This window comes from Corynebacterium sp. Marseille-Q4381 (assembly GCF_036881695.1).
Lineage (GTDB): Bacteria > Actinomycetota > Actinomycetes > Mycobacteriales > Mycobacteriaceae > Corynebacterium.
This window is the reverse complement of sequence record NZ_JBAJNR010000009.1, coordinates 56,861-112,776: the sequence shown is the minus strand read 5'-3', so window position 1 is coordinate 112,776 and position 55,916 is coordinate 56,861. Positions and strand designations below refer to the sequence as shown.

At 66.4% G+C, this 55,916-nt stretch carries 53 protein-coding genes (2 of these 53 running past the window's edge); 33 read left to right on the top strand and 20 right to left on the bottom strand.

Translation table 11 applies throughout. From position 1 onward, the window contains the following. From V6D40_RS09065 to V6D40_RS09055, 3 genes are all read left to right on the top strand, one after another. Positions 1-880: the 3' portion of a universal stress protein gene (locus V6D40_RS09065; RefSeq protein WP_334290035.1), read on the top strand. It extends 14 nt beyond the left edge of the window; the window shows 880 of its 894 coding nt (coding positions 15-894); its start codon lies beyond the left edge, outside the window; its stop codon occupies positions 878-880. 63 nt (positions 881-943) lie between these two features. Continuing rightward, positions 944-1,213, top strand: a complete 270-nt coding sequence (locus V6D40_RS09060; RefSeq protein ID WP_334290034.1) for a GlsB/YeaQ/YmgE family stress response membrane protein — start codon at positions 944-946, stop codon at positions 1,211-1,213. Between the two features lie 125 nt (positions 1,214-1,338). Then, entirely contained in the window at positions 1,339-1,971 is a 633-nt protein-coding gene (locus V6D40_RS09055) for a TetR/AcrR family transcriptional regulator (protein WP_334290033.1), read from the top strand. A 6-nt stretch (positions 1,972-1,977) separates the two neighbouring features. Here the strand turns inward: V6D40_RS09055 and yidC are convergent, their stop codons facing one another. After that, complete coding sequence (yidC, locus tag V6D40_RS09050; protein ID WP_334290032.1) at positions 1,978-3,159, bottom strand: membrane protein insertase YidC; 1,182 nt, start codon at positions 3,157-3,159, stop codon at positions 1,978-1,980. 18 nt (positions 3,160-3,177) lie between these two features. Here yidC and V6D40_RS09045 point away from each other — a divergent pair, with 18 nt between their 5' ends. After that, positions 3,178-4,053 carry a class E sortase gene (locus tag V6D40_RS09045; RefSeq protein ID WP_334290031.1) on the top strand — a complete coding sequence of 292 codons (876 nt, stop codon included), beginning with the start codon at positions 3,178-3,180 and terminating at the stop codon, positions 4,051-4,053. Positions 4,054-4,088: 35 nt separating this feature from the next. After that, a complete protein-coding gene (locus V6D40_RS09040) occupies positions 4,089-4,241 on the top strand; it encodes a hypothetical protein (RefSeq protein ID WP_334290030.1) in 153 nt (50 codons plus the stop codon). 23 nt (positions 4,242-4,264) lie between these two features. Here V6D40_RS09040 and V6D40_RS09035 read toward each other — a convergent pair whose 3' ends face one another. Together V6D40_RS09035 and V6D40_RS09030 are read right to left on the bottom strand one after the other, a co-directional pair. Then, on the bottom strand, positions 4,265-5,218 hold the full coding sequence (locus V6D40_RS09035; protein ID WP_334290044.1) for a TIGR00730 family Rossman fold protein: 954 nt from the start codon (positions 5,216-5,218) through the stop codon (positions 4,265-4,267). Next, complete coding sequence (locus V6D40_RS09030; RefSeq protein ID WP_334290029.1) at positions 5,218-5,772, bottom strand: DUF2020 domain-containing protein; 555 nt, start codon at positions 5,770-5,772, stop codon at positions 5,218-5,220. Before V6D40_RS09030 ends, V6D40_RS09035 begins: the two co-directional genes overlap by 1 nt. Between V6D40_RS09030 and V6D40_RS09025 the strand changes: the two genes are divergently transcribed. Together V6D40_RS09025 and V6D40_RS09020 are read left to right on the top strand one after the other, a co-directional pair. Beyond that, positions 5,771-7,015 carry a sensor histidine kinase gene (locus V6D40_RS09025; RefSeq protein ID WP_334290028.1) on the top strand — a complete coding sequence of 415 codons (1,245 nt, stop codon included), beginning with the start codon at positions 5,771-5,773 and terminating at the stop codon, positions 7,013-7,015. The genes V6D40_RS09030 and V6D40_RS09025 overlap by 2 nt on opposite strands. Next, positions 7,012-7,665, top strand: a complete 654-nt coding sequence (locus V6D40_RS09020) for a response regulator transcription factor (RefSeq protein WP_334290027.1) — start codon at positions 7,012-7,014, stop codon at positions 7,663-7,665. Before V6D40_RS09025 ends, V6D40_RS09020 begins: the two co-directional genes overlap by 4 nt. A 19-nt stretch (positions 7,666-7,684) precedes the next feature. Here the strand turns inward: V6D40_RS09020 and V6D40_RS09015 are convergent, their stop codons facing one another. Then, positions 7,685-8,356, bottom strand: a complete 672-nt coding sequence (locus tag V6D40_RS09015; protein ID WP_334290026.1) for a DUF6474 family protein — start codon at positions 8,354-8,356, stop codon at positions 7,685-7,687. 78 nt (positions 8,357-8,434) lie between these two features. Between V6D40_RS09015 and V6D40_RS09010 the strand changes: the two genes are divergently transcribed. Then, entirely contained in the window at positions 8,435-9,922 is a 1,488-nt protein-coding gene (locus V6D40_RS09010) for a TM0106 family RecB-like putative nuclease (RefSeq protein ID WP_334290025.1), read from the top strand. A gap of 11 nt (positions 9,923-9,933) precedes the next feature. On the opposite strand, the gene V6D40_RS09005 is transcribed toward V6D40_RS09010, so the two are convergent. Together V6D40_RS09005 and V6D40_RS09000 are read right to left on the bottom strand one after the other, a co-directional pair. Continuing rightward, the gene (locus tag V6D40_RS09005) at positions 9,934-11,115 is read right to left on the bottom strand and encodes an MFS transporter (protein WP_334290024.1); all 1,182 of its coding nucleotides are present in this window, start codon (positions 11,113-11,115) and stop codon (positions 9,934-9,936) included. A gap of 98 nt (positions 11,116-11,213) precedes the next feature. After that, on the bottom strand, positions 11,214-11,816 hold the full coding sequence (locus tag V6D40_RS09000) for a superoxide dismutase (RefSeq protein ID WP_334290023.1): 603 nt from the start codon (positions 11,814-11,816) through the stop codon (positions 11,214-11,216). 85 nt (positions 11,817-11,901) lie between these two features. Between V6D40_RS09000 and msrA the strand changes: the two genes are divergently transcribed. Next, a complete protein-coding gene (gene msrA / locus V6D40_RS08995; RefSeq protein ID WP_334290022.1) occupies positions 11,902-12,555 on the top strand; it encodes a peptide-methionine (S)-S-oxide reductase MsrA in 654 nt (217 codons plus the stop codon). A gap of 6 nt (positions 12,556-12,561) precedes the next feature. Here msrA and V6D40_RS08990 read toward each other — a convergent pair whose 3' ends face one another. Together V6D40_RS08990 and V6D40_RS08985 are read right to left on the bottom strand one after the other, a co-directional pair. Further along, positions 12,562-13,275, bottom strand: a complete 714-nt coding sequence (locus tag V6D40_RS08990; protein WP_334290021.1) for a DUF1345 domain-containing protein — start codon at positions 13,273-13,275, stop codon at positions 12,562-12,564. Between the two features lie 7 nt (positions 13,276-13,282). Then, positions 13,283-15,184, bottom strand: coding sequence for an alpha/beta-hydrolase family protein (locus V6D40_RS08985; RefSeq protein ID WP_334290020.1), 1,902 nt, complete (start codon positions 15,182-15,184; stop codon positions 13,283-13,285). 37 nt (positions 15,185-15,221) lie between these two features. Here V6D40_RS08985 and V6D40_RS08980 point away from each other — a divergent pair, with 37 nt between their 5' ends. The 3 genes from V6D40_RS08980 to V6D40_RS08970 all read left to right on the top strand — a co-directional run bounded on the left by V6D40_RS08980 (position 15,222) and on the right by V6D40_RS08970 (position 18,468). After that, positions 15,222-15,893 (top strand): glycerophosphodiester phosphodiesterase family protein, encoded by a 672-nt coding sequence (locus V6D40_RS08980; protein ID WP_334290019.1) that lies wholly within the window; start codon positions 15,222-15,224, stop codon positions 15,891-15,893. Beyond that, complete coding sequence (locus tag V6D40_RS08975) at positions 15,859-16,815, top strand: DUF5926 family protein (protein ID WP_334290018.1); 957 nt, start codon at positions 15,859-15,861, stop codon at positions 16,813-16,815. Before V6D40_RS08980 ends, V6D40_RS08975 begins: the two co-directional genes overlap by 35 nt. Before the next feature lie 111 nt (positions 16,816-16,926). Continuing rightward, a complete protein-coding gene (locus tag V6D40_RS08970; protein ID WP_334290043.1) occupies positions 16,927-18,468 on the top strand; it encodes an alanine/glycine:cation symporter family protein in 1,542 nt (513 codons plus the stop codon). Here the strand turns inward: V6D40_RS08970 and V6D40_RS08965 are convergent. Both V6D40_RS08965 and V6D40_RS08960 read right to left on the bottom strand, forming a co-directional pair. Then, positions 18,452-19,666 (bottom strand): LCP family protein, encoded by a 1,215-nt coding sequence (locus V6D40_RS08965; RefSeq protein WP_334290017.1) that lies wholly within the window; start codon positions 19,664-19,666, stop codon positions 18,452-18,454. The two genes, V6D40_RS08970 and V6D40_RS08965, sit on opposite strands and share 17 nt — an antisense overlap. A 24-nt stretch (positions 19,667-19,690) precedes the next feature. Then, positions 19,691-20,389: a CPBP family intramembrane glutamic endopeptidase gene (locus V6D40_RS08960; RefSeq protein ID WP_334290016.1), complete on the bottom strand. Its 699-nt coding sequence runs from the start codon at positions 20,387-20,389 to the stop codon at positions 19,691-19,693. 17 nt (positions 20,390-20,406) lie between these two features. Between V6D40_RS08960 and pheA the strand changes: the two genes are divergently transcribed. Next, positions 20,407-21,282, top strand: coding sequence for a prephenate dehydratase (gene pheA / locus V6D40_RS08955; RefSeq protein WP_334290015.1), 876 nt, complete (start codon positions 20,407-20,409; stop codon positions 21,280-21,282). Next, complete coding sequence (locus V6D40_RS08950) at positions 21,276-21,908, top strand: histidine phosphatase family protein (RefSeq protein ID WP_334290014.1); 633 nt, start codon at positions 21,276-21,278, stop codon at positions 21,906-21,908. The genes pheA and V6D40_RS08950 overlap by 7 nt, the downstream gene beginning before the upstream one ends. A 152-nt stretch (positions 21,909-22,060) precedes the next feature. On the opposite strand, the gene V6D40_RS08945 is transcribed toward V6D40_RS08950, so the two are convergent. After that, positions 22,061-22,408: a metallopeptidase family protein gene (locus V6D40_RS08945; protein WP_334290042.1), complete on the bottom strand. Its 348-nt coding sequence runs from the start codon at positions 22,406-22,408 to the stop codon at positions 22,061-22,063. Continuing rightward, positions 22,408-23,421 (bottom strand): septum formation family protein, encoded by a 1,014-nt coding sequence (locus V6D40_RS08940; protein ID WP_334290013.1) that lies wholly within the window; start codon positions 23,419-23,421, stop codon positions 22,408-22,410. The genes V6D40_RS08945 and V6D40_RS08940 overlap by 1 nt, the downstream gene beginning before the upstream one ends. 58 nt (positions 23,422-23,479) lie before the next feature. Here V6D40_RS08940 and serS point away from each other — a divergent pair, with 58 nt between their 5' ends. Genes serS through V6D40_RS08925 form a run of 3 tightly spaced genes read left to right on the top strand, consistent with a single transcriptional unit; the run spans position 23,480 to position 26,390 of the window. Next, positions 23,480-24,733, top strand: coding sequence for a serine--tRNA ligase (serS, locus tag V6D40_RS08935; protein ID WP_334290012.1), 1,254 nt, complete (start codon positions 23,480-23,482; stop codon positions 24,731-24,733). Then, a complete protein-coding gene (locus V6D40_RS08930; RefSeq protein WP_334290011.1) occupies positions 24,733-25,566 on the top strand; it encodes a lysophospholipid acyltransferase family protein in 834 nt (277 codons plus the stop codon). The genes serS and V6D40_RS08930 overlap by 1 nt, the downstream gene beginning before the upstream one ends. Positions 25,567-25,571: 5 nt before the next feature. Continuing rightward, complete coding sequence (locus V6D40_RS08925) at positions 25,572-26,390, top strand: HAD family hydrolase (RefSeq protein WP_334290010.1); 819 nt, start codon at positions 25,572-25,574, stop codon at positions 26,388-26,390. Here V6D40_RS08925 and V6D40_RS08920 read toward each other — a convergent pair whose 3' ends face one another. Then, a complete protein-coding gene (locus tag V6D40_RS08920; RefSeq protein ID WP_334290009.1) occupies positions 26,391-27,224 on the bottom strand; it encodes a hypothetical protein in 834 nt (277 codons plus the stop codon). It lies immediately after the preceding gene. A gap of 372 nt (positions 27,225-27,596) precedes the next feature. Between V6D40_RS08920 and glpK the strand changes: the two genes are divergently transcribed. Next, complete coding sequence (glpK, locus tag V6D40_RS08915) at positions 27,597-29,063, top strand: glycerol kinase GlpK (RefSeq protein ID WP_334290008.1); 1,467 nt, start codon at positions 27,597-27,599, stop codon at positions 29,061-29,063. Between the two features lies 1 nt (position 29,064). Here glpK and V6D40_RS08910 read toward each other — a convergent pair whose 3' ends face one another. After that, complete coding sequence (locus V6D40_RS08910; RefSeq protein WP_334290007.1) at positions 29,065-30,933, bottom strand: peptidoglycan recognition protein family protein; 1,869 nt, start codon at positions 30,931-30,933, stop codon at positions 29,065-29,067. Positions 30,934-31,069: 136 nt separating this feature from the next. On the opposite strand from V6D40_RS08910, the gene glf reads away from it, so the two are divergent. Both glf and V6D40_RS08900 read left to right on the top strand, forming a co-directional pair. Beyond that, positions 31,070-32,257, top strand: coding sequence for a UDP-galactopyranose mutase (glf, locus tag V6D40_RS08905; protein ID WP_334290006.1), 1,188 nt, complete (start codon positions 31,070-31,072; stop codon positions 32,255-32,257). A 28-nt stretch (positions 32,258-32,285) separates the two neighbouring features. Beyond that, on the top strand, positions 32,286-33,890 hold the full coding sequence (locus V6D40_RS08900) for a cation:proton antiporter (RefSeq protein WP_334290005.1): 1,605 nt from the start codon (positions 32,286-32,288) through the stop codon (positions 33,888-33,890). On the opposite strand, the gene V6D40_RS08895 is transcribed toward V6D40_RS08900, so the two are convergent. Genes V6D40_RS08895 through V6D40_RS08885 form a run of 3 tightly spaced genes read right to left on the bottom strand, consistent with a single transcriptional unit; the run spans position 33,887 to position 36,188 of the window. Then, a complete protein-coding gene (locus tag V6D40_RS08895; protein ID WP_334290004.1) occupies positions 33,887-34,156 on the bottom strand; it encodes a hypothetical protein in 270 nt (89 codons plus the stop codon). The genes V6D40_RS08900 and V6D40_RS08895 overlap by 4 nt on opposite strands. Positions 34,157-34,173: 17 nt before the next feature. Further along, entirely contained in the window at positions 34,174-35,400 is a 1,227-nt protein-coding gene (locus tag V6D40_RS08890; protein ID WP_334290003.1) for an acetyl-CoA C-acetyltransferase, read from the bottom strand. Continuing rightward, on the bottom strand, positions 35,397-36,188 hold the full coding sequence (locus V6D40_RS08885) for an IclR family transcriptional regulator domain-containing protein (RefSeq protein WP_334290002.1): 792 nt from the start codon (positions 36,186-36,188) through the stop codon (positions 35,397-35,399). The genes V6D40_RS08890 and V6D40_RS08885 overlap by 4 nt, the downstream gene beginning before the upstream one ends. Positions 36,189-36,263: 75 nt before the next feature. Between V6D40_RS08885 and V6D40_RS08880 the strand changes: the two genes are divergently transcribed. Continuing rightward, positions 36,264-37,007 (top strand): CoA transferase subunit A, encoded by a 744-nt coding sequence (locus tag V6D40_RS08880; RefSeq protein ID WP_334290001.1) that lies wholly within the window; start codon positions 36,264-36,266, stop codon positions 37,005-37,007. Beyond that, complete coding sequence (locus tag V6D40_RS08875) at positions 37,007-37,645, top strand: 3-oxoacid CoA-transferase subunit B (protein WP_334290000.1); 639 nt, start codon at positions 37,007-37,009, stop codon at positions 37,643-37,645. Before V6D40_RS08880 ends, V6D40_RS08875 begins: the two co-directional genes overlap by 1 nt. A gap of 4 nt (positions 37,646-37,649) precedes the next feature. Here V6D40_RS08875 and V6D40_RS08870 read toward each other — a convergent pair whose 3' ends face one another. The 3 genes from V6D40_RS08870 to V6D40_RS08860 all read right to left on the bottom strand — a co-directional run bounded on the left by V6D40_RS08870 (position 37,650) and on the right by V6D40_RS08860 (position 40,436). Then, complete coding sequence (locus V6D40_RS08870) at positions 37,650-38,003, bottom strand: hypothetical protein (protein WP_442891909.1); 354 nt, start codon at positions 38,001-38,003, stop codon at positions 37,650-37,652. A 102-nt stretch (positions 38,004-38,105) separates the two neighbouring features. After that, on the bottom strand, positions 38,106-39,620 hold the full coding sequence (locus tag V6D40_RS08865) for a SulP family inorganic anion transporter (RefSeq protein ID WP_334289999.1): 1,515 nt from the start codon (positions 39,618-39,620) through the stop codon (positions 38,106-38,108). A 21-nt stretch (positions 39,621-39,641) separates the two neighbouring features. Further along, entirely contained in the window at positions 39,642-40,436 is a 795-nt protein-coding gene (locus tag V6D40_RS08860; protein WP_334289998.1) for a GAP family protein, read from the bottom strand. Positions 40,437-40,509: 73 nt separating this feature from the next. Here V6D40_RS08860 and V6D40_RS08855 point away from each other — a divergent pair, with 73 nt between their 5' ends. The 11 genes from V6D40_RS08855 to pks13 form a co-directional block, all read left to right on the top strand. Beyond that, a complete protein-coding gene (locus V6D40_RS08855) occupies positions 40,510-41,082 on the top strand; it encodes a TetR/AcrR family transcriptional regulator (protein ID WP_334289997.1) in 573 nt (190 codons plus the stop codon). Positions 41,083-41,170: 88 nt separating this feature from the next. Next, positions 41,171-43,120: a glycosyltransferase gene (locus V6D40_RS08850; RefSeq protein WP_334289996.1), complete on the top strand. Its 1,950-nt coding sequence runs from the start codon at positions 41,171-41,173 to the stop codon at positions 43,118-43,120. After that, positions 43,110-43,613: a phosphatase PAP2 family protein gene (locus tag V6D40_RS08845; protein WP_334289995.1), complete on the top strand. Its 504-nt coding sequence runs from the start codon at positions 43,110-43,112 to the stop codon at positions 43,611-43,613. Before V6D40_RS08850 ends, V6D40_RS08845 begins: the two co-directional genes overlap by 11 nt. Further along, entirely contained in the window at positions 43,610-44,608 is a 999-nt protein-coding gene (locus tag V6D40_RS08840) for a decaprenyl-phosphate phosphoribosyltransferase (RefSeq protein WP_334289994.1), read from the top strand. The genes V6D40_RS08845 and V6D40_RS08840 overlap by 4 nt, the downstream gene beginning before the upstream one ends. Positions 44,609-44,618: 10 nt before the next feature. Beyond that, complete coding sequence (locus V6D40_RS08835; protein WP_334289993.1) at positions 44,619-46,436, top strand: hypothetical protein; 1,818 nt, start codon at positions 44,619-44,621, stop codon at positions 46,434-46,436. Between the two features lie 79 nt (positions 46,437-46,515). Beyond that, positions 46,516-47,532, top strand: a complete 1,017-nt coding sequence (locus tag V6D40_RS08830; RefSeq protein ID WP_442891908.1) for an alpha/beta hydrolase — start codon at positions 46,516-46,518, stop codon at positions 47,530-47,532. 129 nt (positions 47,533-47,661) lie between these two features. Further along, complete coding sequence (locus V6D40_RS08825) at positions 47,662-49,596, top strand: alpha/beta hydrolase-fold protein (RefSeq protein ID WP_334289992.1); 1,935 nt, start codon at positions 47,662-47,664, stop codon at positions 49,594-49,596. Next, positions 49,593-50,087, top strand: coding sequence for a hypothetical protein (locus V6D40_RS08820; protein ID WP_334289991.1), 495 nt, complete (start codon positions 49,593-49,595; stop codon positions 50,085-50,087). Before V6D40_RS08825 ends, V6D40_RS08820 begins: the two co-directional genes overlap by 4 nt. A gap of 25 nt (positions 50,088-50,112) precedes the next feature. Beyond that, positions 50,113-51,084 carry a cutinase family protein gene (locus tag V6D40_RS08815; RefSeq protein WP_334289990.1) on the top strand — a complete coding sequence of 324 codons (972 nt, stop codon included), beginning with the start codon at positions 50,113-50,115 and terminating at the stop codon, positions 51,082-51,084. A gap of 31 nt (positions 51,085-51,115) precedes the next feature. Continuing rightward, entirely contained in the window at positions 51,116-52,903 is a 1,788-nt protein-coding gene (locus V6D40_RS08810) for a FadD32-like long-chain-fatty-acid--AMP ligase (protein WP_334289989.1), read from the top strand. 63 nt (positions 52,904-52,966) lie between these two features. After that, a protein-coding gene (gene pks13, locus V6D40_RS08805) for a polyketide synthase Pks13 (protein ID WP_334289988.1) crosses the window boundary here: on the top strand, positions 52,967-55,916 show its 5' portion. Its footprint extends 1,739 nt past the window's final position; 2,950 of the gene's 4,689 nt are visible here — the first part of the coding sequence; it begins with the start codon at positions 52,967-52,969; its stop codon lies off the right edge, out of view.

Below are 55,916 nucleotides of genomic sequence, written 5' to 3'. Positions count from 1 at the left end.
CGACGTTGTAGTCGCCGTCGACGGCAGCCCAGCATCGGACAACGCGGTGCGGTGGGCGGCCAACACCGCCGCGAAACGCGATGTGGCGCTGCGCTTGGCGTCGAGCTACACCATGCCGCAGTTCCTCTACGCCGAGGGCATGGTGCCGCCGCAGGAACTGTACGACGACCTGCAGCGCGAGACGATGCAGAAGGTCGACGACGCGCGCGGGGTCGCACTCGAGGTCGCGCCTGAGCTGCGCATCGGGCACGCGGTGGCGGAAGGCTCGCCGATCGACATGCTGCTGGAGATGTCGCGCGACGCGGGCATGATTGTTACCGGCTCCCGCGGTCTCGGCGGACTTTCCGGCGTGGTTTTGGGCTCCGTCTCGGCCGCCGTGGTCTCCCACGCCCATTGCCCGGTTGTCGTGGTGCGCGAAGACAACGCGGTGACCGATGAGACGAAGTACGGCCCGATCGTGGTGGGCGTGGACGGTTCCGAGGTGTCTAAGCGAGCCACCGAAGTGGCCTTCCAAGAGGCGGAAGCGCGCGGCGCGGAGCTTCTGGCAGTGCACACGTGGATCGACTCGCAGGTGACAATGTCGGGCCCGGCGTTCACCATCACGGACGACCGCTGGGAAGAGGCCCGCGCGGAGAAATCGGCGATGCTCGACGAGTACCTGGGCGAATTTGCCAAGTCCCACCCGAACGTTGAGATGCGCAAGATGATTACGCGCGACCGCCCGGTGCGCGCGCTGACCGAGGCCGCGCAGGGCGCGCAGCTGCTGGTCACGGGCTCGCACGGCCGCGGCGGATTCAAGGGCATGCTGCTGGGTTCCACCTCGCGCGCGCTGCTGCAGTCGGCGCCGTGCCCGATGATGGTGGTGCGACCAGAGGATTAGGCTGGCATAATGGGCCCAGCAAAAGGTCTATAGACACAACTCAATGTGAAAGGGATTATCCCAATGACTCCTACTCTCGGCTTCTTTGGTTGGCTCGTGCTCGGCGGTCTCGCCGGCTGGATCGCGTCGATGGTGCAGAACCGCGACGCGCAGATGGGCATCGGCCTGAACATCCTCGTCGGCATCATCGGCGGTCTCATCGGCGGTTGGCTGCTGACCCTCTTCGGTGTCCAGGTTGAGGGCCGCAACTTCTTCTTCAGCTTCCTCACCTGCCTGCTTGGCGCGATTATCCTCCTGTGGATCGTGAACAAGGTGACTAGCAGCCGTCGTTAACTCGCTAGTTAGATCATCCCCCGGATCCGTCCGGGGGATTTTTTTAATGGGCATTTGCATGGGGCAGGGTCTAAGATGAACGTACCGGTTTGTCTAGTTGGCGAGTGGGAGAACAGGAGACGAGTGTGACACAAGCAGACCCGGCGAAGAAGAAGCCGGCTACGCGCCGCCGCAATCGGCCCAGCCCCAGGCAGAGGCTTCTCGACGCAGCGACAAAACTCTTCAACGAAGAAGGCATCCGCGTCATCGGCATCGACCGCATCCTGCGCGAGGCGGACGTGGCCAAGGCGTCGCTGTACTCGCTGCTCGGCTCTAAGGACAACTTGGTCGTGGCCTACCTCGAGCGCATGGACGAGGAGTACCGCACCCGCTGGCAGGAGCGCGCGGATCGCGCCGCCGACAACGACGCGAGGGTGCTCGCGTTCTTCGACATGGCGATTGACGAAGAGCCAGAGAAGAAGTTCCGCGGGTCCCCGTTCTTCAACGCGGCGAACGAGTACCCGCGTCCTGAAACCGATTCCGAGAAGCGCATTGTGGAGACCAGCTTGAACCACCGGCGCTGGATGCACGAGACGCTGACCGGTCTGCTGTCGGAGAAGAACGGGTACGACTCCTCCGGCCAGGCGGACCAGATGCTCATCTTCCTCGACGGCGGCCTCGCCGGCGCCCGGTTCACCCAGAGCGTCGCGCCGCTGAAAACCGCGCGCCAGCTCGCGAAAAACGAGCTCGGCGCACCGCCTGCGGACTACTCGATCTAGCGCAGGCTACTCGCCGGTCCAGCGGGTGCTGCCCTCGATAGTGATGCCGGCGGCGGCACCGGGTTCCGTGTTTTTCGCGCGCTTTTTGGCCGCCTTTTCCTCGGCGAGCAGCTTGTTCAGCTCCTTGCGCGCGAGGTTGCGCTCCTTCTTCAGCGCCTTCGCGTCCGCCTTCTCCGCAGCCTTCTTCTCCTTGCGCGCGCGCTTTTCTTCGCGGATTTCGCGGGTGATGCGGCCGGCTTCGGAGGGGTGGGTGAGGATGGAGACACGTTGGCGTCGTAAAGCTGCCCTGTCCTCTTTCACCTGCTTGCGCTCTTGCTTCACCTTGGCGTGCGCCGCGGCCTGGGCCTCGCGGTGGAGCGGGGTCGCTGGCATCGTGCGCACGGCAAAGAACCACAGGCAGACGTTCTGCACGGCGGTGAACAGGTTGTTGACAACCCAGTACATCAACAGCGCGACCGGCACGCGGCCGGTCAGCCCCGCAACGAGGAGGCTGAGCGCGACCAGCGGGATCACCCAGTAAATGAAGTAGTAGGCCCGGCGCGACGTGGTGTTCGCCCACTCGAGGGTGAAGCGGTTGCGGATCTGCGTGACCAGCATGTTCGTCGAGGTGAACGCGATGGCGAGCAGAATCATGATCGCTGCGAGGACAATCACCTCGTCCTCGGTGGTGCCGAGGAAGGCGAACTGCTCCTGGGTCATCGACGCGTAAGCTGCCAGCGGCACGTCGAAGAAGGTGGAGTCGCGGAAGGAGGCGATCTCGGAGTCGGAAAGCACGCCGATGCGTTTGCCGGCGGCGGCGTCCGGCACAGCCATCCACAAAAGGAGGCGGTAGAGGCCCAAGAACACGGGGATCTGGATCATCGCCGGCACGCAGGCCGCGAACGGGTTGTAGCCGTGCTCCTTCTGGATCTGCTTTCGGGCCTTCTCCTCGGCGCGCAGGTCGGCGACCTCGGTGGACTCGCCGTAGAGCTCGGTGATCTTGTCCATGTGGGGGCGCATCAAAAACGACGTGCGCGTGGACTTGTACGTCTGCCACGCGAACGGGAGGATGATCGAGCGCACCGACAGCACGAGGAGGAACACCGACGCCGCCCACGCTTTGCTGGACTCGACGCTGAAGGCCCCCGTGAGCAGCCAATGCCAGAACTTCATCACGGCCGAGACCGGGTACACGAGCAATTCCAGCATGTGCGTTAATGTTAGGCCATGCAATCGGGCTCCACACCACCGCAACCGTACTGGCCCGGTGAGACGGCTCCGGCGGCTAAAACCGTCCCGGCCGGAGAAGCGGGGCGCAAGCCGGTGACGGTGCCCCAAATCGTCGGCGAGGTGTTCCTCACCGTGGGTGCGCTGCTGCTCCTGTTCGCGTTTTACGAGTCGTTCTGGACCAACATCGCCTCGGCCAAGATGCAGAACGACGCGCAGTCGCGGCTCGAGGCCGTGTGGGAGGAGAACTGGGTCAACCCGCGCGAGCGCCGCGTGCCGCAAGACGGCGACGCGTTCGCGCGCATGTACATCCCCGCCTTCGGCCCCGACTACCAGTTCGCCGTGCTGGAGGGTGTCGGCGAGCAAACGCTTTTGGCCGGACCAGGGCGCTACCCCGGCACGCAGATGCCCGGCGAGCCCGGCAACTTCGCTGTCGCCGGCCACCGCGTGGGCAAGGGTGCGCCGTTCAACGACTTAGGCCAGCTGAGAACGTGCGACGCCATCGTGGTGGAGACCCAGTCCCAGTGGGTGACCTACCGGGTGCTGCCCATGGACGCAGACCCTGAGCTGCGCCGCGCGTCCGTGTCTCCGTGCCTGCCCCAGGACCTCACCGACCGCGTGGCGGGCGGCGACTACGCGCAGGTGATGGGCCGCCACATCACGACCCCGAACGACATCAACGTGGTCAACCCCATGCCGGAGACCCGCTCGACCGAGGTGGTGCCGGGCATGGCGTCAATCATCACGTTGACCACGTGCCACCCGCAGTTCTCGAACGCGGAGCGCATGATCATCCACGCGGTGATGTCGGAATCCATGCCGAAGGCGCCGGGCGGCGGTGGCGCGCTGCCGCCTGCGATGACGGAGCTCGGTTAGAGGCTCAGCTAACGGGATACGCGAAAGGAGCAACCATGTACGCAGCCCTGTGGCGCAAACTCCCCGGTCCGCCGGCGGTGAAGTGGCTGATTACCATCATCATCCTGGTGGCGGTCTTCTTCCTACTCATGGAAGTTGTCTTCCCGTGGGTGTCATCACTGATGCCGTACAACGACGTCGCCGTGTAACCCGGCCGCGGCAAGCCGGCGCCTTAGATCCACCGCGGCACCGGCGGCACCCAGGTCCGCATTGATTCCAGCATCGTCTCCGGCGAGTCTTCGACGAGCAGGTGGTCGCGGTCGGTGGCGCGGACGAAACCGTGGTCGACCATGTGGTCCACCATCTCCGCCATCGGGCGCCAGAACTGCTCGCCGAGCAGCCCAATCGGTTTGGCGTGAAGGCCGAGTTGCTGATTCGTCCATTCATCAAAAAGCTCGTCGAGCGTGCCGACCCCGCCGGGGAGGACCACGAACGCGTCGGCGAGCTCGCCCATCCGAGCTTTGCGCTGCGCCATGGTGTCCACCACTTCAAGCTGGTCGAGCTCGTCGTACTTCAGCTCGTAGCCCGCCAAGTGCGTGGTGAGCACGCCGCAAGTCCGGCCGTTTTGCAAGTGCGCGCCGCGCGCCACCTCGCCCATCAGCCCCAGCTTCGAGCCGCCGTAGACCAGCGTGATGCCGGCGCGGCCGAGCGCCTCACCGAAAGCGAACGCGAGCCGGGATGTCGCTGGGTCGGTGCCGGGGCGCGCGCCGGCGAAGACGGCAACGGCGCGCAATTGGCGCGGCGCAAGCGCGGGGAAGACCTGCGTGGCCAAAAGCGGCGCGAGTTCCACCTCGCCGGGGGCGGCGGGGTCGATCCAGGCCACCTCGGCGATCTCTGCCGCCGGCGCGGGTGCGTCTGCCGGCTCGGGCGCCGTGAACACGGTCGAGGTTACGGTGTGCCCCGGCTCGTTCGACGCCGGCGCGGAGAAGCGGCCGAGGTAGCCCAGTGAGAGGCGGTCCAGCTCGAGCCCGGTCTCCTCCAGCGTTTCGCGCAGTGCGGTGTCCACCACCGACTCACCCTCCTCCGGCTTGCCTCCCGGCAGCTGGAAGCGCGGGCTGGTTTTCTTGCGCACGCACAGCACCTCGCCGCGCGCGTTTCGGATCACAACAGCGGCAACATTGATCATCACAATCCCAGGTTAGTGATAACTTCCTCGGCGACAAGCTGCGCTTTGACCGATTCGTCCTGGTTGGTGAACACGGTCACGGCGACCGGGCCCTTGGCCACCGAGTACGCAGCGCCGATGCGGCCCGGCACCGCGCCGCCGCCGTGGCGGCCCCCGTTCCACCCCTCCGGCTGGTCGGCCGGGTCGGTGAACTCCACCGGCGCGGCCCAGTCCACCACGGCCATCGCTTGCTCCGGCGTCGGCATGCGGCGCACAAACACCGTCAGCTGGGGCTCTTCCGGGTAGGACCAGAACTGGCACGCCGGCGGGTCGAACACCCCGTCCGGGCCCGGGTCGACGCCCACACCGGTGACGCGCTGCCCGTTCGTGTCCGCAACCCACTGCGTGTTCAGGTACGGGCATTCGTCGAAGCTCGCGCGGTCGGTGTGGGGGAGGATGGCGACCGGCGGGGCGTCGGCAAGCACCGGCTCCTCGGGCGCCTCCTCAACCACCTGCGGCGCGGAGCACCCCGCGAGGCCGATCGCCAAGGCCAGGATGGGTAGTCTCATGCGCATGAGCTCCAGACTAGTGATGTTGGAGCGGGACCCCGCCGACATCCCCGACAACAAGGCCCTCGACACCGGCATCACCGTGCTGGCCGTGAGTCTGGTGCTGGTCTCGCTCGCGGCGCTTGCGCGGATGCCGCTCAACGCGGCGCTGCTGCACATTGTGCTGGTCACGGCGTTTTCCTTCCTGCTGTTTTACGGCATTGTGGAGATGCCGCGCTGGGGCGGGTGGCACCGCGCGATCTGGATTACCGCGCTGTTCGCCGTCTGGATCGCGGATATGGTCGTTTCCCCGGTGGCGATCTACTGGGTGTTCATCCTGTTTTTCGTCTCGCTGCGCGCGTTCAACGATTGGCGCGGCCTGACCTGGGTCGCGCTGGGCCTGGCCACCGCCATCGGCTTCCAAGTCCCCACCGGTCTCACCCTCGGCGGCGTGATGGGGCCCGCGCTGTCCGCTGTGGTTGTGGTGGCGATCAACTACGCGTTCACCACGATCAGCCGGGTGAGCAAAGAGAGGCTTTTGCTTATCGACGAGCTGTTGGCCACCCGCAAGCAACTCGCCACCACCGAGCGCGAAGCCGGTGTGGCGCAAGAGCGCGAGCGGCTCGCCCACGAGATCCACGACACCGTCGCGCAGAACCTGTCTTCGATCCAGATGCTGCTGCACGCTGCCGAGCGCGACCTGCGCGCCCTCGACGTGGGGGAAAACGAGCTGGAGATGCCGCTGAAGCGCATGGAGGCGGCGCGCCGGGCCGCGTCGAACAACCTCGCGGAGACGCGCGCCATGATTGCGGCACTCACCCCGGCCGGGCTGCGGGAGGCCCGCATCAGTGAGGCGCTGGAGCGCATCGCCGCCGACTTCGTGGCGGCCAGTGACATGAAAATCGAGGTGGAAACCCACGGCGAGGTGGTGGACCTGCCCATGCGCGTCGAGGCCGGCCTGCTGCGCATCGCCCAGGGCGCGGTGTCCAACGCCGTGCAGCACTCGGGTGCGACGCGGGTGCGGATCACCATGACCTACGAGCCGGGGGATGTGCACCTGGACGTGGTGGACAACGGCCGCGGCTTCGACGCGGCCGCGCAAGCCGGCAAGCCGGCGGGGTTGGGGCATTTAGGGCTCGATGCGATGCGCTCCCGCGCCGCGGAGCTTGGCGGGGAGCTCACGATCGAATCCGCGCCGGGCGGGCCGACGGCGCTGAGTGTCGCGGTGCCGCTTTCGGCTGCGGGGCCGGCGGATAGGATGGAGCCATGATTCGCGTCTTGCTCGCCGATGACCACGAGATTGTCCGACTAGGCCTGCGCTCGGTGCTCGAGCAGGCCGACGACATTTTGGTGGTGGGCGAGGTGGCCACCGCGGAAGCAGCGATTGCGACCGCCCAGGCCGGCGGCATCGACGTGGTGCTGATGGACCTGCGCTTCGGTGCCGGCGCGGAAGGTGCCCGCGTAATGACGGGCGCGCAGGCCACGGCCGAGATCCGCGCCACCATGGGAACCCCGCCGAAGGTGATGGTGGTGACCAACTACGACACGGATGCCGACATCCTCGGCGCGATCGAGGCCGGTGCCGTGGGCTACCTATTGAAGGACGCCCCGCCGGAGGAGCTCATCGCCGCGGTGCGCTCCGTCGGCGGCGAGGATGCGCAGCCGCCCGTGCCCCCGATGTCGCCGGTGGTGCGCGAGCGCCTGGCCACGCGCGAGGCGGAGCCGCGCTCCTCGCTCACGCCGCGCGAGCTGGAGGTGCTGCAGCTGGTGGCCGCTGGGTCGTCCAACCGCGAAATCGGCCAAGACCTCATGCTCTCTGAGGCGACGGTGAAGAGCCACCTCGTGCACATCTACGACAAGCTGGGCGTGCGCTCGCGCACCTCCGCCGTCGCCGCGGCGCGCGAGCTCGGCGTGCTCTAGCGGGGGCTCAAGCCAGCCGCTAGTTTTTGACCGCCTTGTCGTGCACCAGGTTCGCCAGATCGGTCAGGTCTTCCTCGATCGCGTTGTGGGCAAGACGCTGCTGCACCGGGCTCGCGTTCTCTGCGTTGCGGACGGCCTGCTCAAGGTCGGCGAGGCGCACGCGCGCGTCTTCGGCGAAGCCGCGCGGCAGGTTGTTGTCGCGCTCAACGTTTGCGCGGATCGCCTCGATGCGGGCCTTCAGCTCGGCGCCGCGGCCGGAGTGGCGGGCAATGTCCTGGGAGGTCAGGCCCATCGACGCTGCGCGGTTGTTCAGCTGGCCCTGCTGAAGCGAGGTCAGCGCCTTGTAAGCCAGCGGAAGCAGCACGGGGATGAGGGCGCGGGCACCGCCGGTGAACTTCTTCGCCTTCTTCTTGGTCAGTCCGGATTCCTCGATGCGCTTCAGGTGCGCCTCGGCTAGCTGCTTCTCGTGCTTGCGCTTCTGCTTCAGGCCCTTCTTCTCCTCCTTCAGCAGGCGTTTTTCCGCTTTGTCTAACAGCTCGGCGGTGCGCAGGTCTGCCTTCGCCTCGTCGCGGGCGTACTTGCGTGCGCGCGCCTCCGCGCGCTTCACCTCGGCCTGCGCCTTCTTCGCCGCCGCCTGCGCCTTGGCGCGGCTCTTCTTGCGCGACCTGCGGATCGACTTGATGATTCCCATGGAAATGTGCTCCCTACATCTATAAATAAGCTTCGGTGAACCACCTTACCTTTCCCGGCAGGTAACATCGCTGGCATTGTGACGAACCATCCGGATGTGCGCGCCTCGGACCTGGTGGGTTGCCGGTACCGGCTCCGCCAGCGCGCCGCGCACCCGGATGTTCCTCCGCTGCCGGACGCGGTGTCGCGCCAGCCGCAGATCGACGCGGCCCGGGCGATCGTGCTGGACAGCTTGCCGGTGAAGCGGGCGGTTGGCGACGGCCGCCGGAAACTTTTCCGCCGCGTCGACCTTGACCCCGCGCTGACCCCCGAGCAAGCGTTCTCCCAGACCCGCGCCGCGATGCGCGCGGGCGCCAACCTGATCACCAACGCCGCGCTCACCGGCGAGCTCGAGGGCTGGCGCGTGGCCGTCGACGTGGACGTGCTTGTGCGCACCGACGCCGGCTACGCGCCGGTGGTGATCTCCAACCACCGCGTGGCCAGGCCCCACCCGGAAGCGGAGCTTGAAATGGTCGCCGTCAACCGCCTCGGCCTCTCGGACCCGCTGGCGGTGCACGCCAAGGCCCGCCACCACACCGCCGACGGCTACCGCTTGGGTCTGGCGGAGCTGCTTCTGCGCGCCGAGGGGTTGGACACCGGCTCCGGCGGCGTCATCGGCCAAGACCGCACGCGCGCGTATATCGCGGACGTCACCCGTTTCATCCCGCCGCTCATCGAGGCGCTGAACGCGCCAATTCCAGACGAGCCGAAGCGGTTGAAACAGTGCGCTACCTGCCGTTTTTGGGTGCTGTGCCAGCCGCGCCTCGAGGAGCTCGACGACATCTCGCTCGTTTTTCCGGGCGGCCGCGGCGACGCGTTTCGGCAGCAGGGGATCGACACGGTGCAGCAGCTTATCGACGCCAACCTCGGCGATCCTTCCCGCATCGCTCAAGCCCGGCGCGATGGTGTTGCAGTGCTGCGCCGCGAAGGCGAGATCGACATCCCGCGCGCCGACGTCGAGATCGATGTGGACATGGAGGCCTACCTCGACCAGGGCGCCTACCTCTGGGGCGCCTTCGACGGCTCGGACTACCACGCCTTTGTCACGTGGGAGGAAGTTGGCGGCGAGGCGGAAGAGGCCAACTTCTCGTCCTTCTGGGCGTGGCTGATGCAGCAGCGCCGAGATGCGCACGCGGCCGGCAAGACGTTCCGCGCCTACTGCTACGCCGCCGGCGGGGAGAACTACTGGATGCGCTCCTCGGCGAAGCGGTTCGGCTCTATCGATGCCGACGAGGTCGCCGCGTTCACGTCTTCCGACGAGTGGGTGGACGTTTTCGCCCACGCCCGCCGCTATCTTGTCGGCACCGACGGCTTGGGGCTGAAAGTGCTCGCGCCCGTTGCGGGGTTCCGCTGGGAGGACGAGGACATGGACGGGGAGCGCTCCATCGCGCTGCGCAGGGCTGCCCGGCTTGGCGACGCGGCCGCCCGCGACATGCTGCTGCGCTACAACGAAGACGACTGCCGAGCTACCCGCGCGGTGCGCAACTTCCTCACCGCGGGCGCGCCGGGTGTGCCGCCGCTTTCCTAGCGCGGGCGCCGTTAGCGCGCCCGCCGCTCGCCTGCCGCGAGCGCGAGCGCGACCGCAACGAGCGCCGCCAGCAGCGCCGCCAGCACGCCCACGAACCCGCTCCAGGAAAGCGCCTCGAACGCCCGGCCGGTCGCCGCGCCGAGCAGCGACGACCCCATGTAGTAGGAGAACACGTAGAGGCTGGAGGCCTCGGCGCGGTCGTGCTCCGCGATCTGGCCCACCCACCCGGAGGCGGTGGAGTGCATGGCGAAGAAGCTTGCCGTGAAGATGAGCAGGCCAACGAGCGTGACCCACAGGTTCGAGCTCGCGCCGATGAGCGCGCCGACGAGCATGAGCACCGCGCCGGCGACGACCACCCGGCCGCGGCCGTGGCGGCCGACAAAGGTGCCGGCGCGGGCGCTCGACCACGTGCCCGACAGATACATCACGAACGTCAACCCAGCAAGCGCAGGCGGTAGGCTGAACTGCGCAATCGCGCGGAACCCGAAGAAGTTGTACATGGAAACGAATACGCCCATGCCCAAAAACGCGGTCACCGCAAGGCCGACTAAGCGCGGGTTCTTCAGGTGCCCAACCACCGACCAGAACTCCGCGCCGGGCCGAATCGACTCCTTGGGCACGAAGTTCTTCTGCTCCGGCAGAAGCGCCCACGCGCCCAGCGCCAGCGCCAGGCTCACGGTCGCGCTCACCGCGATAGCCCACCGCCACGACGCCACCTCGAGCACGAAGGAGGGGATGAGGCGGCCCATGAGCCCGCCGACCGTGTTCCCGGCGATGTAGAGGCCCATCGCGCCGGGCAGGTCATCGTTGTGCAGTTCCTCGCTTAACCACGTCATCGCCACCGCCGGCGTACCGGCGAGCAGCACGCCCTGGAGGGCGCGCAGCGCGATCATTTGCTCGATGCTGCGGCTAAGCGCCACCACGATCCCGAGCGCGGTCGCCACGACGGCGGAAATGATGAGCACGCGGCCGCGGCCGAACTTTTCAGAAAGGATGGAGGCCGGCACCACACAGACCGCGAGGGCACCGGTTGCAGCTGAAACCGTGAGCGCGGCGGTCGAAGGTGTGGTCTGGAGGGTTTCGGTGAGCGTCGGCAAGAGAGCCTGCGTGAGGTACAGCGAGGAGAAGACGGCGAGGCCAACGAACAGCATCGCGATCGTGGCTCTGCGGTATTCGGCGCTGCCCTTCCTCATGCGTACCCATGGTGGCCCAGCTCACCCTGCGGCGCAACCAAAAAACGGCACCGGTAACAACCCGATGCCGTTGGCAGGTGCAGCGAGACGCTAGGCGTTTACGCCGCAGCCTTGGTGTAGCGCTCGTTGACGTCGTCCCAGTTAACAACGTTCCACCAAGCGGTGACGTAGTCAGCCTTGACGTTCTTGTACTGCAGGTAGAACGCGTGCTCCCACATGTCGAGCATGAGCACCGGGGTGAAGTCCACGGAGATGTTGCCCTGCTGGTCGGTCATCTGCTGGATGATCAGGCGGCCAGCGATGTGGTCGTAACCAGCCACGGCCCAGCCGGAGCCCTGCAGGCCGTTCGCCACTGCGGAGAACTGCTTCTTAAAGGCCTCGAAGGAACCGAAGTCGCGGTCGATGGCCTCAGCGATAGCGCCGGTCGGGTTGCCGCCGGCGTTCGGTGCCATGTTCTTCCAGAAGATGGAGTGGTTGGTGTGGCCACCGAGGTTAAATGCGAGGTTCTTGGTCAGCGCGCGGATCTTGTCGGCGTCTGCCTCGCCGTTGCGCTCAGCCTCAAGCGCCTCAAGGGCTGCGTTCGCGCCCTTGACGTAGTTCGCGTGGTGCTTATCGTGGTGCAGCTCCATGATCTCGGCAGAGATGTGCGGCTCGAGCGCGTCGTACGCGTACGGGAGTTCCGGAAGCTCGTAAACAGCCATGGTGATTCCTTTCGTTGAAAATCAATTGCGTGCCCCATGGTAATGAAAATTTCTTTGTTGGGGCGCCGAGGTAAATTGGGGCGCTATGGGATTCCTCTTTGGTAGAACTCCGCAATTGGTGGACAAGGATCAGGCGCTGGCCGGGCGAAGCGAGCCCGTGCTGGCCATCCCGCGCACGCATGCGGTGCTGGCCACGCCGATCACCGGCCCGTGGCGCGAGGGACAGAAGCGCCTGCTGATCGGCATCGGCTGCTTCTGGGGTGCGGAGAAGATGTACTGGCAGATGGACGGGGTGGAGTCGACGTCCGTTGGATACGGCGGCGGTGTGACCCCAAACCCGACGTATCGCGAAGTGTGCTCGGGTGCGACCAACCACGTGGAGCTGGTCGAGGTGGTCTATGACCCGCAGGTGGTGAGCCTGAAGGAGTTGGTGAAGGCCGCGCTTGAGGCGCACGACCCGACGCAGGGCTACCGCCAGGGCAACGACGTGGGCACCCAGTACCGCTCGGCGTTCTACACCGACACCGAAGAGGAGGCGGAGCAGATCCGCGGGTGGATCGCGGAGTACCAGCAGGCGCTCGCGGACGCGGGCTTCGGCGAGATCACCACCGAGGTCAAATCCGTGGAGTCAGACGGCGTGGAGTACTACCTCGCCGAAGAGGAACACCAGCAGTACCTGCACAAGGTGCCCAACGGGTACTGCCCGCACCACTCCACGGGCGTGGCCTGCGGTATCTAGCGGAGGCTACTCGGTGGTGATGCCGGCGGTCACGATCGCGACCACCACGGCAATCACCATCGTGTTGAACGCGAACGCCACCATGGCGTTGGCGCGCAGCCGCTTCCAGCCCTTACGGGTCAGCGCCTGCGCAGGTGCCAGCGCGCCCATGACGGAGGTGAAGGCGGCGAGGGTGAAGTAGTCGTCGTAAATCGGCTCCTCGCCGCGGCGTTCCACGTGCGCGAATTCGAAGTGGCGCGCGCCGTCCTCCCCGAGGTCGAGCTCGAGGTAATCGGTGGCGAAGACGACCACCATGTAGTGCCAGGACAGAGCGGTGGCGAGGACGTTGAGCACCAGCAGCGCCAGGTGGTTGATCGTCTGGGGAAGCTGGGTGCTCATGATGACCAGGAACAGGGAGGCGAAGCCGGCGGTGACGGCAAGCTGCGTGGCGCCCTTGAACCCGAGCTGCTGCGCCCACGGCTTGCGGGCGGTGGCGCGCTCGCGCGCGGCGTACTCCCGCAGATGCTCCTGGCTGCGGCCGCGCAGCATCCGGTCGGTCCACGTGCTGTAGATGCCAACGAAGAGCACCCACATCAGCAGCCAGCCGACGAGGGCGGTGCCCCAGAAGTCGAAGTCTTGGTAGTCCAAGATTCCCGACGCGTAGCCGGCGAGGAGCGACGCCGTGCCCACCGCCCACGCGGCGACGGCGGAGACGGCGTTGCGGAATACTTCGGAGCGCATCTTCATGTCAGTACCCGTGCTTGGAAGGGAAGCCACCCGGGGGCTTGCGCAGCTTCACCGCGTCGCGGTGAATCCAGGCGCTGGCGCGGGCGATTTCCGCCTCGGTTAGACCCGCGCCGTCGCTCCCGCCCTCGCCGTGGACGACAGCGTTCCAGTAGGCCACCGTCTCGTCGTGGTAGTTGTGCCCGTGCGGCGACGGCACGTCTTGGGAGACCAGTTGGTCGATCGCGACCTGCCAGAACGTGACCAGCGGCAACCAGTGCAGGGTGTCCAGCACGTCGAGGTGCTGCGCCTCAGGCGCCTTGCGGCCGCGCGATCCCGGTTCCTTCAACCAGTCCGGGGCGCGCCAGATCAGGTGCGGCTCCCACCAGACCACGGGGTCGGAGGCGTGCTGGGCGAAGACGTAGCGCGGCTCCTCCCACTCGTTGTCGTACGGGTCGCCCTTGAAATCGTGGGCGAGGTGGTCGGGGTGGGCGGCGAAGCGGGTGTTGCGGCCGCCGTCGATAAGCGGCAGGCGCTGCGGACTTCCTTCTTCCCTGCGGCGGGTGAGCTCGGAGTGGTTGCGGGCGAAGCCGGGCACGCCGGTGAACACGCCGCCGGAGGTGCCGTGCATGAACTCCTCCACCGATTCGAACACGTCGGACACGCCGTAGGCGCCGAGCGATTCGCCACCGAAGTAGAGCTTGGGGCGCGCGTCCTCGTCGATCTTCTCCATCTCCTGCAGGATCGCCTTGGCCAGCAGGCGCGTCGAGCGCACGGGGGATTCGTGGTCCGCCAGGTAGGAGTACGCCGAGGGCAAAAACGAGTACTGCATGGACACGATCGCGGAGTCGCCGCGGGTGACGAACTCGAAGCCGGAGGTGTGGAAGTCGTTCACCCAGCCCGTGCCGGCGCCGGCCATGAGCGCGATGTGGCCGCGCTCAAACGCGCCGGTGCGGTGCATCTCCGCAACCGCTTCCTCGGCCATCGCCGCGTAGTCGGGCGACTTCTTCGCGTCGAGCCCGTGCAGGCCGATGAAGATGCGGATCGGTTCCTTCGCCACGCCGTCGCTTAAGCCGAGCACGCGCTCGATCTGGCGCTTGCGTGGACCCCCGGCCACCGTGGCGCGGCCCTGGCGGCCCATGGACTCCCAGGACACGGTGGAGGCGGGCGAGCCGGAGCGCTCGGGCTCGGTGGGGCGGTCGGCGCCGCGCATGAAATCGCGGTCGAGCTCCTGGGCCTCGCGCATCACCGACGAGACGAAGCGGCGCAGCACCAACCGGTCCGTGAACAGGAAGATCAGCCCGCCGCCGCCGAGGATCGCGATCGGCCACGAGGTCACGGGCGGGAGTTTGCGGCCGAGGAGTGCGTTCAGGGCGTCGATAAGCGTCTGGATGACCTCCCCGACGCCCAGCAGCGCACCGTAACCGATGGTGCCCAGGGTCAGCCCGCCGATGGTGTCCCACACGGAGTAGTCGCCCTCGACCTCCACCAGGTGCTCCTGCTCCCGGCGGCGCAAAAGCGCCATGGTGATCACGCCGGTGGTCACCCCCGTCATGGCCAGGCGGGTCGGGCCGGCGAGCTGGCGCACGTTGCGGTACTCGCCGGGGAAGAACACCCGCACCGCCGCGGTGGCCACCCCGTGCCCGATGCCCTGGAGCACCGCCGTGTTCGCCGCGGTGGTGGCCCACTTGTGCGGAAGGAGCGACGGTGCGAGCGCGCCCCACGTGGCCACCTCGGCGCCCAAGGCGCCTGCGCGGAAGCTCCTGGGCAGCCGCTGGAACCCGCGCAGCCGCAGCGCGGGGGAAAGGTCCGTGAACACCTGCACCGCCGCAACCGGCGCCGCGAGCAGGCCGTCTTTGCTCACCGAGTAGCGGTTGCGCGCGTTGCGGACGGACTCCAGCATCTGGTCAAGGCGGGGACGTTGCATGCAAGCATTGTGTCAAACAACGACTACGGTGGGGCGCGTGACTGAGATTGTGGCGCACCGCGGCTTCTCCGGCCGCTTTCCCGAGCACACGCCGCAGGCGTTCGAGGAGGCGCTCGCGCTGCCCATCCACGGTATCGAGTGCGACGTGCGCCTCACGCCGAAGGGCGAGCTGGTGGTTGCGCACGACCCGGTGCAAAGCGCTGAGGGCTTGATGCTTATCGACGACCTGTTAGACCTCATCACCGCCCACCCCGACAAACACCTCTACATAGAGACTAAACACCCGAGCCGATTCGGGCCGGAGGTGGAGGAACAGACCTTGCGGGCCCTTCGCTACCACCGGCTGCACGACTCGGAGCGCATCCACCTCATCTCCTTTTCCCACCGCGCGGTGCGCTACTTCACCGAGTTCGCCCCGCAGCTGGAGACGTTCTACCTGTTCAACCTCCGCGAGCGGCGCTGGAACCCGAAGAACGTGATGTGGTCGAAGCCCTACGGTGTGGGGCCCGGGATCTCGCACCTGATGGCCAAGCCGGAGCTTCTGGGCTACCGGGGTTTGAAAACGTACACGTGGACGGTGAACAAGCCGATTGAGATGCAGTGGTGCGCCGACCACGGGGTGGACGTCATGGCTACGGACCTGCCGGACCTCGCGCTGGCTACGATGAGTGCCCATGGCACCAAGGAAACCGAAGAAGCAGAAGACTAAAGAGCAGCTGCCCGAGGGCATGACCCGCCGCGAGGCGAAACTGGCGGCGCGCGCCGCCGAGCGCGAGCAGTTTGCCAAGGACCCCCGCCCGTTCGGCGGCTTGGCCGCCGAGGCCGACCTGATCGCGCTGCAGGAGTTTGTCCCCTCCGCCGTCGCCGCGTTCGAGGTGAACGGCACCCCGGTCAACATCGTCACCGTGCTGCCGGGCGCCGGCGCCGCGATGGTGCGTCCGGAAGAGGAAGGCGGCGAGCGCTTCGTCGCGCTGCAGGTGCAGTCGCACTCCCAGAACCCGGGGCGCGACCTGGCCTACGCGCTGGCGTGGGTGCTTGAGGCCAAGCCGGGCGAGTCGCTCGCGTCGACGGTCGCCGACGGTACGCAGCCGGAGCTGACCTCGCTTGTCGGCGCGTCCGCGCTACCTGCCATCACCGAGCACCAAGACTTCGACTGGTGGTTCGCCGACGGCTCCGCGCTTCCCGCCGAGGTGCGCCAGGCTCTCGCCCGCGCCAACGACGCAGTGATGCCGTCCACCCAGATCAAGGCAGCATCCGGCGACGCGATCCCGGGCTCGGCGTGGTGGGTCAACCCCGGCGGCGGCAAGGCCCACATCCGCTGGGTGCGCGGCGAGGACAACGAGGACAAGATGCTGGCCGCGCTCGCGCGCATCGCGGCCCGCGGCGAGCTCAACCTGGGCGAGGGCACCAAGTTCGCCGGCGCGTTCCGCACCCACGGGGTTGTTGTGCCGGTGTGGGATTTGGACCCGGCCGTGGACCCGATCGCCGATGAGGCGCCGGCTGCCGCGTACGCCGAGGCGCTCACCGCGCTGAACGAGAAAATTGTGGCGGAGTACGCCTCCGACGCGCAGCTCAACGCCGACGAGCGCAAGCAGCTCGACAACATCAAGTCGCGCCAGGTGACGATCTAGCGGCGCGCGAGAATTTTGCCCCCGTAAAAGTGACCCGGGACACAGGGTTCGTGGTCTATCTTTTGTATCACTTGGATATCTGTGCATAAAACCGGGTTTGTGGAGGGCAACATGGAGACGTTCATCAACACCCTCGACGGGATCATTTGGTCCCAGTGGCTGGTGTATCTCTGTCTCGGCGCGGGTGTGTACTTCACCGCCGTGACCTTGTTCCTGCAGGTCCGCTGCCTGCCCGACATGATTAAGCAGCTGTCCACCGGCGAGAGCTCTGAAGCGGGGATCTCCTCGTTCCAATCGCTGATGGTCTCGCTTGCGGGCCGCGTCGGCGTGGGCAACATCGCAGGTGTCGCCACCGCCATCGCCTTTGGCGGTCCTGGCGCGGTCTTTTGGATGTGGGTCGTGGCGTTCCTCGGCTCGGCAACGTCGTACGTCGAATGCACCCTGGCGCAGATCTACAAGGAGAAGGACCGCGACACCGGCGAATACCGCGGCGGCCCGGCCTTCTACATCGAGAAGGCCTACGCCCACACCGGCGCCCGCGGCGTTGCCAAGGCGTACGCCATCTTCTTCGCTATCTGCATGATCCTGGCCACCTCCTACTTCCTGCCAGGCATCCAGGCCAACGGCGTGGCGGCCGCGGTGAACAACGCGTGGGGCATCTCCACCTGGGTCACCGCTGCGGCGATGGCGGCGCTTCTCGGCTTCATCATCATCGGCGGCGTCAAGCGCATCGCTACCTTCGCATCGATGGTCGTGCCGTTCATGGCCGTGATCTACATCGTCGTCGCGGCCGTGATCATGATCGCGAACGCCTCCGAGATCCCGAATGTGTTCGGGCTCATCTTCCGCTCCGCCTTCGACCAGGAGGCGATGTTCAGCGGCATGCTGGGCGCGGCAATCGCGTGGGGTGTCAAGCGCGGCATCTACTCCAACGAGGCCGGCCAGGGCACCGGCCCGCAGTCGGCGGCGGCGGCTGAGGTGTCCCACCCGGCGAAGCAGGGTTTTGTCCAGGCGTTCGCCGTCTATATCGACACCCTGTTTGTCTGCTCCGCAACCGCGTTCATCATCATCTCGACCGACATGTACAAGGTCTTCGAAGACCAGTCCGAGGACGGCGGCGTGATCTACCAAGGCTCGCTTCCGGACGGCGTGGCCGTGGGCCCGGGTTTCGTGCAAGAGGGCCTGAACACGCTCAGCGGCGGCCTCGGCTCCTCGTTCGTGGCGCTGGCGATCTTGTTCTTCGCCTTCACCACGGTGCTGGCCTACTACTACATGGCCGAGGTGAACTTCGCGTACCTGAACCGCTGGGTGAAAAGCGAGAGCGCGCGCACCGCGCTGATTTGGGTGCTGCGGGCGCTGATCATTGCCGCAGTTGTCGTCGGCGCAACGTCCACCCCGGGCACGGCGTGGGCGCTCGGTGACATCGGCGTGGGCACCACCGCGTGGCTCAACATCGTAGCGGTCCTGGTGATCCAGGCCCCGGCGCTCAAATGCCTGTGGGATTACCGCCGCCAGAAGAAGGCGGGCCTTGACCCGCAGTTCGACCCGGAAGCCCTCGGTATCAGAAACGCCGACTTCTGGGTGGAGCGGAAGAAGCAGATGCTTGCCGACGGCACCTGGCCCACCACCGCGCCCCCTACCGCAGCCGGTTAAACAACTCCTGCGCCCCAGCCTCGTCCCACAGCATCACGTTGCCCACCTCGGTGTCGGCGAAACCGCCCAGCGGGATGGTTTCCGTGACCAAGCCCGAGCGCATAGCGAGCGCGATGCGCGCGAGGTTCCACACGTGGTCGGACTGGTTGACCGTGAACATCGTCGGCGCCGTCCACATGAGCGGGACCAATCGGAAGGGGTTCAGCAGCACCGCGGGGGAGAGGGTTCGCGACACCACGGCGGTCAAGAATTCTCGCTGGCGGGCGACGCGGTCGAGATCGCCCAGCGCTGTTGCACGGGTGCGGACGTAACCCAAGCCTGTTGCACCGTCCATTTTCTGGCACCCGGGTTGGACGTTCAGGTTCGCCAGCGGGTCATCAATCGGCTCCGCCACGCAGATCTCTACGCCGCCGATGGCGTCGACGACGTTTGCGAGCCCGCCCATGCCCACCTCGGCGTAGCGGTCGATCCTAAGCCCCGTCGCCTGTTCAACGGTCTGGACGAGTAGCGGCGCCCCGCCGTAGGAAAAGGCGGCGTTGACCTTGTCGTAGCCGTAACCAGGAATCGCGAGGTAGGAATCGCGCGGGATGGACACCAGCGTGGGCTGCCCCGTTCGCGGAATATGCAAAAGCATGATCGTGTCGGTGCGCGTCGAGCCGATATCGCCGCCGGTGCCGAGGCGATCAATCTCAGCTTGGGACAGGCCGGTTCGGGAATCGGAGCCGACCAGCAACCAGTTGGTTCCGGAGGTGTTCTCGACCTGTGATGGCGGGAGCGCTTGGGTGCGGGTGAGGCGGGCGTCGGCAAGCAAAAGCCCTACGAGGGTGAGGACCAGTACTGCCGCAACAACCGTGAAGCACCCCAAGCACCCCGGGGCCTTGCGCTGCCTGCGCTGCCTGCGCGACTTCTGGCGGGGCTCGGGCCTTGGCTCGGGCCGAGGCTGCGGTTTGGGCACGGGCCGCGGTTGAGGCCTGGGTTGGGGTTTGGGTTGCGGCGCTGGCATCTGCTGCCGCGGGCGGGGGCGCTCTTGGGCGCGCTGCTCCTGATTGCGCTGCTCGTGCGGCGTGCGGCGCGGCTGGTAATCCGTGCGGCGGTGCACTGGGCGGCCGTAGCGGTCCACCAGCGGCTTGCCGTCTTTGCCCAGCACGTAATCGCCCAGGTTGTCCCTGGGGTCGTTGGAGTGCGGCGTCGTTGACATGTCGGACAGTCTAAACCCGCGGGCTTAGATGCCGAGCCAGGAAAGGTCCAGGAGTGGGTAGGCGGTGAACGCGATGGCGTCGATAAGGAAGTGCGCAAGGATAAGCGGCCACACGCGGCCTGTTCTGTGGAAGAACCAGGCGAAGATGACGCCCATCACCACGTTGCCGAGGCCCGCGGAGAGGCCCTGGTAGAGGTGGTAGGAGCCGCGCAGCCCTGCTGATGCCGCCACCGCCTGCCACGGTTTCCACCCCAGCTGCGCAAGGCGCGTGAGCAGGTACATCACGACTACGACCTCCTCGCCGAAGCCGTTCGCGAACGCCCACAGAAGCGAGGTGGGGATCTGCACCGCATCGGTGGCCGGCACGACAACCTTGCTGAAACCCAGGTGCACCGCGGCGATGTAGAACGCGAGTCCCGGCAGGCCGATGAGGGCAGCGAGCCCGGCACCGGCACCGAGGTCGCGCCACCTCGGCCAGCGCCATCTCTCGTTCAGTAGGTACCAGGCCAGCCCGCCCCACGCGATGAGTACGCCGACGGAGGTGAGCTGCAGCGCGAGATCAATCCACGTCGTGGTGGACTGCTGGTTGACCAGCACCGTCGACTGCTCGTTCAGCGGCGCGGCAATGAGCGATTCGATCAGCCGCAGCACTGCGCGCACCCCTGACGCGCCGAAGGTGACGGCGAGGACAAGCAGCACTTCGGTGATAAGGCGCTGGCGCATGCGGTAACTTTAGCGCCGTGACCCGCATCGCGTATCTCGGACCGGCCGGCACCTTCACCGAGGAGGCCGCGCGCCGCTTCGACCTTCCAGACCCCGAGTACGTGCCGGTGGATTCGCCCGCCCAGGCTCTCGACGCGGTACGCGCGGGCAAGGTTGACTACGCGGTGGTCGCGGTGGAAAACTCCGTGGATGGGGCCGTGACCTCAACCGCCGACGCTCTCGTCGCCCCGGGCGTGGAGATCTACGCCGAGACCGAGCTGGCTATCGCGTTCGCCATCATGACGCGGAGAGGCTTTGCGCTTGATCGCGCCCGCCTGTTTTCCACCCACCCTGTTGCCCAGCAACAGGTGAAGTCGTGGATCGCCGAGCACCTCGGGGACGTGCAGTTTTTGCCCGCGACCTCGAATGCGGCCGCCGCCAGCATGGTGGCCGAGGGCGCTGCCGATGTTGCCGCCGCTCCCGAGCGCGCCGCGGAGCTGTTTGACCTCGAGGTGCACGCCCGCGGTGTGGCAGACCTGTCGACGGCGCGCACGCGTTTCATCCTCGTGGGTCCAGCTGGGGGAGCGGCCGGTCGTGGGGCGGTTGGCGGCGGGCCGACCGGGAACGACCGCACGTTCATCATTTTCCAGACCGCTAACAAGCCGGGCGCGTTGGCCTCGGCGCTGCAAGAACTAGCCGCGCGCGGTGTTGACATGTCGCGCATCGAGTCGCGGCCGACCCGCGAGGTGGCAAACACGTACCACTTCTTTGTCGAGCTCGTCGGCCACCGCGACGACGCGCCCGTCGCTGAGGCGCTGCGGGGGATCGAGGCGCGCGCCAGCCAACTGCGCTTCTTGGGCTCATGGCCGCGGTTCGTCGAGGGTGCGGACTTAGGTGACGGTGCACCATGCTGATCCTGCTTCGTCACGGACAGACGTTTTCCAACGTCGACCGCAAGCTGGACACCGCGCTGCCCGGAGCCCAGCTCACGGAGCTGGGTGAGGAGCAGGCGCGCGCCGCTGGCCACGAGATCCTCGCGAATTTCGACGTGGACCGGGTGATCTCGTCGGAGGCGCTCCGAGCCCGCCAAACCGCCCACCTCGCCTTCGGCCCCGAGTCCGGGGGTAGGTTCGGCGACATCCCGGCTGTTGCCGGCCTGCAGGAGGTCAACGCCGGGCGGTGGGAGATGCACAACTCCCGTTCCGCCCACACCGCCTATTTCGCCGCTTTCCGGGGCTTTTACCGCCGCGACCTCGCCGCGTTCATCGAAGACGGCGACACCTTAGATACGTTCCTCACCCGCTACCACGGCGCGATCCAGCCGTACGTTGAGATGGGTGGCACCACGGTCGTTGTCTCCCACGGCGGCGCCATCCGCGCCTACGCTGCCAACGCCACCCACGAAACCGGGATCACGCCCGAGTACGCCGAGCAGTCCCACCTGGCCAACTGCCAGTACGTTGTGTTGGATCCGGGTGAGCCGGCGAGGGAATTCGGCAGCTGGCGGGTTGTGCAGTGGGCGGATTACCCGCTGCCGTAGCCGCCCACAAAGTGTTGCTTGCAAAGTGTTGTTAGCAGAAGGTCATTAGTCGCCGTCGCAGGTTTTGGGCTCGGGCCGGTTACTCGGTTGATGACCATGTGCAAGCAACACTTTGGCGGTGACCATTTGGAACAGCCGGTTGTAACGGCGATCTAGCCCCAACCAAGCTCGTGCAGCTCGTGCTCCTGGAGGCCGAAGTAGTGGCCGACCTCGTGCAGTACGGTGACCTTGACCTCTTCGCGCAGCTCGTCAACATCCGAGCACATCGCCTCCAGCGCGTTTTTGTACACGAAGACGGCGTCGGGGAGGAACCCGGTGTGGTTGGAGTGCTGCTCGGGGAGCGGGACACCCTCGAACAGGCCCAGAAGCGTCGGGTCGTCGTAGTTGAAGTCGCGGGCGAGGACGACCATGTTGGTCATGTGCTCGGCGAACTCGTCGGGGATGGCATCGAGGGCGTCGTTGATCATCTCCTCGAACTCCTCCTGCGTCACCGGCGTCATCATTGCGGTTCCACAGCCGGTTCGGTGGCGGGCGCGGTGGAGGCGTCGGTGCGCAAGGGTCGGCGTTGGGGCTTTTGGGCGGGGGGCGCTGCGTCGATAAGCAACTGCTCCCTGCCGCCCGTTGCGGAACCGGTGAGGTCTGCGAAGCCGCCCTCCGGCCGCGAGAAGACGAGTGCGCAGTTGACGCTGCGCGAGCCGCCGTCCCAGGAGACCGGCTTCTGCGTGGTCCAGAACGGCTGCAGCGTGATTTGATAGAGGTTCTCTTCGCCGCCGAGGTAGTCCTGCGCGGCCGCGGTGCACACGTCGCCGAGGTGGTGGTCCTGCTCCTCGACGCTCGGCGTGTGGTCTGGGAACACGCTGGCCAGCTCGACCGTGGAGGTGATCTCCATCTGGTGGACCTCGCCGCAGTCAACCACCGAAAGCGAATTCGACGGGTCGATGGCCACGCACTGCCCCGCCTCGAACACGCGCGCCTGGTCCTGGTCGGCAACGCGGCCGCTGGTCAAAACGGGTTCGCCCTCCAAGTCCGTCTCCTGCAGGCCGCACAGCATCGTGCGGTCGCCCTCGGCCCACGCGCTCGCCGGCGGCAGGATGGGGGCGATGGAGTAGCGCCCGGCGGGGTCGTACGTGCCGTCGAGGTAGCGCACCGTCGCCGCGCCGCACAGCTCCTCGCGCAGCTGCGCTTGCCGCGTCGAGCTCGGCATCGGCGCCTCCGGCCCAAACTCGGAAGTGGGGTAGGTGCCCAGATCCTCGCGCAGCGCCACCTCGAAGCGGTGCGGGCCCGCGCAATCAGTCTGGTCGAACCCGGTAATCGCGCCGTCCGGCCCGATGTCCCAGGTCAGGCAGGAGCCCGCGTCGGCGGTGGTGAAGGAGCTTTTGCTTACTTGCGCCCCGTTGTCCTCCACCTGATCACCCTCCGGTTGCTGGCGCGCAAGATCGAAGGAGCCGATCCCGACCGCGCCGGCGAGCGCGGCGATGACGAACGAACGCGCGGCTGTGGACTTGGTGGCCATGGCGGATAGCTTAGACCTCGGCCTGCGCCTGTGTGTTCAGCGGCTAAAGTATGAAGGCGTGATCGATCTCAAACAAGTGCGCGAAAATCCGGACCACGTCCGCAACTCCCAGGTCGCCCGCGGGGAGGATCCCTCGCTGGTGGACCAGCTGCTGGCAGCGGACGAGACCCGCCGCAGCGCCATCCAGAAGGCGGATGAGCTGCGCGGCGAGCAGAAAGCATTTGGCAAGAAGATCGGCCAAGCAGCGCCGGAGGACCGCCCGGCGCTGCTCGAGGGCTCGAACGAACTCAAGGCGCGGGTGAAAGACGCGGAGGCTGCGCAGGACGCGGCCGAGGCCGAGGTTGCGCGCCTGCAGGTGGCGATCCCGAACCCGATCGAGGGCGCGCCCGCCGGCGGCGAGGAGGACTTCGTGGTCCTCGAGCACGTCGGCGAGGTGCCCGAGTTCGATTTCGAGGTGAAAGACCACCTCGACCTGGGCGAGAGCCTGGGGATTATCGACATGAAGCGCGGCACCAAGGTCGGCGGCGCCCGCTTCTACTACCTCGTCGGCGACGGCGCCTGGATGCAGCTGGGCATGCTCATGCTCGCCGCGCAAAAGGCGCGCGAAGCTGGCTTCAAGGTGATGGTCCCGCCGGTGCTGGTGCGCCCCGAAATCATGGCCGGCACCGGCTTCTTGGACCAGCACGACGAGGAGATCTACTACCTCGAGCGCGACGAAATGTACCTGGTCGGTACCTCCGAGGTGGCGCTGGCCGGCTACCACCGCGACGAGATCATCGACCTCTCCGACGGACCCCTGCTCTACGCCGGCTGGTCGAGCTGCTTCCGCCGCGAAGCCGGCTCCTACGGCAAGGACACGAAGGGCATCCTGCGCGTCCACCAGTTCGACAAACTTGAGATGTTTGTTTACTGCAAGCCCGAGGATGCCGAGGAGATGCACCAGAAGCTGCTCGGCCTCGAGCGCGAGATGCTGGGTCTTGTGGAGGTGCCGTACCGCGTCATCGACGTCGCCGCCGGCGACCTCGGTTCCTCCGCCGCCCGCAAGTTCGACACCGAGGCGTGGGTGCCGTCGCAGGACACCTACCGCGAGCTGACGTCCACGTCGAACTGCACCACGTTCCAGGCCCGCCGCCTGAACACGCGCTACCGCGACGAGGACGGCAAGACGCAGACCGCCGCCACCCTGAACGGCACGCTGGCCACCACCCGCTGGCTGGTCGCGATTTTGGAGAACCACCAGCAGGCCGACGGCTCTGTCGTCGTGCCGAAGGCGCTGCGCCCGTGGGTGGGCAAGGACGTGCTCACCCCCTAATGGCTGCGCTTGTAGATACCCGGAAGTACCGCGGTTTCCGCGTCCCCCGCTTGTTCAGGGAGATCGGGGTCAACCAGGAGGAAGCCGCCGAGCGCTTCTACCAGCGCACGGTGAAAACCGCGCGCCGCGTGCTGAACCTGCTGAAGATCGAGGTGACCGTCGTCGGCGCCGAGCACATCCCCGCTGAGGGCGGCGCGATGATCGCCGGCAACCACACCGGCTACGCCGACTTCGTCCTGCTGGGCACCGGCCCTTACCTGCGCGGCGAGCGTCTCGTGCGCTTCATGGCGAAGAAGTCCGTCTTCGAGGTCCCCGTCCTCGGCGCGGTGCTGCGCCGCATGAACCACGTGCCGGTCGACCGCTCCAAGGGCGCGGCCTCCATCTCCACCGCCGCCGCCATGCTGCGCAGCGGCAATCTGGTGGGCATCTTCCCCGAGGCGACGATCTCGCGCTCCTTCGAGCTCGCCGACTTCAAAACCGGTGCCGCCCGCATCGCCCACGCCGCCGACGTGCCGCTGATCCCGTGCGTGATTTGGGGCTCGCAGCGAATCTGGACGAAGGATTTGCCGAAGAAGCTCCACCACGTGCCTGTGATCGTGCGCTACGGCGAACCGATCCACCTCACCGGCGACGCGGAGGCCGACACGGCTGCGCTGAAGTCCGCGATGCAGGCCATGCTTGAGCAGTCGCGCCGGGAGTACGACGCCACTTTCGGCCCGTTCACCGGCGAGGCGTGGATGCCGAAATCGATGGGCGGCACCGCGCCGACGATCGATGAGGCCGCGGAGATCTACCGCCTGGAGAAGGAGGCGAGGGCGCAGAAGAAGCGCTAGACGCCATGGCCCCGAAACTCATCGCCTCTGACATCGACGGCACCTTCTTAAACTCGGACGGCCGCGTCACGCCGCGCCTTCGGGAGGTCGTCGCCCGCGCGGTAGGCGGAGGGGCATTTTTCTGCTTGGCGACGGGGCGCCCCCACCGCTGGCTTATCCCCGTCCTCGACCAAATCACCGTATCCCCGATCTGCGTCTGCGCCAACGGCGCGGTGGTCTACGACCCCGCCTCCGACACCGTGCTGCACGCCGCCGAACTCGCTCCCGCCACGATGTCCGAGATCGCGGCCGACGTCAGCCGCGTACTCGACGGCGTGCCTCACGGCTACGGCGTAGAGCGCGTCGGCTCCAGCGCCCTCGACCCCGAGCACGAAGTTTTTCTGATCACGCCGGAATACAACCCCGATGCCTGGGACGCTCGCTTCGGCATCGTCCCCATCACCGATCTTGTCGCCGTTCCCGCCGCGAAACTGCTGGTGAGAAGCGCGGAGCTGTCGTCGGCGCAGATGCACGCGCTGATCGCCCCCGTCGTCGACCCGGGTATCGCCCACGTGACGTACTCAATGGATGAGGGGCTGATCGAGATCTCGTCCCCCGGCGTGAACAAGGCCGCCGGCGTTGCCGCGCTCGCCGAGCGCTACGGAGTTGCCCCTGCCGACGTCATCGCCTTCGGCGACATGCCCAACGACGTCGAGATGCTCGCCTGGGCCGGCACCGGCGTCGCCATGGCCAACGCCTCGCCGGTGCTTTTGGAGGTTGCCGACCACGTCACCGCTTCCAACGACGAGGACGGCGTCGCCATGGTCCTCGAGCAGTGGTTCTAGCTACGCCGCTCTCAGCGGAAGCGTCTTCGGCTTCGGATACATTCGCAGCACCGCCTCGATGACCTTGAGAAATTCGCCTGTCATCACTGCTTTCCACCCGAAACGCAGCACGATGATCCCAAGGTTTTGCAGCTCCTTCTCCCGGTGCCGCTCTTGTAACGTCACGGCAACCGGGTCTCCGTATGTCCCGTCGGTTTTGACGCGGCCGTCCAACTCGATTGCGATGTAGCCGTTAACCAACAGGTCAACCCGCGCGTAAACGATCGCGCCGTCGAGGTCCTTGACGACGAAGTTGACCTGCACCTCGACCGTTCTCACCTCGCTCAGCTCCCCTCTCTCCACCGCTTGAAGGATCTGGTGTCGCGCAAGTGTTTCGAGTGGGCTTTCTGCTTGGTGCGTCGATAAGCAAATAAGCTCCCGAAACCCCCGGAGACCATGAGCCCGGGGCAGCGAGGCCGACTGCTCGAGCAGGGTCTTTTGGGTATACGCGTTCCACTTGTTCCTCGCGGATTCGATCTGCACCAGTGCAGGCATCCTCCCGCAGTAGCGGTAGGTGTCGAACATTGCGCGCACCAGTGTGGTGACACGAAACCCCTGGTTAACGTACCAATCCTCGTCGGTGATGCCGGCGCTGACGTACACCCGGTCCGGATACTGCCGCTTCTTTCCCCACTGGTGCGACCTGCCCGGCATGATGAGGTGCACTTGCTCCACCCACCCCAGGTTGCTCACCCCCAACACTCTGGCGGCGGCCGGTCCGGTGATCACCGCGTTCTTCGTGTCTTTCGCCACCGCCGATATGAGCTCGAGCTCTTGGCGACGCTTCCGTTCCACCCTCGATTCCCCATCCATGACCCGATCATCTCGGACTTTCGGCCGCGGGGGAAGCCCGATCCGCGGATTGTGGATAGCTTCCTGGTGCAGGCCCGTGTTGGGTAGCTCGCCTGTGGATAGCGCCTTGTGCTTGCTGGCCGACCCGTGTAGTTCACCCCAGGCCTGCCGGCGGGCGTCCGGCGGCCCCGAGCCGGCCCGGCCCCAACCTGGCCCAAAACCCGGGCCCAACCTGGCCCGGCCCACCTGCCCTGTAGCTCCCAAGGATTTGGCTAGACAACCCACCTGCGGAAACGCGGCGGAAAAGGGGCCGGTTTTCGCTGGGAGCTACACCCCCGAAAATTTCCACACACCTGCCCACATACACTCGTTGCCATGCCGTACATCGCCGCGATCGACCAGGGCACGACATCGACTCGAGTGTTCATTACTGACGCTGGCGGCAACGTCGTCTCGGAGGCGCAGTTCGAGCACAAGCAGTTTATGCCGCGGCAGGGGTGGGTGGAACACGACCCGATCGAGATCTGGCGCAACACGCGCCGCGCGGTGGTCGAGGCGCTGGCCAGCCAGGATATCGCCGACGAGGACGTGGCGGCGCTCGGCATCTCTAACCAGCGCGAAACTGCGGTGATCTGGGAGAAGGATACGGGCCGCCCGATCTACAACGCGATCGTCTGGCAGGACACGCGCACGAACCCCACCGACCAGCAGGACCAAACGCAGTACCTGCAGCAAACGGGCCTGCTCCACAACTCGTACCCGGCGGGTCCGAAGTGGGCGTGGATCCTCGACAACGTCGAAGGCGCGCGCGAGCGGGCCGAGAACGGTGAACTGCTCGCCGGGACTATCGACACGTGGCTGATTTGGAACCTCACCGGCGGTGCGCGCGACACCGCAAACTCGCTCCACTTGACCGACGTGACCAACGCCAGCCGCACGCTCCTGATGGATCTCGCCACCATGGACTGGGACGACGAGCTTTGTGAACAGCTGCGGGTGCCGAGGAGGATGCTGCCGGAGATTAAGCCGTCGATCGGCACGTTCGGCCACGTCCGTTCGCGCGGCCCGCTCGGCGGCGTGCCGATCACGGGCGTGCTCGGCGACCAGCAAGCCGCCCTGTTCGGCCAGAACTGCCTGAGAGAGAACGACGCGAAAGTCACCTACGGCACCGGCCTGTTCATGCTGGTCAACACGGGTGCGACGCCGAGGATCAGCGACTCGGGCATGCTCACCACCGTCGCCTACCAGATCGAGGGCGAGGCCCCGGTCTACGCTCAGGAGGGCAGCGTGGCCGTCGGCGGCAGCCTGATTCAGTGGCTGCGCGACCAGCTGGGCATCATCGACACCGCCGCGGAGAGCGAAACGCTGGCCGCCCAGGTCTCGGATTCGGGCGGGGTCACCATCGTGCCGGCGTTCTCCGGGCTGTTCGCCCCCAGGTGGCGCCCGGATGCCCGTGGGGTGATTGTGGGGTTGACGCGCTACGTCGATAAGCGGCACATTGCCCGCGCCGCACTCGAAGCGACCTGCCTCCAGACGCTCGAGGTGGTGCGCGCGATGGGGGCGCACCCGGAGCAGCTGCGTGTCGACGGCGGCATGACCAGCAACAACCTGCTTATGCAAATGCAGGCGGACATCCTCGGCATCGACGTGGTGCGCCCGGCCAACATCGAAACGACGGTGATGGGTGCGGCGTCAGCGGCTGCCATGGGCATTTCGCTTATCGACGCCCCCTTCAACCTCACCAGCGCCACCACCTTCAAAAACACAATGGCCGACCCCGAGCGGGATCGGCTCGTTGCGCAGTGGGAAGACGCGGTGTTGCGCGCCTACAACCAGGCGTGATTTAGCTGGTGGTGATGTCGATCTTGCGCTTCGAGATCGAGTAGACCACCGAGCCGCCTTCGAAGTCCATGCGCACCTCGTCGGTGTTGACGTTGCGCGCCTTCGACTTCGGCATGCCCAGAGGGCCGGCGTCGAGGCCCTGCTGCAGCCACGCGTTGGCGATCTGGCCGGCGAGGGTGAAGATCTCGCCCTTGGAGTCGCGCACGCCGATGCCGTTGGCGTAGAAGACCATCTGCTGGCCGCCGACGCCGGACACGGAGCCGACCACCTTGCCCAGCTCGGGTTCGAACTTCTTCCACACGTCGGCGGTGTTGGAGCTGCCGGCCAGGCTCAGAACCGGGCCAAGCACCGGGGCAACGTCTTGCACGGTGAGCCCCGCGATCAGCTCGGTGCCCGCGACGTTCTTGACCTGGTTGTCCAGCTTGCCGTTCTGCAGGGCCCAAATGAGCGCCGCGCCTGCCACGGTGCCGACCACCGTGGCGATGGCGACCGCGTCGCCGTCCGCCACACCCTGGAGCAGGTTCGCGGTGTCGGTGGTGTTCGTGCCGGTGGAAGAACCGGAACCGTCGGTGCGGATGACCGTGGTGGTTGTCCCGTCGGGGTTGCGGACGGTCTCGGTGGTGCTCGGCTGCGACGGCAGGGCCGGGTTTGCAATCACGCGCGAGGCGCGGGTGGCGTCGTACTTCACCTTCGCCGCGCGGCGGATGTCGCCCATGCGGGCGTAGAGGTTGTCGCCCGGGCAGTCGTTGAAGTGGAAGTCGCGGTGCGCGTTCACGTTGGGGAACACGGCACCCTGGCCAGCCGCGTAGCGCGAGCCGGCGAACGTGAAGTCGGCGTAGTGGCGGCTAGAGCCCGTCGGATCGAAGCCGGAAACTGCGGCCTTCCAGCCGATGAGCTCGCCCAGCGCCTTAATGGATTCCGTGGTCGGGCGAGCGACGGAGTAGTCGCCCATGACGGACACGCCCCAGGTGTTGGTGTTAAAGCCGCCGACATGCGCGCCCTGTACAGCGCGGTCTAACCCGCCGGCGCGGCCCTCGTAGATGTTGCCGTACTTGTCCACCAGCGCGTTGTAGCCGATGTCGCCCCAGCCGCGGGTCACAGCGTGGTAGTGCTCGATGCCTCGGACCAGCCCCGGGGCCTCGGCGGCCGTGTAGTTGTTGGACCCTGCCGTGTGGTGCACTGTCACGGCGGTGACCGGTTCGGTGTAGTACGGCTTCTTAGTGCTCTTCGCGCCCCACTGCGCGCGGGTGACCACCTTGGGCATGTAGCGCGAGTAGGAGTCGGCAACCGGGGTGATGTCGCCGGCGGTGGTGCCTACGCCGCCGTCGATAAACACTGCCTGCAGGTCGCGGGCGGTGGTCGGCGCGGCGGAGGCGGTGCGGCCGCCCTCGAGCAGGTCGACGCCGCCGGTGGAGACTTGCACCCTCTTGGTGCGCTCCACGTAAATCGGCTCGGTGCCGAAGGTGGCGATGCCGTTGGGGGAGTCGGCGATCTCCATCTCGTACCACGGGGTCCACGTGCCGTCCGCGCGCTGGGAGCGGGCGAAGGCGACGATGTCGCGCTCGCCGGACCAGGTCAGCGCGAAGAGGGAGAACTCGCGGTCGCGCGTGAACTCCTTGACCACGCGGTGGACTTCCTCCTGCTCGCCGGACTGGGTGCGCACGGCTGCGTCGTTGACGGTGATGTTGGCGCCGCCGTCGAAGGAGGCGGAATCGCTGTACACCTCTACGCTAGCCGGCGCGACGGATTGGACCTGCAGGATCTGCTGGCCGCCGACCGCGGCGGTGGCGACCACAGCCACGGTCAGGATCGCGGCGAGCATCGGGTGCACGCGGGTGGCGGCACTATTCAGTCGGCGGCGTTGTTTCACTGTATTACTCCTGTGGCCGATGTGACGATAGTGATTCACGTTGCACCCTACACCAATATCAAGTCTCAAGTAAGACTTGAGGGTGAGCGTGTCGTGGGGCGCCCCGTCGACAAGCAACTATGCGAAAATACGTGGCATGACTTATGACCTCATCGTTGTCGGATCGGGCTTTTTCGGCCTCACCATCGCAGAGCAGGCCGCGAGCGAGCTGGGCAAGCGGGTGCTGGTGGTGGAGGCCCGCGACCACATCGGCGGCAACGCCTACAGCGAGAAGGACCCGGAAACCGGCATCGAGGTGCACAAGTACGGCGCGCACCTGTTCCACACCTCCAACGAGCGCGTGTGGGAGTACGTCAACCGTTTCACGGATTTCACCGACTACCAGCACCGCGTCTTCGCCATGCACGACGGCACGGCGTACCAGTTCCCGATGGGGCTCGGCCTGATTAACCAGTTCTTCGGCCGCTACTACTCGCCGGACGAGGCGCGCGCGCTGATCGCCGAGCAGACTGAGGGACTCGACCCGGCCGCCGCCACCAACCTGGAGGAGCGCGGCATCGCCCTGATTGGCAAGCCCTTGTACGACGCGTTTGTGAAGCACTACACCGCCAAGCAGTGGCAAACCGACCCCACCGACCTGCCGCCGGAAATCATCTCTCGCCTGCCAGTGCGCTACACCTTCAACAACCGCTACTTCAACGACACGCACGAAGGCCTGCCGGTCGACGGGTACGCGGCGTGGCTCGAGCGCATGGCGGAGCACAAGCTTATCGACGTCCGCCTCAACACCGATTACTTCGAGCTCCGGGACGAGCTGCGCGCTGAGAACCCGGACGCGCCGATTGTCTACACCGGCCCCCTCGACCGCTACTTCGAGTACTCGAAGGGCCGCCTGGGTTGGCGCACCCTCGACTTCGAGCAGGAAGTGCTGGAAACCGGCGACTTCCAGGGCACCCCGGTCATGAACTACAACGACGCCGACGTGCCGTACACCCGTATCCACGAGTTCCGCCACTTCCACCCGGAGCGCTCCGAGTACCCGGACGACAAAACGGTGATTGTGAAGGAGTACTCCCGCTTCGCCGGCGACGAGGACGAGGTCTACTACCCGATCAACACCCCCGAGGACCGCGAGAAGCTGGGGCGTTACCGCGAGCTCGCCGCCAAGGAGTCCGAAAAGGGCGTCCTTTTCGGCGGCCGCCTGGGCACCTACCAGTACCTGGACATGCACATGGCGATCGCTGCGGCGCTGACCCTCTTCGAGAACCAGCTGCGCCCGTACTTCGAGTCCGGCCAGCCGCTGAGCCAGCCGCGCGGGCACTAGCGAACGCCGCGCCGATTACACTGGCCGCGTGTCAATCTTTCTTGCGCTCGTTGGTCTTCTGCTCGCTACCGTTCTCGTCGCCGCCATCGGTGAGCGCACCGGCCTGCCGTGGCCGGCGCTGCTGACCATTGTGGTGGCGCCGGTGCTGTTCATCCCGGGCATTGAAACGATCACAGTCGATCCGCACCTGATCCTGCCGATCTTCCTGCCGCCGCTGTTGTGGTCTTTGGCGCGGCGCACCAGCTGGGGGCAAATCGCCTCACAGCTCAACGTTGTGCTCACCATGTCGGTGGTGCTGGTTTTCCTCACCATCGCCGCTCTGACGGCGACCGCCATGTGGATGATGCCGGGTATCGGGCTTGCGGCGGCGATGGTGCTCGCCGCGGCGATCGCGCCGCCGGACCCGGTCGCTGTGGATGCGGTGGCGGGTCCCGCCGGCATTCCGAAGCGCATCACCGGCACGCTGCAGACAGAGGGCTTGTTTAACGACGCCGCGTCCATCGTCGCATTCAACGTCGCGCTTGCAGCTGCCGTCGCCCACGACGAGGTGAATTTCGGCCGCGGGTTCTTGTCCTTCCTGTACGCCGCGGTGGCGGCCGTGGTAATCGGCCTGATCGTGGGGCGCTTGGCGGCGAAATTCGCGAACTCGGTGCCGGATTCGGTGATCCGCACCGCGTTTACCTGGGTCTTACCGTTCGCGATCTACGCCGGCGCCGAAGCTATCCACGCATCCGGCGTGATTGCGATCGTGATCGCCGCGGTGGAGATGTCGTCGCGTTCCGCGATGACGGCGGAGGACCGCCTCACCGGCCACTTCTTCTGGGAGACCGTGGAGCTGCTCTTCACGGGCGTCGCGTTCGGGCTGATCGGCATGAGCGTGCGCGACGCGATCGACACCGCGGGCACGAACATCACGCAGGCCATCCTGATCGGCGTGGTGCTCTCCCTGGTTGCGTTCTTGGTTCGCTTCGCGTGGATGTGGGTGCTGTGCAAGGCGAATCAGCGAAAGGGGAGGACCAATGTGTCCCCGCTGCGCATGCAGGAAGTACTCCTCATGGCGTGGTCCGGCATGCGAGGACTGGTCACCTTGGCGCTGGTCCTGTCGATGCCCGCGTCGGCAACCCAATACCACCACGAGCTGTCTGTTATTGCGCTGACGGTGCTGACCTGCACCATGGTGATCCCGGGCATGCTGCTGCCGTGGTTGGTGAGCAAGATGGACTTCGAGCACGGCCCGGACGCGGACGCGGACAAGGCGTACGGCGAGCTCAACGAGCGCGCCTACGCCGCGGCGCGCAAGGCGATCCAGGAGCACAACGACGAGTTCGCGCCGGAGGCGTACACGATCGTGCAGGACTGGCTCGACTCCGTCGCGGAGCGCCGCGTGATGGATCCCGAGGGGTCGAAGGAGCGCAAGGAAGCGTTCCTGCGCGCCCGCGAGGGTGCACTCGAGATGCAGCAAGTGGCGTTCAAGGCTGCCAGCCACGAGCTGCAGAAGGCGCGCCGGGAACGGCGTTACAACCCTGCCGACGTCGACGCGGTGCTCGCCGACCTAGACAACCTCATCATGGCGAGCCAGCGCAGTGCGTTAGCAAACCCCAGCAAGATGATGCGGATGAGCGACGGCAGTTAGCGGCCGCCCTCGGTGTTGCGGCGGAACTCGGCGTCCCAGTCGTAGCCGTCGTCGAAGTTGAGCGGATCCTGCAACATCGGGTCCTGCAAGCTCGGGTCTGACTGTGCGTCCGCGAGCTGTATGCCGCGAAGGATCAGCACGGCGCCGCCGATCGCTCCGGCGATGCCCACGAACACCGCGGTGGAGCCGGAGAGGAACGCGAACGAGGCGGCGCACACCACGATGAGTACGGCGCCGAGGGCGTAGTTCTTGCCGGGAGTGTCCATGCGCCCGATTATGCCCGCTACGCCTTCTCGATCACGGCGGCCAGACCCTGGCCACCGCCGATGCACATGGTCACCAGCGCGCGCTGGGCGCCGGTGCGCTCCATGCGGTGAGCCGCGGTGACCAGCATGCGCGCGCCGGTGGCGCCGACAGGGTGGCCGAGCGAGATGCCGGAGCCGACCGGGTTGACACGCGGATCGTCCTCGGAGATGCCCCACGCGTCCAGCACCGCCAGCGCCTGAGCGGCGAACGCCTCGTTGAGTTCGATGAGGTCAATGTCGTCGAACGTCAGGCCCAGGCGGCCGAAGAGCTTTTCGGTAGCCGCGACGGGGCCGATGCCCATGGTCTCCGGCGGCACGCCGGCCACCGACCAGCCGCGCAGCACAACTGCCGGAGTCAGGCCCAGCTCTTCGGCCTTTGCGCGGGTGGTCACGATCATTGCGGCGGCGCCGTCGTTCTGGCCGGACGCGTTGCCGGCGGTGACGGTGGCGCCGTCGAGCTTCTTGCCCATCACCGGCTTCAGCTTGGCCAGGGACTCCTCCGTGGTGCCGGGACGGATGTGCTCGTCCTTGTCCACGACGACCGGGTCGCCCTTGCGCTGCGGGACACTCACCGGCACGATTTCCGCGTCGAAGTCGCCGGCCTCCTGCGCGGCGGCCGCGCGGCGGTGCGACTCCGCGGCCAGCTTGTCCTGCCGCTCGCGGGAAACCGAGTACTCCTCGCGCAAGTTCTCGGCTGTTTCAATCATGCCGCCCGGGATCGGGTGGTGCTTGCCGCCGGCCTTCTCGCGGCCCTCCTGGAGGCGGTCGACGAACTCCATCGTGCCGCCCTTCGCGCCCCAGCGGATCTTGCCGTCCACGGTGTACTCCGTGTTGGACATGGACTCGGCGCCGCCGGCGATGATCAGGTCCGCCGCGCCCGAGGCGACGTGCGCCGCCGCTGTGGCAACGGCCTGCAGGCCGGAACCGCAGCGGCGGTCGAGCTGCATGCCCGGCACGTTGAGGCCGATCTCCGCGTCAAGTGCGACCACGCGGCCCAAAGCGGGGGCGGCGCCGTTCGGGGAGGCCTGGCCCAAAATGACGTCGTCGATCGCATCTCCGGAAATGCCGGCCTCCTCAATCACCGCCTTGACCACGGTTGCGGCGAGTTCCTGCACCGGTACACCGACGAAGGCGCCGCCGTAGCGGCCCACCGCGGTGCGCTTCGGGTTGCAGATGACGATGTCGGCGGGGTTTGCAGTAGTCACAATGTCTCCTTCGTTGTCATATCGGTTGTCACGACGTCGCGGGTGATCGCGGCGGCGGTGTCTCGCAGCGGCGGTAAGAGCCGCCCCACCACCTGGGCGGGCTGGTACCTCGCCGCGTGCGCGGGCACGTTCACCGCCGCGGTCACTTCTCCGGCGGCGTTGTAGATGGGGCACGCAATCGAGCGGAGCCCCATCTCGAGCTCCTGGTCGACCACGCTGTAGCCCTGCTCGCGGACGGTGTCCACCACCTCGCGCAGCTTGGATGCGTCCGTGATCGTCAGCGGCGTTCGCGGGTGCAACGTTGCCGCTGCGAGGTACGCGTCCAGCTCCACTTCGCTCAAGCCGGCGAGCATCACGCGGCCCATCGCCGTGGCGTAGGCGGGGAAGCGGGTGCCGATGGTGATGTTCACGCTCATGATGCTGTTGGTGGCGGCGCGCGCGACGTAGACCACGTCGCCTTCGTCCAGGACGCACACCGAGCACGATTCGTTGAGTTCGCTCGACAGCCGCACGAGGTGGGGTTGCGCGATCGCCGGCAGCCCCAGGCTGGACAGGTACGAGTAGCCCAGTTCGAGGGTTTTGGGGGTGAGCCAGAACAACGTGCCGTCGGTAAGCGCGAAGCCCTCCGCAACCAATGTGTGGAGGAACCTGCGGGTAGTGGCGCGGGCCAGCCCGGTGGCGTCCGCCACCTGCGCCAACGTTTGACGTGGGCGCTCAGCGTCGAACGCGCGGATAACCGCGAGTCCCCGGCTTAAACTCTGAACGAGTTGCACGTCACTTTCTCCCATGCGTGTGAGCCTAGCTCATCAATGTTCGCTTTGTGAACCCTTGTGCAATATCCGAACGGCAGTTACCATGCACACATGATTAACAAGGTGGTTTCAACGGCGGATGAGGCTGTCGCCGATATCCACGACGGTGCATCCATCGCCGTCGGCGGATTCGGCCTTGTCGGCATCCCGGCCCGGCTCATCGAAGCGCTGCGCGCCCAAGGTGCCGGCGACCTCACGATCATTTCGAACAACTTGGGCACCGACGGTTTCGGTCTGGGTCTGCTCCTTCAAGACAAGCGCATCTCCCGCTCCATCGGCTCCTACCTGGGCACGAACAAGGAGTACGCGCGCCAGTACCTCGAGGGCGAGCTGACCGTGGAGTTCACCCCGCAGGGCACCCTGGCCGAGCGCATGCGCGCCGGCGGCGCGGGCATCCCGGCGTTCTACACCAAGGCCGGCGTAGGCACCCCGCTGGCCACCGGCGAGATCCCCACCCGCTACAACCCGGACGGCACGATCGCGGAGTACTCCAAGCCGAAAGAGCTGCGCGAGTTCGACGGCGAGCAGTACGTGATGGAAACCGCGCTGACGCCGGACTTCGCGTTCGTGCACGCGCACCGCGCGGACCGCTTCGGCAACCTGGTCTTTTCCAAGACTGCGCAGAACTTCAACCCGGACGCCGCGGTGTGCGGCAAGGTCACCATCGTCCAAGCCGAGGAAGTCGTGGACGAGATCCCGGCGCACGAGGTGGACCTGCCCGGCATTTACGTCGACCGCGTGGTGGAAGTTGGCCCGCAGGAGACCGGTATCGAATTCAGGACGGTGAGCGAGTAATGGCTTGGACACGCGAAGAAATGGCGGCGCGCGCCGCACAGGAGCTGGAGAACGGCCAGTACGTCAACCTGGGTATCGGCATGCCGACGCTCATCCCGGGCTTCCTCCCGGACGATATTGAGGTGGTCCTCCACTCCGAGAACGGCATCCTGGGTGTCGGCCCCTACCCGAAAGACGACGCGGTCGACCCCGAGCTGATCAACGCCGGCAAGGAGACCATCACGGTCGCCCCGGGCGGTTCGTTCTTCTCCTCCTCCACCAGCTTCGGCATGATCCGCTCCCGTGCGATCGACGTCGCCGTCCTCGGCGCGATGGAAGTCTCCCAGTTCGGCGACCTGGCCAACTGGATGATCCCCGGCAAGATGGTCAAGGGCATGGGCGGCGCGATGGACTTGGTTCACGGCGCGAAGAAGGTCATCCTGCTCATGGAGCACGTGAACAAGCACGGCGACTCCAAGGTGCTGTCCGAGTGCCGCCTCCCGCTCACCGGCGCCAAGTGTGTCGACCTCATCATCACCAACCTCGCCGTGTTCACGGTGGATGAGAAGCAAGGCCTCACGCTTGTAGAGGTCGCGCCGGGTGAGACGGTCGACACCGTTCGCGAGGCCACCGAGGCGCCGTTCGAGGTTGCTGTTTAGGTCCCTAGGATTCTTCCTCGGGCCACATCGAAAATTGCTCCATTGTGTCCGATGCGGGGTGGGAACGTAAGTACTCGCGCATGTAGGGAAGCTCGAAGTCGATGAACCCGTAGCCTGCCGGCTGGATCATTTCCGCGTCGATGAGGCGGCGCCGGTACTTACCGGCGTACTGGGCGTCCACACCGAGGCGCTCAGCCACATCCCCGATGCGTGATGGCCCATCATCTTGGGACATTGCGACGAGAAAAGTTCGATCGACCTGGGAGAGATCAGCGAGTGACGGTGCGTGGACAAGTCCGCCGAGGCGACGACGGACATCTTTCACGCCATTTTCGACGGTGTCGATGTGTTCCTTCACTCTCCGCCTTCAGCCAATTTCCCAAACGCCAAGCAATCCGTTTTCAAAACGCCAAGCAGAGGGCTTTTAAAACGCCAACCCAGATCTACTAGCAGCCAGAACCTACGAGAGCTGGCCCGTAAGACGGTCGACTCTATCCTTGCTCGGCCCGTGCAATCCGCTAATGGTGACCGTCTTGCCCCGTTCCTCGAATTTGTGGGTGATGGCATCCAGCGTCGCCACCGTCGAAGCATCCCAGATCTCGGCGGTGGAAAGGTCAATGATGATGTGGTCGGCGCTATCGGCGTAGTCGAAGGCGTAGACCAAGTCGTTGCTGGACGCCCAGAACAGTTGGCCGTGGATGCGGTAGGTGTTGGTAGCGGGGCCGGGCCCCTCGATACGCTCAACGTGAGTGATGTGCGCAACTCGGCGGGCAAATGCGATCATCGCCGTGAGGACACCGAGGACCACGCCGACAGCGAGGTTGCTCGTTGCAAGCGTGGCGACGACCGTGACCAACATGACAATGGTCTCGGATGCCGGCATGAGTTTCAGGGTCCGCGGGTGGACGGAGTGCCAATCTATGGTGCCCACGGAAACCATGATCATGATCGCCACGAGCGCGGCCATCGGGATGATGCCGACGATGTCGCCGAGGAGCAGGATCAACACGAGCAGAAACACGCCGGCGAGCAGGGTCGACAGGCGGGTGCGGGCGCCGGACTCCTTCACGTTGATCATGGTTTGCCCGATCATCGCGCATCCGCCCATGCCGCCGAACAGGCCGGAGGCGATGTTGGCCACCCCTTGGCCCCAGGATTCGCGGGTTTTGTTGGAGTGGGAGTCGGTGATGTCGTCGACAAGCTTTGCGGTCATGAGCGACTCCATGAGGCCCACGACTGCCATGCCGAGCGCGTACGGGCCAATGATGCGCAGGGTTTCCAGCGTCAGCGGCACGTCGGGGATGAAGAGGCCGGGCAGCGATGTCGGCAGTTCCCCCATGTCGGAGACCGTCGGCACGCTGATGCCTCCAGCGACGACGACGCCGGTAAGCAAGATGATCGTGATCAGCGGTGCTGGGATCGCGCCGGTGATTTTCGGCCAGAAGATAATGATCGCGATGCCGGCTGCGACGAGCGGGTAGACCGGCCATGGAACGTTGATCAGGTGCTCAAGCTGCGCGGAGAAGATGAGGATGCCAAGCGCATTGACAAAGCCGATCATCACCGAGCGCGGGATGAAGCGCTGCAGTTTGGCCACGCCGAGGGCTCCGAGCACGATCTGAAACACGCCGGCGAGGATGACCGTGGCGATGAAATAGTCAAGACCGTATTCCCGGGCGACCGGGGCAATAACGAGCGCGACGGCTCCAGTGGCGGCAGTGATCATAGCGGGGCGACCGCCGGTGAACGCGATGGCGATGGCCATGATCACGGAGGCGAACAGGCCGAGGGCCGGGTCGACCCCGGCGAGGATCGAAAACGCAATGGCCTCGGGGATAAGTGCCAGTGCGACGGTGAGCCCGGCGAGTACTTCACGACGAAGCCGCGCCGGGGACGAAAATGCGTAGCGGAAGGATTCCACAACGCCCGTCGGGGCGAGCGGTTCGCGAGTGGTCTCAGTGTGAGGGGTAGCCATATGTATACCGTTTTCAATGCGTTAGATGATTTCCCCTCGAGGAGGTGAGGGGTGGAAACCGTAGCTACCGTAACGGCTCCGGGGAGGCGAGCGCCAATGCAGCCGCCGCGCGAAAACAGTCCTCATTACGAGGCGGGGAGGTCGCCGCGGATCGTCGCCACGCTGTTCGCCACCATGTAGATGCCGACGATGGCGGCGATCCAGAGAAGCGTCACTTTTTGTCTCGTACTCGAGGCGGGGGATGAGGCGCTCGAGCCGCGGGAAAACCTTTTGGCCGAAGAGCAGCGCGAAGGTAGCGAGGATGACGGTTGGCATGATCATAATGAGGCAGTAAATGCCCACGGACCCAGCCTTTGCCGCGGAGGGGATTTCCCAGCTGCCGATGATGCCCATCGCTGCGATGTACGGCAGCATCGTCGCCGCCTCGGTAAGTGATGCGCCGAGGCCTAAGGCGACCATACTTGGCAGACTGCTTGTGGCTCCGGCTGCGCGTTTCGGCAGCTGCCCGGGTTCGGGCTTCTTGGGGTTGGGGGCGAAGATGCCGAAGATCGCAAGGGCCGCGCCCAGTATCAACGTGATCCAGGGGAAGACATCGGTCTGCGTGACCCGTTCGGCGACCGAGCCCAGTCCTGCGAACCCGAGGAGTATCCCCAGCCCGAGGAGGAAGTAGACCGCCGCGACGGTGATCAAATACGCGGTAAGTGCCGGCACTTTAACGGCGCGCCAGTGGACGATGAGCGCGAGAGGGATAACAAGGGTGCCCAGGCTCAGGCTGTCGAGCAGCGCCAAGCCAACAACGGGGATGACCGAACTCATGGGGATCTCCGGATCTCTCGTACGAACGTACTACGACTTACGAACGTACGAGAATCTAGACTGGGGTGCAACCATGAATGACTTTTCCCTGGACCATCAGTTTTCAGAATCGGCCGCGGCAATTGCCGACGCCACTATCCGCATCATTGCGTCGCGCGGCCTCGATGCGGTGAGCGTGCGGGAGGTGGCGAAGGAATCCGGGTTCGCCGCCGGTTCGGTGCAATATCATGCTCCGAACAAGGACACCTTGCTTGCGCACGCGTTTATCCGCTCCATCCAGCGTCAGAGCGAACGGGTAGCGGCAGTTCCTGAAAGGGGAGACGAGCTCGAAACCTGGGTGGCGAGGCTTGCGGAGCTTCTCCCGATCGGAGGGGTGCGTTCCGAAGACGCCGCAATCTGGGTCACGTACGGCTCCGCCTCTGCGACCCGGGACTGGATTGCGAAGCTCTATACCGAGGTCCTCGAAGACTTTCAGAGCAGCGTTGTCGCTGCGCTCGGCGCTGACGAGGATGCAAAGCCCAAGGCGCGCCTAGTTACCGCGCTGATCAACGGTCTCACTCTGGACAACCTGCGGGTTCCCGAAGCGGAGGTCGACCGCATCCTGGCCGACCTCCGTGAGGGCCTGCGCCTCCTCTTCGCCGGCTAACCCCCGCTGAGCCGCGAGCCACACCAAGGAAACACCTGCAGAGCGATTACGCTTGGATTCCGACTGCCCACAACAGAAAGTGAGAGCTGTGGAGACAACGAAGACCCTCGCGGTGGACACCCTCGCGCGCGTGCTTATGCCGAAAAAGGGCGAGCCGCACGACGTGCGCATGCTGTACCTCATCGAGCAGGAGCAGAACAAGCAGCGGCTGCGCTGGTCCGACCGCACCAGCTTCGAGGTGCCGGCGGGCAACGAGGTCAGCTTCGAGACCTACTTCAACGCGTTCCCGGCGAGCTACTGGCGCCGCTGGTCGCAGCTGGACAGCGTGGTCCTCGCCATGGACGTCGAGGGCCGCGCCACGATCTCGGTCTACCGCTCCAAGCACGACGGCACGCGCATCGCCGTGACCAACGTCGAGGCGACCGGCCGCACAGAGATCGAGCTGAAGCTCGCCAACTTCGAAGACGGCGGCTGGCTCTGGTTCGACGTCACCGCGGAAGAGGACACGCGCATCTCAAACGCCGCGTGGTGCGCCGCGCAGGAGCCGAAGGAGCAGGTGCTTGCCGACGGCACCGTTATCCCACCCCAACCCAAAGAAGTTGCCGTGGGCATCCCGACGTTTAACCGCCCGCGGGATGCAGTCAACGCGTTGCACGCGTTGGCGGAGGATGGGTTTGTGGTGGCGTCGATAAGCCATGTGCTCATGCCGGACCAAGGCAACCAGCACCCGGCCGACGAACCGGACTTTGCTGCAGCCGAAGCCGCACTCGGCGGCAAACTGCGGATCTTCAGCCAGGGCAACCTCGGTGGCTCCGGCGGCTACTCCCGCATCATGTACGAAGCGCTGAACTCGACTGATGCGCCGTTCATTCTCTACATGGACGACGACATTGCCATCGAGCCGGACTCGATCGTGCGCGCGGTGCAGGCGGCGCGCTACGCCAAGCAGCCGATTTTGGTCGGCGGGCAGATGCTGAACCTGCAAGACCGCAGCCAGCTGCGCACCACCGGTGAGGCCGTTGACCCCGACATCTTCATGTTCCGCGCTGCCGAGCACGCCGTGTACGACCACGACTTTGCCAAGTACCCGCTGGGGTACGTGGGCACGCCCGAGGAGCAGATGGACCCGCGCAAGACCACCTCGCGTGCACTGCACCGCCGCGTCGACGTGGATTACAACGGCTGGTGGATGAACCTCTTCCCGCGCGTCGTCGCTGAGCGCATGGGGTTGCCCCTGCCGCTGTTTATCAAGTGGGACGACAACGAGTACGCCCTGCGCGCCAAGGAGGCGGGGTTCCCCACCGTGACCTGGCCGGGGGTTGCGATCTGGCACATGGCCTGGGCGGACAAGGACGACGCGATTGACTGGCAGGCGTACTTCCACATGCGCAACCGTCTGATTGTCGCCGCGATCTACGGGCCCGACAACCCGGACGCGATGCTGAAGAACATGATGAAGTCCACCCACAAGCACATCATGTGCATGGAGTACTCCACCATGGCGATCCAGGTCGAGGCCATGAAGGACTTCCTCGCCGGCCCGGACCAGCTCTTCGACATCCTCGAATCCTCGCTGCCGCGCATCCAGGAGATTCGGAAGCAGTACGCCGACGCGCAGGTGCTGCCCAGCGCCACCGAGCTGCCCGCACCCACCGGCGCGCCGGGCGTGCCCACCCGCAACATCGGTGGCCGCCTGGCCAAGATCAAGAAACTCCCCTGGGCCGCGAAGGCACTGCTGCACCAGCGTAAGGCCGAGGACCGCACCCACTGGGAAGCGCCGCAGCTGAACCTGACCGCGGATGAGGCCCGCTGGTTCACACTCGCCCGCGTTGATTCGGCCACAGTGTCCACCGCCGGCGGCACGGGCGTGGCGTTCCGCAAGAGGGACAAGCAGCTTGCGAGCGACCTGCTGCAAGAAACCAAGGACCTCCAAGCGGAGATCAAGCGCCGCTGGCCGGAGCTGAAGCGCTCCTACCGCGACGCGCGCGGCGAGCTGACCAGCCAGGAGAACTGGGGGAAGATCTTTAATGAGCAGTAGAGAAGCCGACCTCCTGGTCGCCCTGCAGGACGCGGTCGGCTCGCCCGCCGCGCTCAAAGCGGCGCGCACCTTGAGCCACTTCGGCGAGCACGACTTGGGCTGGATGGCGGTTGCCGCCGCCGGCGCAGCTGCTGACACAAAGCGCCGCCGCCTGTGGGTGGCGCTGGGCGCCGGCACCTTTGCTGCCCACGCGGCGTCGGTGGTGCTCAAGCGCATCGTGCGCCGCCCGCGCCCGACGGATGAGCGCATTGCAATCGGCGTGAAAACACCGTCGCAGCTGTCGTTTCCCTCCTCGCACGCCACCAACACCGGCGCGGCCGCGGTGGTGCTCAGCGAGATCGCGGGGAAAAAGTGGCCGTGGGCGCTGGTGCCGGTCATGATGGCCTCGCGCAACGTGCTTGGCGTGCACTATCCCACCGACACGCTTGCCGGCGCAGCGCTCGGCGCCGCCGTGGGCAAGGCCGCGCTCGAAGCGGAAAGGCGAACCCGATGAGCGACGCGAACGACGCGGTATACAAAGAGCCCCTGATCCGGCCCGAGCCGCACACCGCCGGGGTCGACGTGTTGGTGACAAAGACCCCGCCGAAGAACCTGCCCGACGCGATGGTGAAAGGCCTGCGCCCGAAGCAGTGGGTGAAAAACGTCCTTGTTCTCGCGGCGCCGCTCGCCGCCGGCCTCGACGCGTTTACCGCCCGCACGGTGCTGGACATCGCCCTCGCGTTCATCGTGTTCTGCTTCGGCGCGTCCTCGATCTACCTGATTAACGACGCCCGCGATGTCGAGTCTGACCGCGAGCATCCCACCAAGCGCTTCCGCCCGATCGCCTCCGGCATGCTGCCGATCAACCTGGCGTACGCGATGGCGCTGGTCCTGATCGCGCTGGCGCTGGGATTGTCGTTCCTCGCCACGGACGGGGCGGCGTTGGCCACGGTCATCGCCATCTACATTGGGCTGCAGCTGGGCTACTGCTTCGGCTGGAAGCACATCCCGGTGGTGGATATCGCGCTGGTGTCCTCGGGCTTCATGCTGCGCACGATGGCGGGCGGCGTGGCCGCCGGCATCGCGCTGTCGCAGTGGTTCCTCCTGGTTGCCGCGTTCGGCTCGCTGTTCATGGCCTCCGGCAAGCGCTACGCCGAGCTGATCCTGGCGAAAGAAACCGGCGCGAAGATCCGCAAGGCGCTCGAGGGTTACACCGCGACGTACCTGCGCTTTGTGTGGACCCTGTCGGCAACCGCCGTGGTGATCTTCTACGCGCTGTGGGGCTTCGAGCTTTCCGACGCCACCGAGGGCCCCGCCGCGATCTGGTATCAGATCTCCATGGTTCCGTTCGTGATCGCGATCCTGCGCTACGCCGCGGAGGTCGACGGTGGGCGCGGCGGCGCGCCGGACGAGATCGCGCTGGAGGACCGTGTGCTGCAGCTGCTCGCTGTCGCGTGGTTGGTGTGCATCGGCATGGCGGTGTACATCGTTCCGGCTTTCACTGGGTAAGGTCTGACGAATGCAACAACACGCCCGCATCTCTGCCGCCACCGCGACAGTTCTAGCGGGCGTTATCGCGTTCTGGGGCGGGTGGTCGCGCCGCTGGATCAGCGACGACGGCCTGATCGTCCTGCGCACGGTGCGCAACCTGCTCGCCGGCAACGGTCCCGTGTTCAACATCGGGGAGCGCATCGAGGCCAACACGTCGACGCTGTGGCAGTACATGATCACCGCGTTCGCCTGGGTGACGGGGGGCAGGCTTGAAGACGTCGCCACCACCCTCGCCTTGACCTGCACCGTGCTGGCCGCCGCGATCGCCACCTACGCGTCCAGTGTGTACTGGCAGGGTGTGCTGAAAAAGGCAGCGCCCGTCATCCCGTTCGGCATCCTCATCTACTTCGCGCTGCCACCGGCGCGCGACTTCGCCACCTCCGGCCTGGAGTGGGGGCTGGCGCTGTTCTGGCTGGCGGTGTGGTTCGCACTGCTCGTGGACTGGGCCTCGCCGGCGCGCCGGGCCAAGCCTTCCGCGGGCTACCTGCTCGCGTTCTGGTGTGGTCTGTCGTGGCTGGTGCGCCCCGAGTTCGCGCTCTACGGCGGGGTGACCGGCATCGCGCTGATCGCGTTTACCCCGCGCAAGACGCCGGGTATTTTGGCTGCGGCGCTACCGTTGCCGGCGGCCTACCAGCTCTTTCGCATGGGGTACTACGGCCTGCTCACCCCGCACACCGCGGTGGCGAAGTCCGCTTCCGATGCTGAGTGGGCAAGCGGGTGGGCCTACTTGCGCGACTTCAACGACCCGTACCTGCTGTGGATCCCGCTTGTCATCGCACTCCTCCCGCTTGTCGCCGTAGTGCGCCGCGCTGAGGGGAGGCGCCGCACCGTGGGCCTGATCATCGTCGGTTGCGCGCTTGCGCACACCCTCTACGTGCTGCGCGTCGGCGGCGACTTCATGCACGGGCGCATGCTGCTCCTGCCCCTGTTCGCGCTGCTCATGCCCGTCATGGCCGTGCCGTACAACCGCCTGGTAGGGGTGTTAGGCGCCGCGGTCGCGGTGTGGGCATTCTTCGTGCTTGTGCAGCAGCCCAGCGACGACCCAGACCGCTTTCTGAACGAAGACGGTGAGCTTGGGATCGTCGACGAGCGGGATTTCTGGACCATGGCGGTGGGGCGCAAGCAGGGGGATCCGCCGAAGTATGCGGAGGACTTCATGTCGTCGCCGTTGATGCGCACCTTCGACACCACCATGGAAAAGGCGCTGCGCGACAACGACGGGGAGATCGCTATCGCCTACATCTCCGGGGAACCGCTGCTGTATAAGTGGTACTCGCGCCCGCGCGAGGAGTACCAGAACTCGGATTTGCAGTACCTGGCTCCCACCGCGTACTGGATCAACCTGGGAATGACCAGCATGAACAGCCCGCTGGACGCGCGCATCTTGGACACGGTGGGGCTCGCCGACCCGCTGGCGGCGCGCATGCCGCGCGACCCTGACGGCCGCGTCGGCCACGACAAGCAGTTGAAAGCTGAGTGGCAGGTTGCCGACTCTGCTGTTGACTTAAACGCGCTGCCGGACTGGTTCGACGCGGAGGAGGCGAAGCAGGCGCGGGCGGCGCTGCGCACCGAAGAGATTGGGGAGCTGTTGGCCACCTCCCGGGAGCCGATGAGCTGGGAGCGTTTCTGGAAAAATGTGCGCTTCTCGCTCGGCCCGGGGCGGACCTTGGAGCTGAATGAGGACCCGTCTGGCTACCTGGATGCGCAGACGAAGCGCCAGATCCGAAACGGCGCTGACGTGGGATTAAAGCCCGTCGGCAAGCAAATTGCTTGGCCCCGCGACTAGCTGACCGATTGAATCGCCCCACCGTCCGTGGTTTGATAACTGATTGATAACTTTGCTGTTCTTGAGAGGGCTTTTCACTATGCACGCTTTTTCCTCGCGCGCTCGTCGCGGCCTCGTGGCAATGCTGACTACTCTGCTGGCGTTTGTCGGCAGCTTCGCCGCCGCCCCGCAGGCGTCTGCGGCAAACCGCGACTGGCTGCGCCCAGACTCCACCGGCGCATGCGAGTGGGACGGGATCGGCTACTGGGTGCAGCGCTGCACCGTGTGGTCCCCGGCGATGAACCGCCACGTCACGGTCCAGATCCAGCCGGCGAAAAACGGCGGCAACGCGGGCCTGTACCTGCTTGACGGCCTGCGCGCGCAGGAGACCAGTAACGCGTGGCTCGTCGACGTCAACGCGGCGCGCACCTACGTCAACGACAACATCACGCTCGTGATGCCGGTCGGCGGCGAATCCTCCTTCTACACCGACTGGAACGCGCCGGCGACCTACGATTTCAACAACCCGGTCACCTACAAGTGGGACACCTTCTTAACCAAGGAGCTGCCGCCGTACCTGCAGCACCACTTCGGTGTCTCGCCGACGAACAACTCTATCCTCGGCCTGTCTATGGGCGGCACCGCCGCGGTGAACCTCGCGGCGCTGCACCCCGACCAGTTCCGCCAGGTGCTGTCGTACTCCGGCTACCTGACCACCACTATCCCGGGCGCCCAGACGGGCCTGCGCATCGCGCTGCTTGACGGCGGTTTGTACAACCTCAACGCGATGTGGGGCTCTATTTTTAACCCGCGCCGCTACGAGAACGACCCGTTCCTGAACATGGGTAACCTGCGCGGCAAGGACGTGTACGTTTCCGCTGGTTCCGGCACGCCGGGACCGGCTGACGCGAAGTACCTCCCGGAGCACCGCGCCGCCGGCATCGCACTGGAGACCGTGGCGAACTTCACCACCCGCCTGTGGTCGGCGAAGGCGACGGCCACCGGCGTGCAGCACACCGCCGTGTTCACGCCGACGGGCCTGCACAACTGGGACCAGTTCGGCAGCCAGCTCGAGGCGACGAGGCCGCGCGTGCTGAACGTCATGAACGCCTGGTAGAGGTTCACACGGGGATCAATAACCTCATCTGTCACCGGCGTGTCGCGCGGGTAAAGTCTCAAGTGAAACTTAACATTTGAGTACTTGACCGCCGTTGACCCCGTCATCGATAGAAGAGGCTGATCCCTAATGCGCGTTTCCCGCCCCCGTTTCCTTCAGGTCGCCGTGGCCGCCGCCACACTCGCGTCCGTCGTCGCGCCGGCGCAGCAGGCAGCCGCGCAGTCCTCGGATCTTTCCAGCACGTTCGGTTCTTCCAACGGGCTCTCCGACGCGATCCGACCCTCCGACCCGCTGCCGCGCACACCGATCGAGGTGGACCGCCACCCGCAGATCCCGAACCTGCCGGAGGGTGTTTCCGTCGACCGTATCGAGTGGCTCACCCAGCGCCGCGTCGCGGTGTTTATTAAATCCCAGGCCATGCCGGAGCAGCTCATCCAGGTCCAGATCCTGCTCGCGCGCGACTGGCACTCCAACCCGGGTGCGAAGTTCCCTGAGGTGTGGGCGCTCGACGGCCTGCGCGCCCGCGACGACGAGAACGGCTGGACCATCGAGACCAACATCGAGCAGTTCTACGCCGACAAGAACGTCAACGTGATCCTCCCGGTCGGCGGCGAATCCTCCTTCTACGCCGACTGGCAGCAGCCCAACAACGGCAAGAACTACAAGTGGGAGACGTTTTTGACCAAGGAGCTCGTGCCGGTTTTGAACAACAACTTCCGCTCCAACGGCAAGCGCGCCGTCACGGGTATTTCCATGGGCGGCACCGCCGCGGTCAACCTGGCTGAGCGCAACCCGCATCTGTTCAACTTCGTCGGCTCCTTCTCCGGCTACCTAGACACCACCACGTCCGGCATGCCGACCGCGATCAAGGCGGCGCAGCTCGACGCTGGCGGGTACAACTCTGAAGCCATGTGGGGCCCGGCCGGCTCCCAGGCGTGGGTTGACCACGACCCGAAGCTGGGTATTGAGAACCTCGAAGGCATGACGGTGTACGTCTCTGCGGGCTCCGGCCGCGACGACTTCGGCAGCCCGGACTCCGTCGCCCGCGGCGCCGCGAACCCGGCCGGCAAGGGCCTGGAAGTGATTTCGCGCCTGTCTACCCAAACGTTCGTGGACTACGCATCCCGCACCAACGTGAAGCCGATCGTGCGCTTCCGCCCGTCCGGCGTGCACTCCTGGGAATACTGGCAGTTCGAGATGGCGCAGGCGTGGCCGTACATCGCCAACGCGCTGAACGTGCCGGAGGGCGACCGGGGCGCGAAGTGCGCACCGATCGGCGCGATCGCCGAGGCCACCAAGTCCGGCATCATCGGCGAGTGCGTCAACGAGGAGTACGCGGCCGGTGAGAACGGCAAGGGCCGCGCGCAGGACTTTCGCGGCGGCACCGCCTACTGGTCGCCGGAGACCGGGGCGCACGCGATCTACGGCGCCATCCTGGCGAAGTACAACGCGCTGCAGGGCCCGGCCGGCTGGCTCGGTTTCCCAACCACCGGCGAGACGAAGACGCCGGACGGGGTCGGCCGCTTCGTGCACTTCCAGAACGGCTCCATCTACTGGACACCGAACACCGGCGCGTACGCGATCCCGGGCGACATGTTCAAGGCGTGGGGCGCTAAGGGTTACGAAACCGGAACGCTGAAGTACCCGGCGGCCGAGGCCACCAAGGTCGGCGAGGGTTACGTGCAGAAGTTCCAGGGCGGCTACCTCACGCGCAACCCGGACGGCAAGAACTTCATGGTCTACGGCGCCATCGGCGAGAAGTACGGCCAGATGGGCGGTGCGACCAGTAATCTGGGCTTCCCGAAGGGCAACGAGATCGCCATCCGCGGCGGCTTCTTCCAGGAGTTCGAGAAGGGCAACATCTACTGGTCGCCGGCAACCGGCGCCCACGTGATCTACTACGGCGACATCTTCAACGAGTGGGGCAAGCGCGGCTACGAGCAGGGCTCGCTGGGCTGGCCGACTTCGGACATGAAGCAGATCCCGGCCGGCGGCTTGACCATCGACTTCCAGAAGGGCCGGCTGGACCAGATTAACGGCGTGGTGATTGAGAGGAAGCGATGAGTAGAGCCCGCATCCTCCCCGCCGCAGCTGTCGTCGGCACGGCCCTGACGCTCGCGGCGTGCGGCGGCGGCTCCGCCACCGTCGACGCCTCCGACGCGACGACCCCTGCGACGACTGCGCCGACCACCTCGAGTGGGGGTACGGCGACGGTGACAGAGACGTCGACAAGCAAAAGCTCCTCCGCCCAAGCACCCGCACGGGCAGGCGGGCCGGAGGACCAGCCGGCGCGAGACGTCGAGGAAGTTCCGGCCGTCACCAGCGACTTTAGCCCGCAGGAGCGCGCGTTTCTGGATCAGCTCAGCAACAATGGACTCAACATCGAGGGTGTTGAGGATCAACTCACAGCAACGGGCCTTAATGTGTGCGCGAATGACATGATCACCCGCGACGCGGTGGCGGGTCAGCTTGTGGAGCAGCGGCGCACCGACATGACGCCGGAGGCGCTCGGCGAGCTGATCACCGCCGCCGCCCGCGACAACCTGTGCTCCTAAGCCGCGCACGGGAAGGAGCACCTGCATGCGCCGATCGCGCAACGTCTTCATCGTCGCCGCCGTCATCGTCATCCTGGCGTTGATTGGGCTGGGCATCTACCAGTGGCGCGCGGGCTCGGACGGGGATCCGCTGCCGCCGCTCGGGGAGGAGGCCACCGCGCCCGCTACCAGCGAGCAGACGCCTGAGCGCCCCGCCGAGCCGGAGTGGTGCCCCGCCGTCGAGGTCGTCTCAGTGCCGGGCACGTGGGAATCGGCGCCCGACGACGACCCGTTCAACCCGCAGGCCAACCCGGCGAGCCTCATGCTCTCAGTCACGCGCCCGCTGCAGGAGCGCTACAGCATTGACGATGTCCGCGTGTTCACCGTCCCGTACACCGCGCAGTTCCGCAACATCCAGACCCAGCGCGGGCGCGAGGAGATGCCGTACGACGAATCTCGCGCCGAGGGCCTGGCAAAGCTCAACGGCGAGCTGAAGTTTGTCGCCGAGCACTGCCGCTCCACGCAGTTCATCATCGCCGGCTTCTCCCAGGGCGCGGTGATCGTGGGCGACGCGGCGGACGCGATCGGCACGCGCGCAGGCGCGATCGAGCCGGAGCGCCTGCTCGGTGCGGTGATGATTGCGGACGGACGCCGCGAGAACGGCGTGGGCGTGAACCCGGGCGTGGAGGTCACAGGCCAAGGCGCCGAGATCACCATGCAGCCGCTGCAGCGCGTGGTGGACCTGGCAACCCCAGGCGCGACCATGACCGGCGCGCGACCCGGAAAGTTCGGCGAGGTGGCTGACCGCGCTTTTGAAATCTGCGCGCCGAACGACTCGGTGTGCGACGCCCCGTACGCGGTGGGTAACGCCATCGACCGCGCGGCCGATCTTTTGTTAGCAAACGGAAACCACGCCCTCTACGCCTCCAACCCCGACGTGATTCCCGGCACTACCGCGACGAATTGGACGCTAGATTGGGCGGCGACAACCATCGACGCTGTTCTGCAGCACCAGTAGAAAGCACCAGTTAAGCGAAAGGAAGCCCCCTATGGATCTGAAGATGATCATCCAGCGCTTCTTGGATGAGGACGGCAACATCGCGCTTCCGGAAGGGTTCACCATCCCGGCGCTGGCGGAGCTGATGTTTACCGGCGCTGAAGCCCAGGGCTTGGCCGAGGACGTGAACATCCGTTTCTGGGACTACTCGTCCGACACCGACGGCGTCAACGTCCCGCTTTCGCGCCGCGACGTTAACACCCGCATGAAGGCTGTCGCGGCGCGCCTGATGCAGGTGGGCAACCCGGGCGACCGCGTGGCCATCTTGGCCGGTAATTCGCCCGAGTACATCTACGCGTTCATGGGCGCGCTCTACGCGGGCCAAGTGCCGATCCCGCTCTACGACCCGAACGAGCCGGGCCACGAGCACCACCTGCGCGCCGTGCTGGAAGACGCGGGCGCGAAGATCGTGCTCACTAACCGCCAGGGCGCGCCGGCGGTGCGGGCGTACTTTGCTGAGCTGCCGGCCACCGAGCGCCCCCGCATCCTCGCGGTGGACTCGCTGCCGGATTCGCTCGCGGGCGCGTGGGAGCCGCTCCCGCCGACCGCCGACACCGCCGACCAGATAGCGTTTTTGCAGTACACCTCCGGTTCCACCCGCAACCCGGCCGGCGTTGAGCTGACCAACCGCTCGATCGTGGCCAACGTGCTGCAGATGTACAAGGGCGTGGGCGCGGAGCAGCCGCTGCGCATCGTCTCCTGGCTGCCGCTGCACCACGACATGGGCATGGTGCTGGCGATCTTGGCTGTCATCCTGGGCAACGAGTTCGAGGTCTTCGCCCCGCGCGACTTCGTGCAGCAGCCCACGCGCTGGCTGGAGCGCCTCTCGCGCCGCGGCGAGGACCCGGACGACATGCACATCTTTACCGTGGCGCCGAACTTCTCGCTCGAGCTGGCGGCGCGCTACGCCGCCGGCGACTACGACTTCTCGCACGTAAGCGCGCTGATCGTCGGCTCCGAGCCGGTCACCGAATCCAGCGTGTCGAGCTTCTTGGAAGCGTTCGAGCCGATGCAGCTCGACCGCCGCGCGGTGCGGCCCTCCTACGGCCTGGCGGAGGCGACGCTCATCGTGTCCACCCCGCAGACCGATCAGCGGCCGAAGTTCGCCACTTTCGACCGCGAAGCGCTCGCACAGGGCCGCGCGGTGGAGGCCGAGGATGGCGTTTCGTTCGCCTCCAACGGCCAGCCGGTGCCGTGGATGCACTTTGCCATCGTGGACACGGAGACCAAGGACGAGGTCGAGGAGGGCGTGATCGGCGAGATCTGGCTGCGCGGCCCGAACCAGGCCGCCGGTTACCTCGGCCGCGAGGAGGAGACCAACGCCACCTTCCGCAACACCATCGGCGCCACCCGCCAGGAGAACCTGCCGGCCGACGGCTGGTTGAACACGGGCGACCTCGGAACGCTGGTCGGCGGCCACCTCTACATCACCGGCCGCGTGAAAGACCTTGTGGTGGTCGCGGGCCGCAACCACTACCCGCAGGACATCGAGGCCACCGTCATGGAGGCCTCCGACCACGTGCGCCGCGACTCGGTGGCGGCGTTCGCGGTGCCGGGCGAGGACGTGGAGCAGCTCATCATCCTCGTTGAGCGGGCAGAAGAGAAGGACCCGGCCGACGACAAGGCCGCCGAGGACGCCATCCGCGCGGCGGTGACCAACAACCACGGCATCTCCCCGGAGGTCATTGAGTTCTACGAGCCGAACGGGATCGCGCGGACGTCGTCAGGCAAAATTGCCCGCCGCGTGAACGCCAACAACTACCGCAACCGCGGCGCTTAAACGCGCGCACCCCGCGCGAAAGGGATAACGAATAGAAGCCTGCGGGCGATAAGGTCTTTTGTTATGACAGAAAACGAACTGATCAGCTGGCTCGAGCAATGGGTGGCCTCCCACACGGGGGCGGAGGCGGTCAACCCGGCCGCGTCGCTCGAATCGTACGGTCTTTCGTCCCGCGACGCGGTGGTGCTCTCGGGCGAGCTCGAGCGCCTGCTGGGCCGCAAGGTGGACCCGACCATCGCGTACCAGCACCCCACGATCGCCGCGCTGGCGCACGCGCTGACCGCGGCCGAGACTCGGGTGCGCCGCGAGCGCGTCGTCGCTGCAAGCTCGCCCGCCGAGCGCGACATCGCCGTCGTGGGTTCCGCAGGCAAGTTCCCGGGGGCCCGCAACACCGACGAGTTTTGGGCACTGCTTATCGACGGCCGCGTGACCACCTCACCCCTGCCCCCCGGACGCTGGTCCGAGTACCTGGGCGACCCGTACCTGAAGACCAAGATCGCCGAGGAATCCACCGACGGCGGCTACTTGGACGACATCGCCAGCTTCGACAACGAGTTCTTCGGCCTGTCCCCGCTGGAAGCGCAGCACATGGACCCGCAGCAGCGCATCATGCTCGAGGTGGCGTGGGAGGCGCTGGAGAACGCCCACATTCCGGCCGACAGCTTGCGCGGCGAGGCGGTCGGTGTCTTCGTCGGCTCCAGCTCGAACGACTACGGCATGCTCATGGGCGCCGACCCGGCGCAGGCGCACCCGTACGCCCTGACCGGTTCGTCGAGCTCGATCATTCCGAACCGCATCTCCTACACCTTCGACTTCCGCGGGCCGTCCATGAACGTGGACACCGCGTGCTCGTCGTCGCTGGTGTCGGTGCACCACGCGGTGCGCGCGCTGCGCGACCGCGAGTGCGACATCGCGCTCGCCGGCGGCGTGAACGTGCTGGCCAACCCGTTCGCGTCGCTTATGTTCTCCGAGCTGGGCGTGATCTCGCCCACGGGCGCGATCCGCGCCTTTTCCGACGACGCCGACGGCATCGTCCGCTCCGAGGCTGCCGGCATGCTTGTGCTGAAGCGCGTGGGCGACGCGATCGCTGACGGCGACGAGATCCTCGCCGTGATCAAGGGATCCGCCACCAACTCCGACGGCCACTCCAACGGTCTGACCGCCCCCAACCCGCAGGCGCAGGTTGACGTGCTCGAGCGCGCCTACGCGGATGCGGGCATCGACCCGGCCGAGGTCGACCTGGTCGAAGCCCACGGCACCGGCACCATCTTGGGTGACCCGATCGAGGCCACCGCGCTGGGCACGGTGCTCGGCCGCGACCGCACGAACGCGAACCCGCTGCTTTTAGGCTCGGCGAAGTCCAACATCGGCCATTCCGAGTCGGCTGCCGGCGCCGTCGCGCTGATCAAGGTGCTCGAGGCGCTGAAGCACGACACGATCCCCGCGAGCGCGAACTTCTCCGCCCCCAACCACTTCGTGGACTTCGACGCGGAGCACATTGAGGTTGTCGCCGACCCGCGCGAGTGGCCGCGCTACTCCGGCCGCCGCGTCGCCGGTGTATCCGGCTTCGGCTTCGGCGGCACGAACGCGCACGTTGTGCTGACTGATTTCGACGCCGGCGAGTACGACGCGGCTTCCGAGGCTGCGCAGACCGGGTTTGCGGCGCTTGATGTGGCGGCGCTGCCGGTGTCGGGGTTGCTGCCGTCGAGAAGAAAAGCTGAAGCCGCAACCCTGGCTGACTTCCTTGAAAACCGCCCCGACGCGGATCTGATCCCGGTGGCGCGCTCCCTGGCGAAGCGCAACCACGGCCGTTCCGCCGCGGTGGTGCAGGCCGCGACGACCGAGGAGGCGGTCTCGCGCCTGCGCGCCGTCGCCGACGGCAAGATCGGCCCCGGCATTGTTGCGGCCGACGCGCCGAACCCGATGGGGCCGGTTTTCGTCTACTCCGGTTTCGGCTCGCAGCACCGCAAGATGGCGAAGCGGCTGATGGAAACCAGCGAGTTCTTCGCCGCCCGCATGCGCGAGCTGGACGAGATGGTCGCCTTCGAGGGCGGCTGGTCCATGGTGGACATCATCCTGGACGACGAGCAGACTTACGACACCCAGACCGGGCAGGTCACCATCACCGCGATCCAGATTGCGCAGACCGACCTGATGGCGTCGATGGGCATGGTCCCCGCCGCCACCATGGGTATGTCCATGGGCGAGATCGCCGCCGCCTACGCAGCTGGTGGCATCACAGATCGCGACGCGATGCTCATCGCCTGCCATCGCGCGCGCCTGATGGGCGAGGGCGAAGCAATGATCGCCGGTACTGACGGCGAGGGGGCGATGGCCGTGGTCGAGCTCGGCGCCGAGGACTTGGCCGAGTTCGTCGCCGCCCACCCGGAGGCGGAAGGTGTTGAGCCGGCCGTGTACGCCGGGCCCGGCATGACCACTGTCGGCGGGCCGGGTAAGGCTGTCGACTACATCGTCGCCGAGCTGGAGGGACAGGAGAAGTTCGCCCGCAAGCTCAACGTTCGCGGCGCCGGCCACACCTCCATGCTGGATCCGATCATGGCGGACCTCGCGGCCGAGATCGCCGGCATTGCGCCCTCGCCGCTGAAGATCCCGCTGTTTACCTCCGTCGACCGCGGCGAGGTCTACCCCGCGGGCGCGGTGGTGCACGACGACCAGTACTTCCTGCGCATGACCCGCCAGCCGGTCTACTTCGAGGACGCCACCCGCGCCGCGTTCAACGCCGGCCACACCACGCTTGTGGAGGTCACCCCGAACCCGGTCGCGCTGATGGGCATGATGAACACGGCGTTCGCCTCCGGCAGGCCGGACGCGCAGCTGTTGTTCACCACCAAACGCAAGCTCGACGAGGCGGAGACGTTGCTCGACCTCGCGACGAAGCTCTACGTCGCAGGCGTGAAGGTCGACTTCACCGGTTTCTACGGCGCCGAACCGCGGGTGGCCGCGCCGGGTGTGACGTTCCAGCGCAACCACTTGTGGACGAGCGCGCGGCCGA

Excerpts from the sequence above, each read along its gene's own strand:
- V6D40_RS09000 (WP_334290023.1), bottom strand. The coding sequence starts at position 11,816 with ATGGCTGTTTACGAGCTTCCGGAACTCCCGTACGCGTACGACGCGCTC.
- V6D40_RS08930 (WP_334290011.1), top strand. The coding sequence starts at position 24,733 with ATGGCTGCGCTTGTAGATACCCGGAAGTACCGCGGTTTCCGCGTCCCC.
- V6D40_RS09015 (WP_334290026.1), bottom strand. The coding sequence starts at position 8,356 with ATGGGAATCATCAAGTCGATCCGCAGGTCGCGCAAGAAGAGCCGCGCC.
- glpK (WP_334290008.1), top strand. The coding sequence starts at position 27,597 with ATGCCGTACATCGCCGCGATCGACCAGGGCACGACATCGACTCGAGTG.
- V6D40_RS08960 (WP_334290016.1), bottom strand. The coding sequence starts at position 20,389 with ATGCGCCAGCGCCTTATCACCGAAGTGCTGCTTGTCCTCGCCGTCACC.
- V6D40_RS09035 (WP_334290044.1), bottom strand. The coding sequence starts at position 5,218 with ATGATCAATGTTGCCGCTGTTGTGATCCGAAACGCGCGCGGCGAGGTG.
- V6D40_RS08945 (WP_334290042.1), bottom strand. The coding sequence starts at position 22,408 with ATGACGCCGGTGACGCAGGAGGAGTTCGAGGAGATGATCAACGACGCC.
- V6D40_RS08840 (WP_334289994.1), top strand. The coding sequence starts at position 43,610 with ATGAGCGACGCGAACGACGCGGTATACAAAGAGCCCCTGATCCGGCCC.
- V6D40_RS08875 (WP_334290000.1), top strand. The coding sequence starts at position 37,007 with ATGGCTTGGACACGCGAAGAAATGGCGGCGCGCGCCGCACAGGAGCTG.
- V6D40_RS09005 (WP_334290024.1), bottom strand. The coding sequence starts at position 11,115 with ATGAGGAAGGGCAGCGCCGAATACCGCAGAGCCACGATCGCGATGCTG.
- V6D40_RS08845 (WP_334289995.1), top strand. The coding sequence starts at position 43,110 with ATGAGCAGTAGAGAAGCCGACCTCCTGGTCGCCCTGCAGGACGCGGTC.
- V6D40_RS08940 (WP_334290013.1), bottom strand. The coding sequence starts at position 23,421 with ATGGCCACCAAGTCCACAGCCGCGCGTTCGTTCGTCATCGCCGCGCTC.
- V6D40_RS08885 (WP_334290002.1), bottom strand. The coding sequence starts at position 36,188 with ATGGGAGAAAGTGACGTGCAACTCGTTCAGAGTTTAAGCCGGGGACTC.
- V6D40_RS08970 (WP_334290043.1), top strand. The coding sequence starts at position 16,927 with ATGGAGACGTTCATCAACACCCTCGACGGGATCATTTGGTCCCAGTGG.
- glf (WP_334290006.1), top strand. The coding sequence starts at position 31,070 with ATGACTTATGACCTCATCGTTGTCGGATCGGGCTTTTTCGGCCTCACC.
- V6D40_RS09045 (WP_334290031.1), top strand. The coding sequence starts at position 3,178 with ATGCAATCGGGCTCCACACCACCGCAACCGTACTGGCCCGGTGAGACG.
- V6D40_RS08950 (WP_334290014.1), top strand. The coding sequence starts at position 21,276 with ATGCTGATCCTGCTTCGTCACGGACAGACGTTTTCCAACGTCGACCGC.
- V6D40_RS08830 (WP_442891908.1), top strand. The coding sequence starts at position 46,516 with ATGCACGCTTTTTCCTCGCGCGCTCGTCGCGGCCTCGTGGCAATGCTG.
- V6D40_RS08835 (WP_334289993.1), top strand. The coding sequence starts at position 44,619 with ATGCAACAACACGCCCGCATCTCTGCCGCCACCGCGACAGTTCTAGCG.
- V6D40_RS08865 (WP_334289999.1), bottom strand. The coding sequence starts at position 39,620 with ATGGCTACCCCTCACACTGAGACCACTCGCGAACCGCTCGCCCCGACG.
- V6D40_RS08825 (WP_334289992.1), top strand. The coding sequence starts at position 47,662 with ATGCGCGTTTCCCGCCCCCGTTTCCTTCAGGTCGCCGTGGCCGCCGCC.
- V6D40_RS08860 (WP_334289998.1), bottom strand. The coding sequence starts at position 40,436 with ATGAGTTCGGTCATCCCCGTTGTTGGCTTGGCGCTGCTCGACAGCCTG.
- V6D40_RS08820 (WP_334289991.1), top strand. The coding sequence starts at position 49,593 with ATGAGTAGAGCCCGCATCCTCCCCGCCGCAGCTGTCGTCGGCACGGCC.
- V6D40_RS08925 (WP_334290010.1), top strand. The coding sequence starts at position 25,572 with ATGGCCCCGAAACTCATCGCCTCTGACATCGACGGCACCTTCTTAAAC.
- V6D40_RS08975 (WP_334290018.1), top strand. The coding sequence starts at position 15,859 with ATGGCACCAAGGAAACCGAAGAAGCAGAAGACTAAAGAGCAGCTGCCC.
- V6D40_RS09020 (WP_334290027.1), top strand. The coding sequence starts at position 7,012 with ATGATTCGCGTCTTGCTCGCCGATGACCACGAGATTGTCCGACTAGGC.
- yidC (WP_334290032.1), bottom strand. The coding sequence starts at position 3,159 with ATGCTGGAATTGCTCGTGTACCCGGTCTCGGCCGTGATGAAGTTCTGG.
- V6D40_RS08810 (WP_334289989.1), top strand. The coding sequence starts at position 51,116 with ATGGATCTGAAGATGATCATCCAGCGCTTCTTGGATGAGGACGGCAAC.
- V6D40_RS09040 (WP_334290030.1), top strand. The coding sequence starts at position 4,089 with ATGTACGCAGCCCTGTGGCGCAAACTCCCCGGTCCGCCGGCGGTGAAG.
- V6D40_RS08990 (WP_334290021.1), bottom strand. The coding sequence starts at position 13,275 with ATGCGCTCCGAAGTATTCCGCAACGCCGTCTCCGCCGTCGCCGCGTGG.
- V6D40_RS08815 (WP_334289990.1), top strand. The coding sequence starts at position 50,113 with ATGCGCCGATCGCGCAACGTCTTCATCGTCGCCGCCGTCATCGTCATC.
- V6D40_RS08895 (WP_334290004.1), bottom strand. The coding sequence starts at position 34,156 with ATGGACACTCCCGGCAAGAACTACGCCCTCGGCGCCGTACTCATCGTG.
- V6D40_RS09030 (WP_334290029.1), bottom strand. The coding sequence starts at position 5,772 with ATGCGCATGAGACTACCCATCCTGGCCTTGGCGATCGGCCTCGCGGGG.
- V6D40_RS09060 (WP_334290034.1), top strand. The coding sequence starts at position 944 with ATGACTCCTACTCTCGGCTTCTTTGGTTGGCTCGTGCTCGGCGGTCTC.
- msrA (WP_334290022.1), top strand. The coding sequence starts at position 11,902 with ATGGGATTCCTCTTTGGTAGAACTCCGCAATTGGTGGACAAGGATCAG.
- V6D40_RS08965 (WP_334290017.1), bottom strand. The coding sequence starts at position 19,666 with ATGTCAACGACGCCGCACTCCAACGACCCCAGGGACAACCTGGGCGAT.
- V6D40_RS08985 (WP_334290020.1), bottom strand. The coding sequence starts at position 15,184 with ATGCAACGTCCCCGCCTTGACCAGATGCTGGAGTCCGTCCGCAACGCG.
- V6D40_RS08855 (WP_334289997.1), top strand. The coding sequence starts at position 40,510 with ATGAATGACTTTTCCCTGGACCATCAGTTTTCAGAATCGGCCGCGGCA.
- V6D40_RS08880 (WP_334290001.1), top strand. The coding sequence starts at position 36,264 with ATGATTAACAAGGTGGTTTCAACGGCGGATGAGGCTGTCGCCGATATC.
- V6D40_RS09025 (WP_334290028.1), top strand. The coding sequence starts at position 5,771 with ATGAGCTCCAGACTAGTGATGTTGGAGCGGGACCCCGCCGACATCCCC.